This is a genomic window from Phenylobacterium sp. (genome assembly GCF_031984885.1).
Taxonomy (GTDB): Bacteria; Pseudomonadota; Alphaproteobacteria; order Caulobacterales; family Caulobacteraceae; genus Phenylobacterium.
Window position 1 is genome coordinate 112,641 of record NZ_DAMABV010000006.1, and the last position, 56,302, is coordinate 168,942.

General features: G+C 69.0%; 50 protein-coding genes (2 of these 50 only partly in view). 26 read left to right on the forward strand and 24 right to left on the reverse strand.

Going from position 1 to position 56,302, the window contains the following annotated elements; translation table 11 throughout:
- A protein-coding gene (locus tag RTL41_RS10895) for a CinA family protein (protein ID WP_312164240.1) crosses the window boundary here: on the reverse strand, nucleotides 1–408 show its 5' portion. The gene continues 84 nt to the left of window position 1, outside the view; 408 of the gene's 492 nt are visible here — the first part of the coding sequence; the start codon lies at nucleotides 406–408; its stop codon lies off the left edge, out of view.
- Nucleotides 409–491: 83 nt separating this feature from the next.
- Here RTL41_RS10895 and RTL41_RS10900 point away from each other — a divergent pair, with 83 nt between their 5' ends.
- A complete protein-coding gene (locus RTL41_RS10900) occupies nucleotides 492–2,738 on the forward strand; it encodes a fused MFS/spermidine synthase (protein WP_312164241.1) in 2,247 nt (748 codons plus the stop codon).
- A gap of 4 nt (nucleotides 2,739–2,742) precedes the next feature.
- Here RTL41_RS10900 and RTL41_RS10905 read toward each other — a convergent pair whose 3' ends face one another.
- Complete coding sequence (locus RTL41_RS10905; RefSeq protein ID WP_312164243.1) at nucleotides 2,743–3,891, reverse strand: bifunctional 2-C-methyl-D-erythritol 4-phosphate cytidylyltransferase/2-C-methyl-D-erythritol 2,4-cyclodiphosphate synthase; 1,149 nt, start codon at nucleotides 3,889–3,891, stop codon at nucleotides 2,743–2,745.
- A 90-nt stretch (nucleotides 3,892–3,981) separates the two neighbouring features.
- Here RTL41_RS10905 and dusB point away from each other — a divergent pair, with 90 nt between their 5' ends.
- From dusB to RTL41_RS10920, 3 genes are read left to right on the forward strand one after another with little or no spacing between them, the layout of a single operon-like run.
- The gene (dusB, locus tag RTL41_RS10910) at nucleotides 3,982–4,989 is read left to right on the forward strand and encodes a tRNA dihydrouridine synthase DusB (RefSeq protein ID WP_312164245.1); all 1,008 of its coding nucleotides are present in this window, start codon (nucleotides 3,982–3,984) and stop codon (nucleotides 4,987–4,989) included.
- Entirely contained in the window at nucleotides 4,986–6,107 is a 1,122-nt protein-coding gene (locus RTL41_RS10915) for an ATP-binding protein (protein WP_312164247.1), read from the forward strand. The genes dusB and RTL41_RS10915 overlap by 4 nt, the downstream gene beginning before the upstream one ends.
- Nucleotides 6,108–6,112: 5 nt before the next feature.
- A complete protein-coding gene (locus RTL41_RS10920) occupies nucleotides 6,113–7,534 on the forward strand; it encodes a sigma 54-interacting transcriptional regulator (RefSeq protein ID WP_409418329.1) in 1,422 nt (473 codons plus the stop codon).
- A 27-nt stretch (nucleotides 7,535–7,561) separates the two neighbouring features.
- Here the strand turns inward: RTL41_RS10920 and RTL41_RS10925 are convergent, their stop codons facing one another.
- Together RTL41_RS10925 and RTL41_RS10930 are read right to left on the reverse strand one after the other, a co-directional pair.
- Nucleotides 7,562–8,788 carry a serine hydrolase domain-containing protein gene (locus RTL41_RS10925; protein ID WP_312164251.1) on the reverse strand — a complete coding sequence of 409 codons (1,227 nt, stop codon included), beginning with the start codon at nucleotides 8,786–8,788 and terminating at the stop codon, nucleotides 7,562–7,564.
- A gap of 140 nt (nucleotides 8,789–8,928) precedes the next feature.
- Nucleotides 8,929–10,017, reverse strand: a complete 1,089-nt coding sequence (locus RTL41_RS10930; RefSeq protein WP_312164253.1) for a 3-deoxy-7-phosphoheptulonate synthase — start codon at nucleotides 10,015–10,017, stop codon at nucleotides 8,929–8,931.
- A 288-nt stretch (nucleotides 10,018–10,305) separates the two neighbouring features.
- Between RTL41_RS10930 and RTL41_RS10935 the strand changes: the two genes are divergently transcribed.
- The 5 genes from RTL41_RS10935 to hflX all read left to right on the forward strand — a co-directional run bounded on the left by RTL41_RS10935 (nucleotide 10,306) and on the right by hflX (nucleotide 16,464).
- Nucleotides 10,306–12,543, forward strand: coding sequence for a PAS domain-containing sensor histidine kinase (locus tag RTL41_RS10935; RefSeq protein WP_312164255.1), 2,238 nt, complete (start codon nucleotides 10,306–10,308; stop codon nucleotides 12,541–12,543).
- Nucleotides 12,543–13,934, forward strand: coding sequence for a sigma-54 dependent transcriptional regulator (locus tag RTL41_RS10940; RefSeq protein WP_312164257.1), 1,392 nt, complete (start codon nucleotides 12,543–12,545; stop codon nucleotides 13,932–13,934). Before RTL41_RS10935 ends, RTL41_RS10940 begins: the two co-directional genes overlap by 1 nt.
- Before the next feature lies 1 nt (nucleotide 13,935).
- A complete protein-coding gene (locus tag RTL41_RS10945) occupies nucleotides 13,936–14,799 on the forward strand; it encodes a D-amino-acid transaminase (protein ID WP_312164260.1) in 864 nt (287 codons plus the stop codon).
- A gap of 100 nt (nucleotides 14,800–14,899) precedes the next feature.
- On the forward strand, nucleotides 14,900–15,151 hold the full coding sequence (gene hfq, locus RTL41_RS10950) for an RNA chaperone Hfq (RefSeq protein ID WP_056018837.1): 252 nt from the start codon (nucleotides 14,900–14,902) through the stop codon (nucleotides 15,149–15,151).
- The gene (gene hflX, locus RTL41_RS10955; RefSeq protein WP_312164262.1) at nucleotides 15,148–16,464 is read left to right on the forward strand and encodes a GTPase HflX; all 1,317 of its coding nucleotides are present in this window, start codon (nucleotides 15,148–15,150) and stop codon (nucleotides 16,462–16,464) included. The genes hfq and hflX overlap by 4 nt, the downstream gene beginning before the upstream one ends.
- Here hflX and mazG read toward each other — a convergent pair.
- The 3 genes from mazG to RTL41_RS10970 all read right to left on the reverse strand — a co-directional run bounded on the left by mazG (nucleotide 16,461) and on the right by RTL41_RS10970 (nucleotide 19,268).
- Nucleotides 16,461–17,276: a nucleoside triphosphate pyrophosphohydrolase gene (gene mazG / locus RTL41_RS10960; protein ID WP_312164263.1), complete on the reverse strand. Its 816-nt coding sequence runs from the start codon at nucleotides 17,274–17,276 to the stop codon at nucleotides 16,461–16,463. The genes hflX and mazG overlap by 4 nt on opposite strands.
- Nucleotides 17,251–18,675 carry an MFS transporter gene (locus RTL41_RS10965; RefSeq protein ID WP_312164264.1) on the reverse strand — a complete coding sequence of 475 codons (1,425 nt, stop codon included), beginning with the start codon at nucleotides 18,673–18,675 and terminating at the stop codon, nucleotides 17,251–17,253. The genes mazG and RTL41_RS10965 overlap by 26 nt, the downstream gene beginning before the upstream one ends.
- Nucleotides 18,676–18,767: 92 nt before the next feature.
- Nucleotides 18,768–19,268 carry a hypothetical protein gene (locus RTL41_RS10970; RefSeq protein WP_312164266.1) on the reverse strand — a complete coding sequence of 167 codons (501 nt, stop codon included), beginning with the start codon at nucleotides 19,266–19,268 and terminating at the stop codon, nucleotides 18,768–18,770.
- Nucleotides 19,269–19,486: 218 nt separating this feature from the next.
- Between RTL41_RS10970 and RTL41_RS10975 the strand changes: the two genes are divergently transcribed.
- Nucleotides 19,487–19,663: a YegP family protein gene (locus RTL41_RS10975; protein WP_312164268.1), complete on the forward strand. Its 177-nt coding sequence runs from the start codon at nucleotides 19,487–19,489 to the stop codon at nucleotides 19,661–19,663.
- Here the strand turns inward: RTL41_RS10975 and RTL41_RS10980 are convergent.
- The 6 genes from RTL41_RS10980 to RTL41_RS11005 form a co-directional block, all read right to left on the reverse strand.
- Entirely contained in the window at nucleotides 19,660–20,673 is a 1,014-nt protein-coding gene (locus RTL41_RS10980) for an LLM class flavin-dependent oxidoreductase (RefSeq protein ID WP_312164270.1), read from the reverse strand. The genes RTL41_RS10975 and RTL41_RS10980 overlap by 4 nt on opposite strands.
- A gap of 79 nt (nucleotides 20,674–20,752) precedes the next feature.
- Nucleotides 20,753–21,580 (reverse strand): flagellin, encoded by an 828-nt coding sequence (locus RTL41_RS10985; protein WP_312164272.1) that lies wholly within the window; start codon nucleotides 21,578–21,580, stop codon nucleotides 20,753–20,755.
- Between the two features lie 208 nt (nucleotides 21,581–21,788).
- Entirely contained in the window at nucleotides 21,789–22,382 is a 594-nt protein-coding gene (locus tag RTL41_RS10990) for a porin family protein (RefSeq protein WP_312164274.1), read from the reverse strand.
- A gap of 118 nt (nucleotides 22,383–22,500) precedes the next feature.
- A complete protein-coding gene (locus RTL41_RS10995; RefSeq protein WP_312164276.1) occupies nucleotides 22,501–23,676 on the reverse strand; it encodes an ATP-binding protein in 1,176 nt (391 codons plus the stop codon).
- The gene (locus tag RTL41_RS11000) at nucleotides 23,673–24,365 is read right to left on the reverse strand and encodes a response regulator (protein WP_312164279.1); all 693 of its coding nucleotides are present in this window, start codon (nucleotides 24,363–24,365) and stop codon (nucleotides 23,673–23,675) included. Before RTL41_RS11000 ends, RTL41_RS10995 begins: the two co-directional genes overlap by 4 nt.
- A 76-nt stretch (nucleotides 24,366–24,441) precedes the next feature.
- A complete protein-coding gene (locus RTL41_RS11005) occupies nucleotides 24,442–25,536 on the reverse strand; it encodes a serine hydrolase domain-containing protein (protein WP_312164281.1) in 1,095 nt (364 codons plus the stop codon).
- Nucleotides 25,537–25,713: 177 nt separating this feature from the next.
- Between RTL41_RS11005 and RTL41_RS11010 the strand changes: the two genes are divergently transcribed.
- The 9 genes from RTL41_RS11010 (at nucleotide 25,714) to RTL41_RS11050 (ending at nucleotide 34,860) form a co-directional block, all read left to right on the forward strand.
- Complete coding sequence (locus tag RTL41_RS11010) at nucleotides 25,714–26,007, forward strand: hypothetical protein (RefSeq protein ID WP_312164283.1); 294 nt, start codon at nucleotides 25,714–25,716, stop codon at nucleotides 26,005–26,007.
- Nucleotides 26,004–26,441: a periplasmic heavy metal sensor gene (locus RTL41_RS11015; protein WP_312164285.1), complete on the forward strand. Its 438-nt coding sequence runs from the start codon at nucleotides 26,004–26,006 to the stop codon at nucleotides 26,439–26,441. The genes RTL41_RS11010 and RTL41_RS11015 overlap by 4 nt, the downstream gene beginning before the upstream one ends.
- Nucleotides 26,438–27,025, forward strand: a complete 588-nt coding sequence (locus RTL41_RS11020) for an RNA polymerase sigma factor (RefSeq protein ID WP_312164288.1) — start codon at nucleotides 26,438–26,440, stop codon at nucleotides 27,023–27,025. The genes RTL41_RS11015 and RTL41_RS11020 overlap by 4 nt, the downstream gene beginning before the upstream one ends.
- 161 nt (nucleotides 27,026–27,186) lie before the next feature.
- The gene (locus tag RTL41_RS11025) at nucleotides 27,187–28,902 is read left to right on the forward strand and encodes a copper resistance system multicopper oxidase (RefSeq protein ID WP_312164289.1); all 1,716 of its coding nucleotides are present in this window, start codon (nucleotides 27,187–27,189) and stop codon (nucleotides 28,900–28,902) included.
- The gene (locus RTL41_RS11030) at nucleotides 28,899–29,819 is read left to right on the forward strand and encodes a copper resistance protein B (protein WP_312164292.1); all 921 of its coding nucleotides are present in this window, start codon (nucleotides 28,899–28,901) and stop codon (nucleotides 29,817–29,819) included. Before RTL41_RS11025 ends, RTL41_RS11030 begins: the two co-directional genes overlap by 4 nt.
- Nucleotides 29,820–29,858: 39 nt before the next feature.
- Entirely contained in the window at nucleotides 29,859–30,182 is a 324-nt protein-coding gene (locus RTL41_RS11035; RefSeq protein ID WP_312164294.1) for a copper-binding protein, read from the forward strand.
- 483 nt (nucleotides 30,183–30,665) lie between these two features.
- Nucleotides 30,666–33,350, forward strand: a complete 2,685-nt coding sequence (locus RTL41_RS11040; RefSeq protein WP_312164297.1) for a TonB-dependent receptor — start codon at nucleotides 30,666–30,668, stop codon at nucleotides 33,348–33,350.
- A gap of 71 nt (nucleotides 33,351–33,421) precedes the next feature.
- The gene (locus RTL41_RS11045; protein ID WP_312164299.1) at nucleotides 33,422–34,120 is read left to right on the forward strand and encodes a hypothetical protein; all 699 of its coding nucleotides are present in this window, start codon (nucleotides 33,422–33,424) and stop codon (nucleotides 34,118–34,120) included.
- Nucleotides 34,121–34,131: 11 nt separating this feature from the next.
- A complete protein-coding gene (locus tag RTL41_RS11050) occupies nucleotides 34,132–34,860 on the forward strand; it encodes a peptidase (protein ID WP_312164301.1) in 729 nt (242 codons plus the stop codon).
- Nucleotides 34,861–34,900: 40 nt separating this feature from the next.
- On the opposite strand, the gene RTL41_RS11055 is transcribed toward RTL41_RS11050, so the two are convergent.
- Genes RTL41_RS11055 through RTL41_RS11065 form a run of 3 tightly spaced genes read right to left on the reverse strand, consistent with a single transcriptional unit; the run spans nucleotide 34,901 to nucleotide 39,551 of the window.
- Nucleotides 34,901–35,956, reverse strand: coding sequence for a 2-oxoacid:ferredoxin oxidoreductase subunit beta (locus RTL41_RS11055; protein WP_312164302.1), 1,056 nt, complete (start codon nucleotides 35,954–35,956; stop codon nucleotides 34,901–34,903).
- A complete protein-coding gene (locus tag RTL41_RS11060; RefSeq protein ID WP_312164304.1) occupies nucleotides 35,953–37,779 on the reverse strand; it encodes a 2-oxoacid:acceptor oxidoreductase subunit alpha in 1,827 nt (608 codons plus the stop codon). Before RTL41_RS11060 ends, RTL41_RS11055 begins: the two co-directional genes overlap by 4 nt.
- Nucleotides 37,770–39,551, reverse strand: a complete 1,782-nt coding sequence (locus tag RTL41_RS11065; RefSeq protein WP_312164306.1) for an FAD-dependent oxidoreductase — start codon at nucleotides 39,549–39,551, stop codon at nucleotides 37,770–37,772. Before RTL41_RS11065 ends, RTL41_RS11060 begins: the two co-directional genes overlap by 10 nt.
- Nucleotides 39,552–39,888: 337 nt before the next feature.
- Between RTL41_RS11065 and RTL41_RS11070 the strand changes: the two genes are divergently transcribed.
- The gene (locus RTL41_RS11070; RefSeq protein WP_312164308.1) at nucleotides 39,889–40,053 is read left to right on the forward strand and encodes a hypothetical protein; all 165 of its coding nucleotides are present in this window, start codon (nucleotides 39,889–39,891) and stop codon (nucleotides 40,051–40,053) included.
- Between the two features lie 112 nt (nucleotides 40,054–40,165).
- Here RTL41_RS11070 and RTL41_RS11075 read toward each other — a convergent pair whose 3' ends face one another.
- Both RTL41_RS11075 and RTL41_RS11080 read right to left on the reverse strand, forming a co-directional pair.
- Entirely contained in the window at nucleotides 40,166–40,978 is an 813-nt protein-coding gene (locus RTL41_RS11075; RefSeq protein WP_312164309.1) for an ion channel, read from the reverse strand.
- Nucleotides 40,979–41,047: 69 nt separating this feature from the next.
- A complete protein-coding gene (locus tag RTL41_RS11080; RefSeq protein ID WP_312164310.1) occupies nucleotides 41,048–42,934 on the reverse strand; it encodes an ABC-F family ATP-binding cassette domain-containing protein in 1,887 nt (628 codons plus the stop codon).
- Nucleotides 42,935–43,069: 135 nt separating this feature from the next.
- Here RTL41_RS11080 and ndk point away from each other — a divergent pair, with 135 nt between their 5' ends.
- The gene (ndk, locus tag RTL41_RS11085; protein ID WP_312164312.1) at nucleotides 43,070–43,489 is read left to right on the forward strand and encodes a nucleoside-diphosphate kinase; all 420 of its coding nucleotides are present in this window, start codon (nucleotides 43,070–43,072) and stop codon (nucleotides 43,487–43,489) included.
- 136 nt (nucleotides 43,490–43,625) lie between these two features.
- On the opposite strand, the gene RTL41_RS11090 is transcribed toward ndk, so the two are convergent.
- Nucleotides 43,626–43,823, reverse strand: coding sequence for a hypothetical protein (locus tag RTL41_RS11090; RefSeq protein ID WP_312164313.1), 198 nt, complete (start codon nucleotides 43,821–43,823; stop codon nucleotides 43,626–43,628).
- Between the two features lie 211 nt (nucleotides 43,824–44,034).
- On the opposite strand from RTL41_RS11090, the gene RTL41_RS11095 reads away from it, so the two are divergent.
- From RTL41_RS11095 to RTL41_RS11105, 3 genes are read left to right on the forward strand one after another with little or no spacing between them, the layout of a single operon-like run.
- Nucleotides 44,035–45,192 (forward strand): acyl-CoA dehydrogenase family protein, encoded by a 1,158-nt coding sequence (locus tag RTL41_RS11095; protein ID WP_312164315.1) that lies wholly within the window; start codon nucleotides 44,035–44,037, stop codon nucleotides 45,190–45,192.
- Nucleotides 45,193–45,201: 9 nt separating this feature from the next.
- Nucleotides 45,202–46,422, forward strand: coding sequence for a CoA transferase (locus RTL41_RS11100; protein ID WP_312164317.1), 1,221 nt, complete (start codon nucleotides 45,202–45,204; stop codon nucleotides 46,420–46,422).
- Entirely contained in the window at nucleotides 46,419–47,198 is a 780-nt protein-coding gene (locus tag RTL41_RS11105) for an enoyl-CoA hydratase-related protein (protein WP_312164319.1), read from the forward strand. The genes RTL41_RS11100 and RTL41_RS11105 overlap by 4 nt, the downstream gene beginning before the upstream one ends.
- A 117-nt stretch (nucleotides 47,199–47,315) precedes the next feature.
- Here the strand turns inward: RTL41_RS11105 and purM are convergent, their stop codons facing one another.
- Nucleotides 47,316–48,344 carry a phosphoribosylformylglycinamidine cyclo-ligase gene (gene purM, locus RTL41_RS11110; protein WP_312164321.1) on the reverse strand — a complete coding sequence of 343 codons (1,029 nt, stop codon included), beginning with the start codon at nucleotides 48,342–48,344 and terminating at the stop codon, nucleotides 47,316–47,318.
- Between the two features lie 92 nt (nucleotides 48,345–48,436).
- On the opposite strand from purM, the gene rnd reads away from it, so the two are divergent.
- The gene (rnd, locus tag RTL41_RS11115; RefSeq protein ID WP_312164323.1) at nucleotides 48,437–49,624 is read left to right on the forward strand and encodes a ribonuclease D; all 1,188 of its coding nucleotides are present in this window, start codon (nucleotides 48,437–48,439) and stop codon (nucleotides 49,622–49,624) included.
- A 24-nt stretch (nucleotides 49,625–49,648) separates the two neighbouring features.
- On the opposite strand, the gene RTL41_RS11120 is transcribed toward rnd, so the two are convergent.
- The gene (locus tag RTL41_RS11120) at nucleotides 49,649–50,812 is read right to left on the reverse strand and encodes an MFS transporter (protein WP_312164325.1); all 1,164 of its coding nucleotides are present in this window, start codon (nucleotides 50,810–50,812) and stop codon (nucleotides 49,649–49,651) included.
- A 92-nt stretch (nucleotides 50,813–50,904) separates the two neighbouring features.
- Here RTL41_RS11120 and RTL41_RS11125 point away from each other — a divergent pair, with 92 nt between their 5' ends.
- Nucleotides 50,905–51,822, forward strand: coding sequence for a LysR family transcriptional regulator (locus tag RTL41_RS11125; protein WP_312164328.1), 918 nt, complete (start codon nucleotides 50,905–50,907; stop codon nucleotides 51,820–51,822).
- A gap of 385 nt (nucleotides 51,823–52,207) precedes the next feature.
- Here RTL41_RS11125 and RTL41_RS11130 read toward each other — a convergent pair whose 3' ends face one another.
- The 3 genes from RTL41_RS11130 to RTL41_RS11140 all read right to left on the reverse strand — a co-directional run.
- Nucleotides 52,208–53,473 carry a serine hydrolase domain-containing protein gene (locus RTL41_RS11130; RefSeq protein ID WP_312164330.1) on the reverse strand — a complete coding sequence of 422 codons (1,266 nt, stop codon included), beginning with the start codon at nucleotides 53,471–53,473 and terminating at the stop codon, nucleotides 52,208–52,210.
- Nucleotides 53,474–53,545: 72 nt separating this feature from the next.
- Complete coding sequence (locus RTL41_RS11135) at nucleotides 53,546–54,931, reverse strand: alkaline phosphatase (RefSeq protein ID WP_312164331.1); 1,386 nt, start codon at nucleotides 54,929–54,931, stop codon at nucleotides 53,546–53,548.
- Nucleotides 54,897–56,302 carry the 3' portion of a TonB-dependent receptor gene (locus RTL41_RS11140; protein ID WP_312164332.1) on the reverse strand. Its footprint extends 862 nt past the window's final position, so 1,406 of the gene's 2,268 nt are visible here — the last part of the coding sequence; its start codon lies off the right edge, out of view — the gene reads right to left on this strand; its stop codon occupies nucleotides 54,897–54,899. Before RTL41_RS11140 ends, RTL41_RS11135 begins: the two co-directional genes overlap by 35 nt.

Here is a 56,302-nt window from a genome sequence, read left to right on the forward strand (position 1 = left end):
CTCGGCGCGATGCATCAGCGCCTGGTTCGAGCGGGCCGTGGCGATGTGCACCGTGCCGACGGGCTTCATCGCGGTTCCCCCGCCCGGCCCGGCGACGCCGGTGATGGCGACCGCGACATGGGCGTTCGAGGCTTCCAGCGCGCCCTCGGCCATCATCCGCGCAACGGGCTCCGAAACGGCGCCTAGATCGGCGATGAGGTCGCCGGGCACGCCCAGAAGCTCCTGCTTGGCTCTGTTCGTATAGACCACGAAGCCGCGTTCGAAGACGTCCGAGGCGCCGGGGATCGAGCAGATCGCGCCCGCCACCAGCCCCCCGGTGCAGCTTTCCGCCGTCACGATCCGCAGCGAGCGCTCGCGCGCCTCGTCGATCAGCAGTCGCGCCAGGGTTTCGATCTCCAGGGAAAACATGCGGCGACTCCAGCGGCCTCTAGGCAATGACGAAGGCAGACCACAACATCGGCCGCGCCCGCCACACAAGCCGATTCGAACCCATGACCGCACTCGATCAGGCCGAACGGCCCGCAGCTTCCGTCTCGCCGGCCCTTTTCGCGGTGACGACCTTCGCCAGCGCGGGGCTGGTGTTCATGGTCCAGCCGATGGTGGCCAAGCTGGTCCTGCCGCTGCTCGGCGGCAGTTCGTCGGTGTGGAACACGTCGATCGCGTTCTTCCAGACCGCGCTGCTGGTCGGCTACGGCTACGCCCACCTGCTGCAGAAGGTGCGCTCGGTCCGCATCCAGGCCCTGGTCCACGTCGCGGCCCTGCTGGCGGCGGCGCTGGCGCTGCCGCTTCGGGTCACCGAGCTGCTGGGAGAGCCGTCGTCCGTCTACCCGTCGCTCTGGCTGCTCGGCGTCCTGGCGGTTTCGATCGGCGCGCCCTTCGCGATCCTCTCGGCGACCGCGCCGCTGGTGCAGGCCTGGCACGCCAGGACCGTACATGCCGAGACTGGCGCCGAGCCCTACGTCCTCTACGCAGCCTCGAACCTGGGGAGCCTGCTGGCCCTGCTGGCCTACCCGGCGCTCGTCGAGCCCCTCGCCACCCTGCGAGGGCAGACAGTGGGCTGGAGCGCCGGCTACGTGGCCTTCGTCATGCTGATGGCGACGCTGGCGCTCTTCGTGTCGCGCGCTCGCGCGGCCGCGATCACGGCGCCTGCGGCCGGCCTGGCTCCTGCGCCGACCTGGCCTCAGCGGGCGATCTGGGTCGGACTGGCGGCGATCCCGTCGAGCCTGATGCTGGGCGTCACCACCCACATCACCACCGACGTCGCCTCCGCCCCGTTCCTGTGGGTGATCCCGCTGGCCCTCTATCTGGCCACCTTCATCATCGCGTTTTCCAGCAAGCCGATCATTTCCCAGGAAACGACCCTGCTGCTGCAGGCTGCGGCGGTGGTGGCGTGCGCGGCGATGTTGCCGTTCAAGTCGATGAATTTCCCGCTGCAGATGTTCGTGCATCTGACCGCGTTCTTCCTCACCGCCCTGATGTGCCACCAGGCATTGGTCGCGCGCCGGCCCGACCCGGCTCACCTGACCGAGTTTTACCTCTGGATGTCGTTTGGCGGCGTGGTCGGCGGAGCGTTCAACGCCTTCCTGGCGCCGGTGCTCTTCAACAACGTCTGGGAATATCCGTTGGTCCTGGCGCTCGCCTGCCTGGCCCGGCCCGGCCTGGGGCCGATCGAGCCCTGGCGGTGGGCGACGCTGGTGATCGGCGCGGCGGCGGCCGCCATCGCGCCGGTCGTCGCCCTCAGGATGGGCATGGACGCCGAGCTCAAGGCCGTGGTCTTCGGCCTGCTGGGCGTGTCCACGGTCTGCGCCTTCCTCATCCGGCGACGGATGATCGTGTTCTTCGGCGCGGTGGTCGTGCTGTCGATCTCGGCCGAGGCGATCGGCGATCGGGTCGATGTCCGCCAGAGCTGGCGCAGCTTCTTCGGAGTCCTGCGCCAGTCGGAAATGCCGGCCCCGCGCATGGAGGGCCAGCTTCGGATGCTGTCGCACGGCACCACGCTGCACGGCGCCCAGGCCCAGAACCCCAAGTACATGTGCCGCCCGCTGGTCTACTACGCGCCGGAAACGCCGATCGGCCAGGTGTTCACCCATGAGGTCCAGGCCGCGCGGCCGTTGACCGTGGGGGCGGTGGGCCTGGGGACCGGCGCGGTGGCGGCCTACACCCGGCCGGGCGACCGCCTGACCTTCTTCGAGATCGATCCGCTGGTGATCCGGCTCGCCACCGATCCCAAGCACTTCAGCTACACGACCACCTGTGCGCGCGGGAAGATCGACTACGTGCTCGGCGACGCCCGGCTGACCCTGGCCAAGCAGCCGGCGGGGGCGTTCGACATCCTGTTGATCGATGCGTTCTCGTCCGATGCGGTGCCGGCGCACCTGCTGACGGTGGAGGCGATGAAGGGCTATCTCTCCAAGCTGAAGCCGGACGGCGTGCTCATCGTCCACCTGTCCAACCGCAACCTGGAACTGCGCAGCCCGGCGATGGCCGTAGCGGAGGCGGCCGGGGGCTTTGCGCTGATCCAGCGTCATAGCCCCGCCAAGGACAGTCCGCCCCTGTGGGAGTCGGCCGAGGACGCGCTGATCGTGACGCGCAGCCTGGCGGCGCTGGCGCCCTACGAGGCCGACGGGCGTTGGTCGCAGACCGATCCGACGGTCACGCGGCCCTGGACCGACGACTACACGAACCTTCCCGGGGCGATGTACGCCGAGATGAAGATGAAGTGGCCCTGGCTGCCCTAGATCTTTAGGCGGGGGTCTCCACCGAGACGATCGCCTGGGCCAGCAGGCCCTCCTGCCGGCCGGTGAAGCCCATGCCCTCGGTGGTGGTCGCCTTCACGCTGACGCGGTCGATCGGCACGCCGAGCAGTTCGGCCAGGCGCTGGCGCATGGCGCCGCGGTGGGGGCGGATCTTGGGCCGCTCGCAGACCAGGGTGACGTCGGCGTTGATGATCCGGCCGCCCTTGCCGGCAAGGATGTCGACCGCGTGCTGAAGGAACCTGTCGGACGCTGCGCCCTTCCATTGCGGATCGGAGGGCGGGAAGTGTTCGCCGATGTCGCCTTCGCCGATCGCGCCCAGGATCGCGTCGGTCAGGGCGTGCAGCCCCGCGTCGGCGTCGGAGTGGCCGATCAGGGTCTGGTCATGGTCGATGCGCACGCCGCAGAGCCAGACGGCGTCGCCGGGCCCCCAGCGATGGGCGTCGATTCCCTGGCCGATGCGGGTGATGCGCGCGCCGCCCGCCAGTTGCTCGGCCATGGCGAAGTCCTCCGGATAGGTCAGTTTCATCAGCCGCGGGTCGCCAGGCGTCATCACCACCCGGCCGCCCGCCTTCTCGACCACCGCGGCGTCATCGGTGGGCTCGGCGTCGGCGGGCCAGGCTGCGTAGGCGTCGAGCAGGGTCGCCAGCCGGAACGCCTGGGGCGTCTGGGCGCGCCATAGGCCGTCACGCGGCGCCGTTTCCGAGATCACGCCATCGGCGCCGCGCTTGAGCGTGTCGGCCATCGGCAGGGCCGGCACGGCGCCGTCCGCCGCCGCCAGCGCGGCCAGCAGCGTCTCGACGTGGTCACGGGTCAGAAGCGGGCGGGCGGCGTCGTGGACCAGGACCGGCGCGTCGGCCGCGCCCGTGAGCGCCTTGAGGCCGGCCTGGACGGAGTCGGCGCGGGTCGAGCCGCCGCGGACCACGGAGACGCTATCGAACGGACGCAGCAGATCGGCCGCCTCATCCACCCAGCCGTCGGCGACGACGACGACAATCTGCCGCGCCCCGGCGGCGGCGAAGGCCTCGATCGACCACAGCAGGATCGGGCGTCCCCCCAGGCTGCGCCAGGGTTTGGGCGCTCCTGGACCGGCCCTGGTGCTGGAGCCTGCGGCGACGATGACGGCTGAGAAAACCATCCGGCTTGTTTAGGGAGGTTACCGGCCCTGTCTAGGCTTTACGGCGGTGCACAATTTGCCTAAAACTGAGGCGGTAGGGGTGATTACAAAATGAGCAATACGCTCAGGATCGGGGACGTGGAAGTCGGTGGACGCGCTTGGATCGCGCCCATGACCGGCGTGTCCGACCTGCCGTTCCGCAAGGCCGCCAGCAAGCTGGGCGCCGCATACGTGGCGACCGAGATGGTCGCCTGCGCCGAATTTTCGAAAGGCCGCCCGGACGTCGTCCGGCGCGCGGCGGTGGGCGAGGGCCTGCCGCTGATGGTCGTGCAACTGGTCGGCCGCGACCCGGCGCACATCGCGCAGGGCGCGCGGCTGGCGGCCCAGGCGGGGGCCCAGATCATCGACCTGAACTTCGGCTGCCCGGCCAAGGAAGTGACCGGGGTGCTGTCGGGCTCGGCCCTGATGCGCGAACCGGACCTGGCCGAGTCGCTGATCGCCGCGGCGGTCGACGCCGTCGACGTGCCGGTGACGGTGAAGATGCGCCTGGGCTGGGACGCCTCGTCCCGGAACGCCCCCGACATCGCCGCCCGGGCGCAGGCCCGCGGCGTGAAGGCGGTGACGATCCATGGCCGGACCCGCTGCCAGTTCTACAAGGACAGCGCCGACTGGAGCGCGGTGCGTCCGGTCACCGAGGCGGTCTCCATCCCGGTGATCGTCAACGGCGACATCACGGACGGCGAGAGCGCCAGGCAGGCGCTGGCCGCCTCCGGCGCCGACGGCGTCATGGTCGGTCGCGGCGTCTATGGCCGCCCCTGGGTCGCGGCGCAGGTCGAAGCCGAACTGGCGGGGCGCAGCTTCAAGGAGCCGCAGGCCGAAGAGCGCCTGGCCATCGCCCTCGAACACTTCCGTGACAGCCTGAACTTCTATGGCGACCGGCTGGGCCTGCGCATCTTCCGCAAGCACCTGGCCTCCTACATCGAAAACGCGCCCTGGCCGTCGTCGGCCGAGGCGCGACGGGCGGCGCGCTCGACGCTCTGCCGCCTCGACGATCCGGCGGAGGTCGAAACCGGCCTGACCGCTCTGTGGCGTGACCCCCAACCGAGACTTGCCGCATGACAAACCAGACCCGAGCGGCGCCCCCCGGCCTGGACCTCGACGTCCTGAAGGCCAGCGCTTTCGACGTGTCTCCGGAACCGGCCCTCGTGGTCAGTCGCGACGGGGCGCTGGTCGCTGTCAACGAGGCGGCCGAGGCGCTGTTCGGCCAGGGCCTGAGCCTGTTGACCCGCGGTCGCTTCGGCGCCGCCCTGCCGCCCGGCTCGGCGCTGGTCTCGCTGCTGGACCGGGCGCTGGAGGAGGGGGTTCGGGTCCGCGAGCGTGGGGTCGAGATCAGCCTCTTCGGGCATCCCTCGTTCGAGGCCGACGGCGCCGCTGCGCCGCTGGCCGATGGTTCGGTGCTGCTGACCCTGCATGTGAAGGGCGGAGCCCTGGGCGGCGAGCGCACCGGCGCCGAGCAGGCGGGCCTGCGGACCATCGTCGGCCTGGGCCACATGCTGGCCCACGAGATCAAGAACCCGCTGGCCGGCATCCGTGGCGCGGCGCAACTGCTGAAGACCGGCGCCAAGGCCGAGGACGCGCCCCTGGCCCAGTTGATCGTCGACGAGACCGACCGCGTCCGGCGGCTGGTCGACCGCATGGAGGCGTTCTCGGACGACGCCTTGCCCGACTGCAAGCCGATCAACATCCATCAGGTCCTGGACCGGGTGAAGGCGCTGGCGGCCAACGGCGTGGCCGACGGCCTGACTCTCACCGACGACTACGATCCCTCGCTGCCGCCGGCCTATGGCGATGAGGACCAGCTCATCCAGATCTTCCTCAATCTCGTGAAGAACGCCGCCGAGGCCGCCCACGGGCGTGGCGACGGGCGCGGCGCGATCACCGTCCACACGGCCTATCGCCACGGCGTGAAGGTGCGCGCCGCCAAGGGGCACATCCTGCGCGGCGCGCCGCTGGAGGTCCGCGTGCAGGACAACGGCCCGGGCGTGCCGGCGCACCTGCGCGAAAGCCTGTTCCAGCCGTTCGTGAGCACCAAGACCCATGGCGCGGGCCTTGGCCTGGCCCTGGTCGCCAAGTTGGTCGCCGGGCACGGCGGCCTGATCGATTTTGAGTCCGAGCCGGGGCGCACGACCTTCCGTGTGCTCCTGCCGATCGCGTCTGAAGAGGATAAGCCGGCATGAATGCGATAACGAACGCCAGCAAGAAGATCCTGATCGCCGATGATGACGCGTCAATCCGGCTGGTGTTGAGCCAGGCCTTCACGCGGCTGGGTTATCAGGTCCGGGCGACCGGCAACGCCACCACCCTGCTGAAGTGGGTCTCGGACGGCGAGGGGGATCTGGTCGTCACCGACGTGGTGATGCCCGACGAGAACGTGTTCGACGTGCTGCCGCGCATCCGCAAGGAACGCCCCCGGCTGCCGGTGATCGTGATGAGCGCCCAGAACACCCTGCTGACGGCGGTGAACGCCGCCGACGCCGGCGCCTTCGACTACGTCTCCAAGCCCTTCGACCTGGACGACATGACCTCGGCTGCGCGCCGGGCCCTGTCGCGGCCGGCCGACACCGAGGCCTCCAAGGCCCAGGCCCGCGCGGTCCGCGACGAGCGGCTGCCGCTGATCGGCCGCTCGGGGCCCATGCAGGACGTCTATCGCACCATCGCGCGCCTGGTCGGCGCCGACCTGACGGTGCTGATCCTCGGCGAGAGCGGCACCGGCAAGGAACTGGTGGCCCGCGCCCTGCACGACATGGGGCGGCGCAAGGACGGCAAGTTCGTGGTCATCAACCTGGCCGCGGTGCCGCGCGAGCGGGTCGAGGCCGAGTTGTTCGGCCGCGACGACGGCGACTATGGCAAGCTGGTCGAGGCCGATGGCGGCACGCTGTTCCTCGACGAGATCGGCGACATGCCGCTGGACGCCCAGACCCGGCTGCTGCGGGTGATCGACGGCTCCGAGCAATCGGTGAACCCCAAGACCGGCCGCCCGCCGAACGTGCGCATCATCGCGGCGACCAATCGCGACCTGCGGGCCCTGATCCAGCAGGGGCTGTTCCGCGAGGACCTGTTCTTCCGCCTGAACGTCGCGCCGCTGCGCCTGCCGCCGCTGCGCGACCGGACCGAGGACATTCCCGACCTGGCCCGCGCCTTCCTGCTGCGCGCCAACCGCGAGGGCCTGCCGGCCAAGACCATCGACTCCAGCGCGCTGGAACGCCTGAAGCTGCACGGCTGGCCGGGCAATGTCCGCGAACTCGAAAACCTGATCCGCCGCATCTGCGCCCTCTATGCCGAGGAACTGATCACCGCGCGGATCGTCGAGCGCGAACTGGCCGACCAGCAGCCGGCCATTCCGGGCCACGAGGGGCCGGTCACCCTGGCGACCCTGGTCGAGCGCCACCTGGGCGGCTACTTCGCCGAGCAGCCCGACGGCGTGCCGCCGGCCGGCCTCTATGACCGCGTGCTGGAGGAGGTCGAGCGGCCGCTGATCCAGCTCACCCTGGCCGCCACGCGCGGCAACCAGGTCCGCGCCGCCGAGATCCTGGGCCTCAACCGCAATACGCTGCGCAAGAAGATCCAGGACCTGGGCGTCGAAATGGCCCGCGGCCGCCGCTAGCGTATCTTCCGCTGAACCGGAAAGGGTCTAGGTCTCGGGTTCGATGAGCGCCGAGTAGACGAGGGTGCGCAGCTCCCGGCGGATCGGATAGGCCGACGAGGGGAGGACCTGGGTCATGAACACGACCGCCAGGTCCTCCGCCGGATCGACCCAGAAGGCGGTGCTGGCCGCCCCGCCCCAGTAGAACTCGCCGTCGCTGCAGGGGACCAGCGTCCGCGGCGCATCCTGGACGACCGCGAAGCCCAGGCCAAAGCCCACCCCGGCGTTGGTCGCCTCCGAGAACAGCGAGCGCGATAGCTGGGTCAGGTCCTTGCCGTCCGGCAGGTGGTTGACCGTCATCAGGTCGAGGGTCTTGGGCGCGATCAGGCGATGGCCGTCATACTCGCCGCGGTTCAGCAGCATCTGGCAGAACTTCATGTAGTCCGCCGCGGTCGAGACCAGGCCGCCGCCGCCGGAGACCAGGGACGGCGCGCTCAGATAGCTGCTGGTGGCCGGATCGTCCTGCAGGTCGAGCCCGCCCTTGGGCGTGGCGTTGTAGCAGGCGGCCAGCCGGCCGCCCTGGCCGTCGCGGACCTGGAACCCGGTGTCGGTCATGCCGAGCGGGGTGAAGATCCGCTCCTGCAGGAACTGCTCGAACGGCACGCCCGAGATCTTGCCGACCAGATAGCCGAGCACGTCGGTGGAGACCGAGTAGTTCCAGGCCTCGCCCGGAGAGAACTCCAGCGGCAGGGCGCCTAGCGCCGCGATCATGTCGTCGAGCGGCATGGTGCTGCCGATCTCGCCCACGCCTGCCTTGCGATAGGCGGCGTCGACATTGGTGCGGTTCTGGAAGCCGTAGGTCAGGCCCGAGGTGTGGCGCAGCAGGTCGACCATCTGCATTGGCCGCGCGACCGGCTTGGTCAGGAAGCCGCCGGTGATCCCGGCGCTGAAGACGCCGAGGTTCGCCCATTCGGGGATGAAGCGGTGCACCGGATCGTCGAGCGCGACCTTGCCTTCCTCGACCAGCATCATGAAGGCGACCGAGGTGACCGGCTTGGTCATCGAATAGATGCGGAAGACGGTGTCGGCCTCCGCGGCTAGGTCCCGTGCGAGGTCGCGCTTGCCGCCGACGAACTCATGGACGATCTCGCCGTGCCGCGAGATCACCACCTGGGCGCAGGGCATGCGGCCGGCCGTCAGGTACTTCTCGGTGAGGAAGCGGTCGAGCTTGGCAAGGCGGTCGGGGCAGAAGCCAAGGGAGCGGGGATCGGCCATTTGGGGTCCTGGACATGCGAAGACTGGGCCGCGCCAACAGAGCCGAACCGCAGGATCGCGCCAAGTCCCCAAACGCCGGCGGGGGGAATTTCCAGGCGAGCGGCGTTGGACCTCGCCCCGGCGAGGCCCAACGACAGGGCTCAGGCCCCGGCGGTCTCGCCGGCCGGGCTGGCCACGGCGCGCGCGCGGCGGCGCGCCTCGACCGCCATGGCCAGTTCCTCGAGCAGTTCGACCGACGCGTCCCAGTCGATGCAGCCGTCGGTGATGCTCTGGCCGTAGACCAGCGGCTGGCCCTCGACCAGGTCCTGGCGGCCGGCGACCAGGTGGCTCTCGATCATCACCCCGGCGATGCGCTGGTCGCCGGCGGCGACCTGGGCGGCCACGTCGCGGGTGACGGCGGGCTGGTTCTCCGGCTTCTTGCCGCTGTTGGCGTGGCTGACGTCGATGATCAGGCTCTGGCGCAGGCCGCTGGCCGCCAGTTCCGCGCAGGCCGCCGCGACGCCGGCGGCGTCGTAGTTGGGAGCCTTGCCGCCGCGCAGCACGACATGGCTGTCGTCATTGCCGCGGGTGGCGGCGATGGCGGCGCGGCCGTCCTTGCCGATGGCCAGGAAATGGTGCGGCTGGCTGGCCGCCTTCACCGCGTCGACGGCGATGCGCAGGTTGCCGTCGGTGCCGTTCTTGAAGCCGATCGGGCAGGAGAGGCCGGAGGCCATCTCGCGGTGGATCTGGCTCTCGGTGGTGCGCGCGCCGATGGCGCCCCAGGCGACGAGGTCGGCCAGGTACTGCGGGGTGGTGACGTCCAGGAACTCGACCGCCGCCGGCAGGCCCAGCGCGTTGACCTCCAGCAGCAGCTTGCGCGCCAGCGGCAGGCCCTCGTCGATGCGGAAGGTGCCGTCCAGGTGCGGGTCGTTGATCAGGCCCTTCCAGCCGACCGTGGTCCGCGGCTTTTCGAAATAGACCCGCATGACGATCTCCAGCCGATCGGCGAAGCGCGTGCGCTGCTCGGCCAGTCGCCGCGCATAGTCCATCGCCGCGACGGGGTCGTGGATCGAGCAGGGGCCGATCACCACCACCAGGCGGTCGTCCTCGCCGTGCAGGATCTGGTGAATCTTACGTCGGGAATCCGACACAAGCGCGCTGACGTCGTCGCTCGTGGGAAGGTCGCCCATCACCTGCGCCGGCGAGGCGAGGGGCTTGATGTCGATGATACGAAGGTCGTCGGTGGTCACTGGTGCGCTCCGGGGTGTTGCAGGGTCCGGCGGCGCAAAAGAAAAGCCGCCAGGTGCTGGCGGCTGGGTGGGTCTTGCGTCCTATGACAGCTTGCTGTCGCGCGATCCCCTTCCTCCGCCAGCGGCATCGGAATAGCCAAAATACCAAAACGAATATTGGCTGGTGGCGAGGATCATCGGGCGCACCGATAGCGCATCGCACGGGCGCTGTCATCCCCGCGCTAATGTGAAGCCTGGGCGCAACATCACTGTTGAATTTGGGGCACAGGCCATTAGGTTCGCCTGGCAATGGCGTTCTTGAGTCACGATGGCGGAACTCACGCGACGCCCGCCGCGCGGTTCTGGCGGGCGCTGCAATCACGCTATGTGCTCGGCGGCGGCTACGCCCTGGCGGCGGTGCTCACCGCGGTCGCCATCCTGCTGGCGGCCTCGCCGCCCGAGACCGGGCCGCTGGCCCCGGCGTCCAAGAACATCCTGGCGATCCTGGCGCTGAACCTGGTGCTGATCCTGGCCCTGGCGGCCCAGGTCGGCTTCCGGGTCACGACGATGCTGCGGGCGCGCTCGACCGATCCGGCGGCGCGTCTGCACGTGCGCTTCGTGGCCCTGTTCGCCCTGGCCGCGGTGGCGCCGGCCATGGTCGTGGCGCTGTTCTATACGGTGCTGGTCAATCGCGGCGTGGAGAACTGGTTCTCCGAGCGGGTCCAGACCGTGGTCGAGAACTCGGCCACGGTGATGCGGTCCTATGTCGACGACCAGACCCGGTTCGTGGACGACCACGTTTCGCTGATGGCCGCGGACCTCAACCGCGCGGCCCCTGCGCTGCAGGTCAGCCCGGTCACCTTCAGCCACTTCCTGGCCTATCAGGCCTCGTACCACGCCTTTCCGGCGGCCTATCTGATCGACCGCGAGGGGCGGATCCTGGCCCGGGCCGAGGCGGTCGACGCCGCGGCGTTCCAGACCCCGCCGCCGTCGAGCTTCGCGGCGGCGGACGAGGGCGTGATCTCCGTCTCGCCGAACCTGACCCGGGCGCTGTTCAAGCTGTCGGCCTATCCGGACGCCTATCTCTACGTGACCCGGCCGGTGCAGGCGGGCATCGTCACCCAGTTGCACGAGGCCGACCGGGCCGTCACCGCCTATCGAGAAGCGGCGGAAAGTCGCGCGCGGATTCAACGGGTTTTCGCGCTTTCCTACATCGAGACCGCCATGCTTGTGCTGGTCGGGGCCGTGTGGCTGGGCATGGGCGCCGCCAGCGCCATTTCCGCGCCGGTGGGCCGGCTGGTGCAGGCGGCCGGACGCGTCGCGGGCGGCGATCTCGACGCGCGGGTCGACACCTCCAAGGACCCGGAGGAACTGGCGGTGTTGTCACGTGCTTTCAACAGCATGACGCATGATCTTCAGGCTCAGCAAGCCGCGCTGAAACGCGCCGGCGACGAGGCCGAGGAGCGGCGGCAGTTCATCGAGACCGTGCTGGCCGAGGTGTCGGCCGGCGTGATCGGCCTGGACTCCGACGGCCGGATCTCGGCGGTGAACCGCCAGGCGCGGATCCTGCTCGAACTGGTGGAAGGTCAGACCAGCGGGCGCCGGCTGCACGACGTGGCGCCCGAGTTCGTGGCGATCGCCGAGCGCGCCGACGCCGTGGGCGAGGCCGAGGAGGAGGTCGATGTGTCCCGGGCGCGCGAAACCCACCGCCTGCGCGTCCGCGCCAGCCGCTCGGAGGGCGGCCTGGTGCTGACCTTCGACGACATCACCCGCCTGGTCTCGGCCCAGCGCAACGCCGCCTGGCGGGACGTGGCGCGCCGGATCGCCCACGAGATCAAGAACCCGCTGACCCCGATCCAACTGTCGGCCGAACGCCTGCGCCGCAAGTTCCGCAAGGACGTGGCGCCGGACGACCTGGAGACCTTCGATCGCTGCACCGACACGATCGTGCGCCAGGTCGACGGCATCGGCCGGATGGTCGATGAGTTCTCGTCCTTCGCCCGCATGCCCGCGCCCAAGTTCGCCGAGCAGGACGGCGTCGAACTGGTCCGCGCCGCGGTGTTCGCCCAGCGCGTCGCCAGCCCCGACATCGACGTGGAACTGCTGGACCCCGCGCCGGCGGTGACGCTGGTCGCGGACGGCCGCATGCTGGCCCAGGCCCTGACCAACATCCTGAAGAACGCCTCCGAGGCGGTGTCGGCCCGCACCGCGGCCGAGCCGGGCGTGAAGGGCAAGATCGCCGTGCGCCTGATCAGCGACGATCAGGGCGTGCAGGTGATCGTCGAGGACAACGGCGTCGGCCTGCCCGACAAGGACCGCGACCGGCTGACCGAACCCTATGTGACCACCCGCGAGAAGGGCACGGGGCTGGGCCTGGCGATCGTCAAGCGCATCCTGGAAGACCATGGCGGCGAACTGATTCTGACCGATGCGACCGACGGGCGCGGCGCCCGCGCGGTCTTGAAACTACCCACGGCGGCGCCGGCGCGTTCCGGCGCCGGTGCAGGACCTGAGCTATCGACGGCTCAAGACGCAGGAGTGATGTGATGGCGGCTGATGTTCTGGTGGTCGACGACGAGGCGGACATCCGCGAGCTGGTCGCAGGCATCCTGTCGGACGAAGGCTATGCAGTGCGCACGGCCACGGACTCCGAGAGCGCGCTGGCGGCGATCAAGTCGCGCAAGCCGGCGCTGCTGATCCTCGACATCTGGATGCAGGGCGGGGGGATGGACGGCCTGGAGTTGCTGGACCTGGTCAAGACCCTGGACGCCGACATCCCGGTGATCATGATCTCCGGCCACGGCAACATCGAGACGGCAGTCAGCGCCATCAAGCGCGGCGCCTACGAGTTTCTGGAGAAGCCGTTCAAGTCCGACCGGCTGCTGCTCTGCGTCGAGCGCGCCCTGGAGACCAGCAACCTCAAGCGCGAGAACCGCCGCCTGCGCGCCCAGACGATCCAACCCGAGGGGCTGATCGGCAAGTCGGTCGTCACCCAGCAACTGCGCGGCCTGATCGCCAAGCTGGCCTCGGCCAACAGCCGCGTGCTGATCGCGGGGCCCCCGGGCTCGGGCAAGGAGACGGTGGCGCGGCTGATCCACTCGGCCAGCCCGCGCGCCCGCAACGAGTTCGTGGTGATCAGCGCCGCGGGCATGACGCCCGAGCGCGTCGACACCGAGCTGTTCGGCGAGGAGCTGGAGAGCGGGCGTCCGGCCAAGATCGGGGTCTTCGAACGCGCCCATGGCGGCACGCTGTACCTCGACGAAGTGGCCGACATGCCGCGCGAGACCCAGAGCCGCATCCTGCGGGTCCTGGTGGAGCAGCGCTTCCGCCGGGTCGGCGGGGAACAGGACGTGCAGGTCGACGTCCGGGTGGTTTCCTCGACCTGCCGCGACCTGCGCGAGGAGATCAATGCCGGCCGCTTCCGCGAGGACCTGTTCCATCGCCTGAACGTGGTGCCGGTGAGCGTGCCGGGGCTGTCGGAGCGCCGCGAGGACATCCCCGAGCTGATCGATTACTTCGTCAACCGGATCTGCGAGGCCACCGGCATGCCGCGCCGCCGGCTGGCGGACGACGCCCTGGCGGCCCTGCAGGTGCGCGCCTGGCCGGGCAACCTCAGCCAGTTGCGCAACAATGTCGAACGCATGCTGATCCTGGCGGCCGGCGATCCGGGCGAACCGATCAGCGCCGAGATGCTGCCCAACGACGCCGTGGTCAACGACCATCCCTCCAGCCTGGGGGCGGAGAAGATCATCGCCCTGCCGCTGCGCGAGGCGCGCGAGGTGTTCGAGCGCGAGTACCTCAACGCCCAGATGCTGCGCTTCTCGGGCAATATCTCGCGGACCGCCGCCTTCATCGGCATGGAGCGCTCGGCCCTGCACCGCAAACTGAAGTCCCTGGGCCTGTCGGGCGCCAGGCCCATGGAAGAAGAGGACGCGTAAGGTGGGGCGTATCGCCTATGTGAACGGGCAGTTCGTGCGGCACGGCGAGGCCGTGGTGCACATCGAGGACCGCGGCTATCAGTTGGCCGACGCCGTCTATGAGGTCTGGGCCCTGTTCGACGGCAAGCTGGCCGACGCCGAGGGGCACTTCGCTCGCCTCGAACGCAGCCTGGGCGAACTGCGCATCCCCATGCCGATGAGCCGCGCGGCCCTGACCATCGTCCTGCGCGAGGCGGTCCGCCGCAATCGCGTCCGCGAGGGGCTGCTCTACCTGCAGGTCGGCCGCGGCGTGGCGCCGCGTGGTCACGCCTTCCCCGACGAGCCGGTCGCGCCGAGCGTGGTGATCACCGTGTCCCCCGTCGATCGCGCGGCGAGCGAGGCCAAGGCCGCCCAGGGCGTCAAGGTCGTCACCACCCCTGAGAACCGCTGGGGCCGCTGCGACATCAAGACCGTCGGCCTGCTGCCCAACGCCCTGGCCAAGCAGGCGGCCAAGGAGCGCGGCGCCGCCGAGGCCTGGTTCGTGGACGACCTGGGTTTCGTCACCGAGGGCGCCTCGTCCAACGCCTGGATCATCGACGCGGGCGGCGTGCTGCGCACTCGCGACACCAACGCCAACATCCTGCGCGGGGTCACCCGGCGGACCCTGCTGGACGTGCTGCGCGACGAGGGACTGAAGGTCGAGGAACGGCCGTTCACGCCGGACGAGGCGGTCTGCGCCAAGGAGGCCTTCATCACCGGCGCGGGCAGCCTGGTGCTGCCGGTCGTGGCGCTGGACGACAAGCCAATTGGAAATGGTGTGGTCGGACCGGTGGCGATGAAGCTCCGTCGCCTCTATATCGAGCGCGCGAGGGCGACGGCCGTCTGATGCGAGCGGCGCGATTGCGCCGGTCACACGGGCCGGTCTAGCCTCATGCATGTGTGTGGGGGGCGTGTTGCCTCCCGAACAGAAAAAAGGGCGACAAGCCATGTCCGGCAACGAAAAGAAACAGAATCTCCAGGACACGTTCCTGAACAGCGTCCGCAAGTCGAAGACCCCGCTGACCATCTTCCTGGTCAACGGCGTGAAGCTTCAGGGCGTCGTGAGCTGGTTCGACAATTTCTGCGTGCTTCTGCGTCGCGACGGCCAGTCGCAGCTCGTCTACAAGCACGCCATCTCCACCATCATGCCGGCGCAGCCCGTTCAACTCTATGAGCCGGCGGAAGACGAGGCCGATTGACCTCCAAGTCCATCGAACGTGAAGCGCCCCCTCAAGGGGCGCTGGTCATTCATCCCCAGCGAGACGGCCGCGACTCCGCGCGCAGCGCTCAGGCGCGCCTGGAGGAGGCCGTCGGCCTCGCCGAGGCGCTCGACCTGGAAATCAGGGACGCGATCATCGCGCCCCTGCGCAAGCGCACGCCCGCCACCCTGTTCGGCAGCGGCAAGGTCGATGAGATCGGCGAGCTCTGTTTCCAGCTCCAGGTCGACGTCGCCGTGGTCGACGACGCCCTGACGCCGGTCCAGCAGCGGAACCTGGAGAAGGCCTGGCAGGTGAAGGTCATGGACCGCACGGGCATGATCCTCGAGATCTTCGCCCGCCGCGCCCGGACCCGTGAAGGCATCCTGCAGGTCGAGCTGGCCCGGCTCTCCTACGAGCGCTCGCGCCTGGTCCGCACCTGGACCCACCTGGAACGCCAGCGCGGCGGCTTCGGGGTCATGGGCGGCCCCGGCGAAACCCAGATCGAAACCGACCGCCGGCTGCTGGCCGAGAAGATCGGCAAGCTGAAGCGCGAACTGGTCGAGGTGCGGCGCACGCGCAACCTCCAGCGCGGCGCGCGCCAGCGCCATCCGTTCCCGGCCGTGGCCCTCGTCGGCTACACCAACGCCGGCAAGTCGACCCTGTTCAACCGCCTGACCAAGGCGGACGTGATGGCGGCCGACATGCTGTTCGCCACCCTCGACCCCACCTTGCGGATGCTGGACCTGCCAGACGGCCGACCGGCGATCCTGTCGGACACGGTGGGTTTCATCTCGGACCTGCCGCACGAGCTGGTCGAATCCTTCCGCGCCACCCTGGAAGAGGTGAAGGAAGCCGACGTGATCCTGCACGTCCGCGACATCGCCAGCGAGGAGACCGACGCCGAGGCGCAGGACGTCCGCACCGTGCTGGAGCGGCTGGGGATCGACGTCGCCGAGCGCAACCTGATCGAGGTCTGGAACAAGGCCGACCTGCTGGAGCCCGAAGCTCGCGAGCAGGCCGCGGGCGATGCTCGCCGGCATCATCCCCAGGCGGTCCTAGTCTCGGCGGCGAGCGGCGAGGGGTGCGATGCGCTGCTGGCGGCGATCGCCCGGCTGGTGGACGACGCGCCGCCGGTCTCGGTCAGCCTGACGGCGGCGGACGGGGCGGCGGTGGCCTGGCTCTATCGGCACGGCCGGGTCATGGACCGGGTCGATGACGACGAGGGCGGGGTGCGCATCGCCGTGCGGCTCAACGCCCAGGCGCTCGGCCAGTTCGAGCAACTGTTCCCGAAGGCCGAGCTGACCTCGCTCTAGGCCTTCTCGGCCAGCTTCGCCGCGTCCCAGAGCGCGTCCATCTCGGCCAGGTCCGACTGGTCGGCGCGCTTGCCGCGCTTGGCCAGTTCGGCCTCGATGAACTGGAAGCGGCGCGCGAACTTGGCGTTGGTCGAGCGCAGCGCGTCTTCCGGTTCCAGGTCCAGCTTGCGGGCCAGGTTGGCGCAGACGAACAGGATGTCGCCCAGCTCGTCGCGCATCCGGGCGACGTCACGGCCGGCGGCGATCTCGTGCTCCAGCTCGGCGGTCTCCTCGCGCAGCTTGTCGAGCACGAACGAGACGTCCGGCCAGTCGAAGCCGACGCGCGCGGCGCGGGCGGTCAGCTTCACGGCGCGGGTGAGGGCCGGCAGGCCGACCGGCACGTCGTCCAGCAGGCTGTTGTTCTTGCCCTTCTTCGCCCGCTCCTGGGCCTTGATGACCTCCCAGGCGCGGGTCTGTTCGGCGCTGGTGCGCTGCTCGTCCTCGCCGAAGACGTGCGGGTGGCGGCGGATCATCTTCTCGGAAATGGCGTCGGCCACGTCGTCGAAGGCGAAGGCGCCTTGCTCCTGCGCCATGCGGCTGTGGAACACGACCTGCAGCAGCAGGTCGCCGAGTTCTTCCCTCAGGTCGCCCAGGTCGCCGCGTTCGATGGCGTCGGCGACCTCATAGGCCTCCTCGACCGTATATGGGGCGATGGTCGCAAAGGTCTGCTCCAGGTCCCAGGCGCAGCCCCCATCGGGGTCGCGCAGCCTCGCCATGATGGAGAGCAGGCGGTCGATAGGGCGTTCGTTACTCGGCGGGGCGGGTGGCGACATGGATCTCTTCGGTGATCTTCGGTTCGGCGCCCATTTCGGGAGCAGCTTCGGCGAGGCCGGACTCCTTCATATCCCGAGCCGCCAGGCCGGCGCGAATCTGCGCGTGGCGCTCCGAGGTCAGCGGGAAGCCCCAGACGATCACGCTGGCGGCGATCGACATGGCGGCCGGCACGGCGGCGAACAGGATGGCCAGGCCCTGCAGCCCGGTGTCGACGCCCTGGCCCTTGGGATCGAAGCCCATGAACTGCAGCAGTGGGAAGCTGATCCCGACAGCGGCGGCCGAGCCGACCTTCACCGTGCCCGAGAGGATGGCGTAGAGCAGGCCCGTGCGGTCCACGCCGCTGGCCAGGCGCTCTTCGTCGCCGATGTCGGCCATCATGGCGCGCAGCAGGAAGGCGCCGGCCGCGTAGGGGACGCCGATCAGGAACATCAGCGTCGCCGCCGGAAGCATCGCGCCCTGCGGGATGACCAGCGAACAGAGGGTGAGGGCGGCGTAGACGACCCCCGACACGGCCAGGGCCCGGTGCTTGGAGATCTTGTAGGAGAGCCAGGTCCACAGCGGCGCGCCGACCAGGCCGCCGATGAAGTAGATCAGCAGCAGCAGGCTGGCCTCGGTATGGGTGAACCCCTTCACGCGGCCGAAGAAGAAGAAGAACAGCGCGCCGGTAATCGCCGGCCCGGTGCCGATCAACAGGTCCGCCACCAGGATGCGCACGACGGTCGGCCGCTTGAACAGCGCCAGATATTCCCGGAAGCCGGACTTCCTGACCTCCGAGGTGACCTTCGGCTCGGGCACGCGCCAGAGCGCGAGCGCCACCGTGATCGGCATGAGAATGACGATGAACCAGCCCATCGCCTGGACGCCGGCGCCATGGCCGGTGACGCCGAGCAGCGGGAGCAGGGCGGGGAGGGTCAGGACGAAGATCATCCCGACGACGTTGCCGGCCTGCCACCAGGCATAGATGCGCGATCGCTGGTCGTATTGCGGCGAGAGGACCGCGGCCCAGGCCAGTTGCGAGAGCCCGGCGATCGAGACGCCGGCATAGACCACCAGCAGCCAGATCCAGAGGTAGAGCGACGACACCCCCGGCTTGGCCATGAACAGCATGTAGGACGCCAGCATCAGCAGCGGCGCGCTGATGCCGAACCACAGCTTGAAGCGTCCGAACCGCGAACGGGTGCGGTCCATGACCCCGCCGATATAGGGGTCGAAAGCCATGTCGAGCAGGCGCACCAGCATGAACGCCGTGCCGACGGCGGTCAGGCTGAGGCCAAGCTCGTTGGCGTAGTACTCGGGGAGGTAGACCACGAGCGGCAGGCCCAGGCCCGCCAGTGGAAGACACGGGGCGGCGAGCGCCGCCAGGGTCCAGTTGGAACGCCTTTCCGCCTGCGCGGTCATCTCACTCATCCCCTATGCGCCCGGATCTACTGGCGTCCGGCGAGCGGCGCGATGTGAACCCTCAAGGCCCGGGGTGGCAAGGCCTATCGGCGTTATCGGCGGGCGTACACGTTGCCGCGGCCCAACTGGTAGGCGAAGCGTCCGATGGCGTACTCGGCGTCCGACCAGGTGGTGGTCATCTTCGATTGCCGGATGTCGGTTTCGTACCAGTCGTAACGGACCGGCGTGACCTCGCCGTCGACCGAGATGGCGCGGCCCTCGATCTTCGCGCCGCCCGTTCCGAAGCTCTGCATCGACAGGCCCGGCTTGTCGCCGAGCTGCTTGAAGGTGGGGCGATTGGGGCGCGCGTCGACCAGGGTCAGCTCCAGCCGGCCGCCGGCCAGGACGCCGGTGCGTTGCAGCTCGCGTTCCGCGTCCTTGCGCAGTTCGGCGGCCAGGCGCTCGACGTCCCTCAGTCCGTATTCCTCCGTGGCCTTCTTGTGGAGTTCGGGGCTGAGCTTGACCTCCACGCTGGAGACCGTCGGCATGGGCTCGGCAAGGGCCGATCCGGCCAGGGCGAAGGTGGCGAAGGCGGTGAAAATCAGGGCGCGCATGTGAGGCTCCGGGGGAAAGAGGCTATGCGATCTGCACCTCAGATAAGGTGCAGGGGGATTGTCGCAAAGTCATCACCCAAGCGTGACCGTAGTGTGGCGATCGCCCTGTCCGCTGGCGCAACCCCACGCTGCGATCAGGCTTGACCTGAGTGGGCGGGCGCCCAAGTCTGCGGTCGGGGTTGGGCTACGCATGTTCAATGGTCTAATGGAGACGACCTGTGGCGCATAAGTTCGAAATCTACAAAGACAAGGCCGGCGAGTTCCGGGTTCGCTTCAAGTACAACAGCGAAACGATGTTCTCGACCGAGGGCTATTCGTCCAAGGCCAGCGCCCAGAACGCGATCGACTCCATCAAGAAGAACGGCCCGGAAGCGCCGGTCGAAGACAACAGCTAGGCGGATGTCGTCGCCGGGCGTGCGAGTTCATCGCGCGCCTGGGCGGCGATCTCGAACGAGCGCACGCGCGCAGCATGGTCATAGACCTGCGCGGTGACCATCAGTTCGTCCGCCCCGGTGCGGCGGACGAAATCGGCCAGGCCCTGACGCACCCGCTCGGGCGAGCCGACGATCGAACAGCTCAGGCTCTGGCGCAGCATGGCGCCGCCGATTTCGTCCAGTCGCCCCTCCGGATCGTCGACCGGCGCGGGCAGCGGCCCGGGACGTCCCTGACCCAGGTTGATGAAGGCCTGCTTCAGCGAGGTGAACAGCCGCTGCGCCTCGGTGTCGGTGTCGGCGGCGGTGATGTTCACACCGAGCATCACATGAGGTTCGGCCAGATACTTCGACGGCCGGAACTGGCTGCGATAGACGTTGAGCGCCAGCTCAAGCTGGGCCGGGGCGAAGTGCGAGGCGAAGGCGTAGGGCAGGCCCAGCGCCGCGGCCAACTGGGCGCCGTAGGTGCTGGAGCCCAGCATCCAGAACTCCACGTCGAGGCCCGCGCCCGGAACGGCCCGGATGATCTGGCCCGGCTTGACCGGCTCGAAATAGTTCATCAGCTCGATGACGTCGCGCGGGAAGTCGTCGATGTCGCCGGCCAGGGTGCGGCGCAGGGCGCGCGCCGTCGCCTGGTCGGAACCCGGGGCGCGGCCCAGGCCCAGGTCGATGCGTCCCGGATAGAGCGAGGCCAGGGTGCCGAACTGCTCGGCGATGACCAATGGCGCATGGTTGGGCAGCATGACGCCCCCGGCGCCGACCCGGATCGTCGAGGTCGCTTCGGCGACATAGCCGATCACCACGGACGTCGCGGCGCTGGCGACGCCGGCCATGTTGTGATGCTCGGCCAGCCAATAGCGCTTGTAGCCCAGGCGCTCGGCGTTCCGGGCCAGGTCGCGGGTGTTGCGCAGCGACTGGGCGGCGTCGCCGCCTTCGACGATCGGCGAGAGATCGAGAACCGAGAGATCAACCATCAGCGCGATATAGGCGCTTTGGCGGCCGCTGCGAGAGGCCAGGCTTCGCCATGAGCGAAATCCTCAGGTCGAGCGCCGATTAGCGGAAGAGGGCGAGCAGCAGCGACGGCGCCTGGTTGGCGATCCGCAGCGCCTGGATGGCCAGTTGCATCTTGACGTCCAGGGCCACCAGCCGGGCGCTTTCCTTGGCCATGTCGGCGTCCACCAGGTTGCCGATGCCGGAGTCGTAGCTGTCCTGCAGCTTGGCGCTCATCTCCAGTTGGCGATCCAGCGACTTGCCCCCGACTCCCAGCTTGGAAAGCGCCGCCGACACCTTCTGCGACGAGGCTTCCAGCGCCTTGATGTCGGCCGACGTGACCCCGCCCATCAGGTCGGCGAGGGTCGAGGAGATCGCCGCTCCGGTGGTGGAGAGGTCGATGTGGTCGACGTTGATGGTCAGCGAGGCCTTGGTGTTCGCCAGGGCGCGGACCTCGCCCGTCGAGCCGGCCGAGATCAGGTTCACGCCGTCGAAGCTGGCGTTGGCGGCCACCAGGTCGATCTGGCGGCGCAGGGCGACATACTCGTCGTTGAGCGCCTGGCGGCTTGCGGTGCTGAGCCCGGCCTCGGTCGCGGCCAGCGCCTTCTCCTTCATCTGCGAGAGGATGTCGGAGATGGTTTCGCCCGCGGTCATGGCGGTGTCGACGATCGACTGCCCGCGCTGGAGCGAGCTCATCACGGCGTCCAGCGACTTGGACTCGGCCCGCATGTTCTGGGCGATCGCCCAGATCGCCGGATTGTCCTTGGGACCGGCGACCTTCAGGCCGGTCGAAATCCGCCGCTGGACCTGGGCGTACTCGGTGCTGATGGCGTTGAGGCTCTGCAGCGCGATCATCGCGCTGGTGTTCGTATTGACGCTGTTCAGCGGCATGACGAAGCCTCGGTTCAAGGGAGCGAACGCGCAGCGCCTTCGCCAGGGCGTTTTGCCCTGGCTCGACCCTAGCCCCTTCAGGGTTGCCTCTTCGTTACGCAGCAATGTTAGCGTGCAGGGGGCTCTGGAGCAGGGCGGGGCGGCTCCGGGGCGATGGAGCCGCCCCTGCGGCCGCGCGGGCTTTGGGGGAAAGCGCGGCCGCATGGGATCAGAACCGATAGGCCGCGCTCACCATCAGGCGGTCGCGCTTGCGGTCGTCCTTGAAGTTGGTGCGGTCGTACTCGGCCCGGACCGCCACATTGTCCGAAAGGGCGTATTCGGCGCCGACCCCGAACAGGGCGCCGTTGGCGTCCTTGTCGTTGTGCAGCACGGCGCTGTTGTTGCTGAAGCGAATCTCGCGCTCGAACTTCTCGCGCGCCCAGCCGGCCCGGCCGTAGACCATCAGGTTGTCGGTCGCCACCAAGCCCAGACGCCCGGTGACGTCGTAGCCGACGCCCGGATCGACCTTGACCCGCGCGGTGTCGACGCGGCTCTCGATCTTCTTGTCGCCGTTGCTGACGCCGGCTTCGACGCCCAGCACGACGCGCTCCGACAGCTTGATGTCGTAACCGACGAAACCGCGATAGGTGAAGCCCTTGGCGTCGTCGTCTGCCTTGCGGGTGAAGCCGGGGATATTGTCCTGCGATTGCAGCTTCGAGCCGCCGACGCCGACGCCGGCATGGAAGCCCTGGAACGGTTCGGCGCTGGCCGCCGTGGCGCCGAGCGCGAGCGCCGCGGCGAGGGGGCTGATCCAGAATTTCATAGTCAAATCTCCTCGGAAGCGCGGCCGCAACTCGACCGTGCGAGCCTGGAGATGCGCCTCCATTGTGGAGCTTGGACGCAGGGCGCGCAGAGCCGCGGCGAAGGGATCGCGGGGCGCCCTAGGCGGGCAGGCGGATCTCGAAGCAGGCGCCGCCGCCGGGCCGCGCGAAGGCGCAGGCCGACCCGCCGTGCGCCTCGGCGATCGCCTTGACGACGGCCAGGCCCAGGCCCGTGCCGCCGGCGTCCCGCGAACGCGACTCGTCGGCCCGCCAGAACCGCTCGAACACCCGGTCTTCGTCGCCCGGGCGCAGGCCGGGGCCGCGATCGAGAACCCGCAGATAGACCGTGCCCTCGCCCCGGCGGGTCTCCACCCGCGCCACGCCGCCGGCCAGCGCATAGCGGCGGGCGTTCTCGAGCATCACCAGCAGCACCTGGCGCAGCCGCGCCGGGTCCGCCCTGACCGGGGCCGGACGCAGGTCCCGCTCGATCGCCAGGCCCGAGGCGTTGAGCTCGGGGGCCAGCGCGTCGATCGCCGCGTCGATCTCGACCGCCAGGTCCAGATTGGCCGGCTGCAGCAGCAGGCGCCCGGCCATGGCCAGGCTGAGCGTGCGCAGGTCCTCGACGATCTGGGCCAGGGAATCGACCTGCAGGATCAGGCCCGCCAGGCCCTTGCTGTCGGGCGCGAACACCCCGTCGGACATCCCCTGCAGCCGGCCGCGCAGCACGGTGAGCGGCGTGCGCAGTTCGTGGGCGATGGCCGCGACGCTCTCGCGCATGTCGCGCTCGGCCCGCTGCATCTCCTCGGCCATCAGGTTGAAGTCGGCGATCAACTGGTGGGTCTCGCCGGCGCCGCCGCCCGTCTCGGGCTGGATGACGCGCGCGCCCAGGTCGCCGCCGGCCACCCGGCGGGCGGTCGCGGCCACCCGATGCAGCGGCTCGCTGATGCGCCGCGCGAACCACAGGGCGGCGGCGACCCCGGCGGTCAGGGCGATGGCGCCGCAGACCGCCAGCGCGCCCAGCTCCATCAGGCTCAGTTGGGCCTCGATGGCCTTGTAGACGTCCAGCAGCGATTGCAGGTCGCCCGGCTGCGGGAGCGTGTTCTCCTCGATGGCGTGATAGGCGGCCAGCGCCCCGGGCGGCAACTGCAGCCGGATCAGCTTGTCGAACAGCAGGTAGAACAGCGTCATGCCGCCGGTCATGATGATCACCGACAGCACGACGACCGCCGTCATCGCCGCCACAAGCTGGGCGCTCAGCTTCCACGGCCGGCGAGGCAGGCGGCCAAGACGGCTCATGTCAGGTGCGACAGGCGGTAACCGACGCCGCGGACCCCTTCCAGCAGGTCCGGCGCCCCGGCCGCTTCGAGCTTGCGGCGCAGGTTGGAGACATGGCTGTCGACGGTGCGCTCCAGCGCATCGCCGTCCGGCAGGCAGGCGTCGAGCAGCTCGGCCCGGCTGAACACCCTGCGCGGCGCGCGCGCCATGTGCTCCAGCAGCCGGAACTCGGTGAGGGTCAGGTCCAGCGGCCTGGTTCCGGTCTCGCCGACCACGGCGGCGGAATAGGCCTGGGGGTCGATTTCGAGCGGACCGAGGCGCAGCAGCGGCGTGACGCCCCGCGCCCGGGTCCGTCGCAGCACCGCGCGGGCCCGGGCGACCAGTTCCAGCGGGTTGAACGGCTTGACCACATAGTCGTCGGCGCCGATCCGCAGCGCCGACAGCTTGTCCAGGTCCTCGGCCAGCGCCGTGGCCATGATCACCGGCGTGTCGCCGCGGCGGCGGATCTCGGCCAGCACTTCGAAGCCGTCGGCCTTGGGCAGCTTGACGTCGAGCACGACGAGATCGGGACGCAGCATCCGATGATGCTGCAGCGCGGTCACCCCGTCGCCGGCCCGGACGGTGCGAAAGCCGTCCCGGCCCAGATAGGCGTCGAGAATTTCGGCGATCTCGGGCTCGTCTTCGACGATCAGGATGAGGGCGTTGTCCATGGATTCCATGAGCCGGGCGATTGTGGAGGTTGTGCGCAGAACCGCTTCAGCCCGTGCGCATCCGCCCGTGGGACGCTCACGACCGGCTGTCGGGTGCGTATAGCTTGATGAGGTCCAGCGCCAGCCCTTGCGCGGCGCGGCTTCCGGCGCCGGCGGCGTTGGCGGCGGTCATCACCGCCAGGCCGCGCTGGGGGGCGACGACGGCCACCGCGTGCCAGAGCGTGTTGGAGCCTTCGTGCAACAGCACCGGGCCGCGGGCCCAGGGCCTGTGCTGGAAAACGCCCCAGCCCAGCGCGTAGTCGTTCTGTTCGCCGGTCGGGGCGGTGGTCAGGGTGCTGATGCTGGTGCGCGTCAGGAACCCCGCGCCGTCGTTGAGGAACAGGCGAACGAAGCGCGCCTGGTCGGCCAGGGTCATGTGCAGCGTGCCGGCAGGACCCAGGACGGCCGGATTGTCGGCGTGGGGCAGGGCCGGATCGATCGCCTCGCCGACCCCCAGTCCCAGAAGCCCGGCCCGATGTCCCCACGGGTTCTCGCCGCGCGGGGCGCCGTAGCCGGCGGAGTTCATCCCGAGCGGGGCAAGCAGCCAGGTCCGGATGGCGTCCTCCCAGCATTGGCCGGTGATGCGCTCGATCGCGGCGCCGGCCAGGATGTAGTTGGCGTTGGCGTAGGCGAACCGCTTGGCCGGACCTTCAGGCGGGGCCCCGAGCGCGCGAGCCGCCAGCTCGGTCCGCTGGTCGAGGACCGAGCGCGGGCTTCGCCTGGCCGCCCGTCTGGCGTCGACCAGGCCCCGGTCCTTGAGGCCTGAGCGATGGCGCATGAGGTCGACCGCCGTGACCGTGTCCCAGGCCGGATCGAGCCGCAGGTCGGGGAAGAAGTCGGTCAGCGGGGCGTCCCATCTCGCCAACTCGGCCTGGACGAGGCGCGCATAGAGGGCGGCCGTCATCGCCTTGGCGTTCGAGCCCAGGTGCCAGCGGTCGCCATGGGTCACCGGCGTTCCGCCCCGCTTGCGGCGCACGCCTTGCGCTCCGGACCATACGAGCCCGGCCCGCGTCACGACCGCGGCGGCCAGGGCCGGGACGCCCGACCATCGCAGGCGGCGCTCGAGCAGGCGCGCGGCCTGCATGGCCAGATTCGTCAGATTGGGTTCGGCGGCGGGGACGGGAGCTTGCATGGGCGGCTTCTCGGCGGGCCGAAGCAAGCTGAAGCCGGTTTGTGCACCTGCCGTGGATGCCCGATGGCGGGGTCGTGAACGCAACCCCCGCGCGCCCCGGCGCCGGCTGCACCTGCAAATCCTGAGGGATTCGCCGATGCCTTGCGTATAGATGATGGGACGCTTCCGGAGTCGTTTATGAACCATCCCTTGGATGAACTGGTCGAAGGCCTGAGATCCCAAGGCCCTGACCGCGATCTGAGCCAGCTCGAACCTGCCGTCTGGCGGCGGATCGGCGGCGCGCGCATCGAACGCGCCTCGACCTTCGGCTTTGCGCCGGTGCGCATGGCCTCGGTGGTCATGGCGCTGGTGGTCGGCGCCGCGGTGGGCGGCGCCTCCGCCATAGCCGCGGCTTCCGCCCCGCAGGAAACGTCGGTCTTCGCCCTGAACAGCCGCCTTGCGCCGTCGACCCTGCTGGAAGCCCGCCGGTGACCGGACTGCGCGGCGCTATTCTCACCGTTCTGCTGGCGGCGATCGCGGCGGGCCTCGGCGCCTGGGGCGGCGCCACCTATGTCGTGAACGCCAAGCGCGAACCCTCGCTGCACGAATTCATGCACGACCGTCTCAGCCTGTCGGCCGAGCAGCAACGCAAGCTCCAGGCGATCGAGCGCGAGTTCTCGATCACGCGAAGCGCCCGGGAGGCCGAAATGCGGATGGCCAACGCCGAGCTGGCCGGGGCCATCGACGCCAAGCACGAGTATTCCGCGGAGGTGCGCACCGCGATCGAGCATTTCCACGACGTGATGGGCGAACTCCAGAAGGAAACCATCGTCCACATCCTGCAGATGCGGGCGATCCTGACCCCCGAGCAGGCCGCGATCTTCGATAGACGCGTGTCGGAGGCCCTGACTGAAGACGCCAAGTGACCGGGGCCGACGATCCCTCGGACGCCGAACTGGCCCAGCGGGCGCTTGGCGGCGAGGACCACGCCTTCACCCAGCTCATGCGCCGCCACAAAGAGTGGCTCTACCGTTTCGTCCGCCGCTATGTCGGCGACGCGGACGCCGCCTACGAGGTGGTGCAGGAGAGCTTCGTGGCGGCCTGGCGCAATCTGCCGCGCTATGACGGAGCGCGCTCGTTTCCAAGCTGGATGCGAGCCATCGCGCTGAACAAGTGCCGCGATCGGGGCCGCCGCGAGGCGGTTCGCCGCGTCGTCTTCGGCGCGAACTTGGGCGTCGGCGAGGAGGTGGAGCTTGCGCCCGATCCCGGGCCTCGCGCCGACAGCATGATGATCGCCGCCCAGCGCAAGCGCGCCCTGGACCGCGCCATCGCCCTGCTGCCGGCCAAGCTGAAGGAGCCGCTGATCCTCACCGCCTTCGAAGACCTTTCGCAGCAGGCCGCGGGCGAGCTGCTGGGCGTGTCCGCCAAGACCATCGAGACCAGGGTCTATCGCGCTCGGCGCAGGCTGGCCGAGCTGCTCAAGCTGGAAGATTTCGACCGTGGCGGGTGAGGGAACCGCATGGCCCGCGCGTATCCAGGTCTGACCCGCCCCTTGACCCTCCCACGATGGGAACCTGTTTCCTCTCCGACAATGACTGACAGTACCTGTACCCGACCCGTCGGCGCCCCTGCGCGCCTCACGGGCGTCGCCTGCGATCCGAAGGGCCGTTCATGAAGGATTTCGACCGACGTCAACTGCTGCGCGGGGCGTCCGCGCTGGGCGGCGGGGCGGCCTTGAGCGCTCTGTTGCCGGCCTGGGCCCAGAGCGGGACGCCTGGGGTGACCTCGACCCTGCCGACCGTCTCCGGCGAGACCATCTCGCTGAGCGTCGGCCACACGGCGTTCAAGGTGGACGGCCGCGCCGGCCACGCCGTCACCGTCAACGGCACGGTGCCCGCGCCGCTCGTGCGCCTGAAGGAGGGGCAGACGGTCCGGCTGTCGGTGACCAACAATCTGGACGAGGACACCTCGATCCACTGGCACGGCCTGCTGCTGCCCTTCGAGATGGACGGCGTGCCCGGCGTCAGCTTCCCCGGCATCAAGCCGGGCGAGACCTTCGACTACGAGTTCAAGGTCCGGCAGGCCGGCACCTACTGGTACCACAGCCATTCGGGCCTGCAGGAGCAGATGGGCCACTACGGCCCCATCGTCATCGACCCGGCGGGCGAGGATCCCGTGCAGTACGACCGCGAGCACGTGATCGTGCTGTCGGACTACAGCTTCATGCACCCGCACGAGATCTTCCGGAAGCTGAAGGCCCACGCCGGCTACTTCAACATGCAGAAGCAGACCGTGGCCGGCCTGATGAAGGGGCAGGACCAGTCGTTCAAGGACCGCAAGGAGTGGTCCAGGATGCTGATGGACCCCACCGACGTTCTCGACGTCACGGGGTCGACCTACACCTTCCTGGTCAACGGCCATGGGCCGAAGGACAACTGGACCGGCCTGTTCACGCCCGGCGAGCGCGTGCGCCTGCGGTTCGTGAACGCCGGGGCCATGACCATCTTCAACGTCCGCATCCCCGGGCTGAAGCTCAGCGTCGTCCAGGCGGACGGCCAGAACGTCATGCCGGTGGATGTCGAGGAATTTCAGATCGCTCCAGCCGAAACCTACGACGTCGTCGTCCAGCCGGCCGACGATCGCGCCTACACGCTCGTGGCCGAGGCGGCCGACCGCTCGGGCATGGGCCGGGCGACCCTGGCGCCTCGCCTGGGCATGACCGCCGAGGTCCCGCCGCTGCGCAAGCGGCCGCTGCTGAACATGCGCGACATGGGCATGGACCACTCGGCCATGCCCGGCATGGAAGGCATGGAGATGGACCACTCGGGCATGTCGATGCGCGATCCGCGCAATGCGCCGCAGGTGAAGCTGGGGCCGGGCGTGCAGATGATCTCGCCCATGCCCGCCGATCGCACCGGCGATCCGGGGCAGGGGCTGGAGGACGTCGGGCACAGGGTGCTGACGCTCAAGGACCTCGTCTCGCTCGATCCCAATCCCGATCTCAGGCCGCCCTCGCGCGAGCTGGAGATCCACCTGACCGGCAATATGGAACGCTTCATGTGGGCCTTCGACGGGGTGAGCTACAGCCACCTGAAGGACCCGATCCCGTTTCGCTACAACGAGCGGGTGCGCGTGGTGCTGGTCAACGACTCGATGATGGCCCACCCGATCCACCTGCACGGCCACTTCTTCGAGGTGGTCACCGGCAATCCGGGGCGACATCCGCGCAAGCACACCGTCAACGTGCTGCCGGGCGGCAAGGTGGCCTTCGACCTCACCGCCGACGAGCGCGGCGACTGGGCCTTCCACTGCCATCTACTCTACCACATGCATGCGGGCATGTTTAACGTCGTCACCGTGCGTCCTCTGGAAGGAGACGCCGCGTGAGCCGTTACCTCGCCGCGGCCCTCGCGCCGTTCGTCCTCGCCACGCCCGCCGCCGCCCAGCACGCCGGTCACGCCGTGCCTGCTCCGGTCGACCCGCACGCCGGCCACAGCATGCCTGCGCCGGCTCCCGATCCCCATGCCGGGCACGACATGTCCGGCCCCTCGAACGTGCCGCCCGCCGCAAGCGAGCCCGCGCCGCCGGCGCCGGGCGACTACGCCGCCGAGCGGTTCCATGATCCGGCCGCCATGGCCGCGGCTCGCGCCCAGCTCGCCAGGGAACACGGTGGCGGCAAGGCCTGGAAGTTCATGCTCAGCACCGCCGAGGTCCGTCCGGCCTCGGGCGAGGACGCCTACGCCTGGGAAGGCGAGTTCTGGTACGGCGGCGACGTCAATCGCCTGGTCCTGAAGTCGGCGGGCGAGGGGGCGTTCGGCGGCGACCTCCATTCCGCCGAGGCCCAGGTGCTCTATTCGCGGGCCATCGGCCCTTACTTCGACCTGCAGGCCGGCGTGCGTCACGACTTCGAGCCGGGGCCCTCGCGGACCTACGCCACGGTCGGCTTCGAGGGCGTCGCGCCCTACTGGTTCGAGCTCGAAGGCGCCGCGTTCCTGTCGGACAAGGGCGACCTGTCGGCCCGGTTCGAGGGCGCCTACGACCTGCGCCTGACCCAGAAGCTGATCCTGGAGCCGCGCGCCGAGGTCGAGCTGGCCGCCCAGGAGGTCCGCGAGCTCGGGATCGGTTCGGGCTTGACCAGCGCCGAGCTCGGCCTGCGGCTGCGCTACGAGTTCCGCCGAGAGTTCGGCCCCTATGTCGGCGTCGCCTATGAGCGAAAGTTCGGTGACACCGCCGACCTCGCCCGCGCCGCCGGCGAGGACGTCGAAGACACCCGTTTCGTGCTGGGCGTGCGCGCCTGGTTCTAGTCGTCGCGCCGCGGGCGCGCAGCTTTCTGGAGATCTGACATGAAGACCATGCTCATGGCCCTGGCGGCCCTCGGCGTCAGCGCCGCCGGCGCCCTGGCTCACGGCCAGGATCACGGCGACCACGCCGGCCACGCGGCGCCCGCCGCGGCCGGGACCGTCGAAGGGACCGGCGTCGTCAAGAAGGTCGACGCCAAGGCCGGCTCGGTGACCATCGCCCACGATCCGATCAAGGCGCTGAACTGGCCGGCCATGACCATGCCGTTCAAGGTCGCCGACAAGGCCATGCTGGCCCAACTGAAGACCGGCGCGAAGGTCCGCTTCGACCTGAAGGGCCAGGTCATCACCGCCATCCGCCCGCAATAGGATCTGGCTCCCCCGGAGCGCGGTTCCGGGGGGGCTCGCCTTGAGCGCCGTCAAATATTCGCGCCGTGTGCGGAAAAATTTTGAGGGGTATGAGAAGGCTGCGCGTATCCGCAATGAGCGACGATGGGTCGCTGTGCTGGCGCAATCTGTCTGCGCCAAGGTGAGGGGATCGGCGCAGTGAGAACGGGATAGATTGAGTTAGGTCGATAACGCGGACGGATACACGCCATGCGGTAGCCGTTGGGGCGGGGATAACTGCAAGCCACATATCGGGATGGAAATCGCCGCGCCGGCCAAGGTCGTCGTGCCGGTGATATGCGGCTGACGAAATCGAAAATCGTCACGTGAAGCTCCCAGCAAAGATCCCGTCTGCACAATGCTAAATATGTATAGACATTTGCCGTCGACGGTCCGCCGCGCCGGCCGTGGGTGCTTGGAAAAGCCGGGAGGGTGGCTCCGAGTACTTGATCAAAGGGGGTAGCTATGAATCGTTTTTCCAAGCGTCTGCTGCTGGCGAGCGCGATGGTCACCGGCGCGATGGCCGGAACCTCGGCGTTGGCGCAGAGCGCGGGCGACGTCGAAGAGGTCGTCGTCACCGGCAGCCGCATCAAGCGCGAGGACATCACCGGCGTCGGCCCAGCCACGGTGGTCAGCATGGAGCAGATCGCCAACACCGGCGTGACCAATGTCGAGACCCTGCTGCAGCGTCTCCCGGCCTCGGCCGGCGCGGCCGGCGGCCAGGGCAACGCCTACTGGACCGGCAACGGCTACGGCACGGCCCAGGTGAACCTGCGCGGCCTGGGCATCAACCGCACCCTGACCCTGATCAACGGCCGCCGGGTGGTGAACGGCGGCACCGGCGCCAACAGCGCGCCTGACCTGAACATGATCCCGACCGCGATCATCGGGCGGATGGACATCCTCAAGGACGGCGCCTCGGCCATCTACGGCGCCGACGCCGTCGCCGGGGTGGTCAACATCATCACCATCGACAACTTCGAAGGGCTGAAGCTCTCCGGAAAGTACGGGATCACCGACGAGAACGACGGCGCCGAGTACACGCTCGACGCCCTCTGGGGCCTGCGCGGCGAGCGCGGCAGCGTCACCGCCGGCCTGACCTATCAGAAGACCGAGGCCGTGAACCTGGCCAGCCGCGCCGCCTGCGGGCTGGGCGAGGTCGGCGGCCAGTTGGTCTGCGTTTCCAGCGCCGCGACCATCGGCGGCCGCGCCGTCCTGCCGAACGGCCAGCAGATCAACTTCAACCAGACGCCGGGCGGGAACGGGGATTTCTACGAGCCCTACAGCGCCGCCAAGCACAACTTCAACTCCAACCCCTACCTGAACGCGGTCTCGCCGATCGAGCGCATCAGCACCGCGGTGCTGGCCAAGTACGACCTGAACGACAAGGTCGAGCTGTTCGGCGAGTTCTTCTTCACCCACCGCGAGAGCAACCAGATCGCCTCGCCGGGCACGCTGCGCAATCTGGCGATCGCGGCCGGCAATCCGACCAACCCGACCGGCCAGGACATCACCGTGGTTCAGCGGCGCCTGGCCGAGCCCGGCCCGCGGCAGTTCTTCCAGGAGACCGACACCTATCGCCTGGTCGCCGGCGCGCGCGGATCGATCGTCGGGGACTGGACCTGGGAAGCAGCGGTCAACTGGGGCCGCAACACCGGCGTCGACGGCATGACCAACATCGCCAACCTCGAGCGGGTCAACAACTCGATCAACACCGCGATCTGCAGCACCGGCGCCGGGGCGGCGATCCCCTGCGCTGACTACCTCGGCTACGGCGACCTGACGCCGGACGTGCTCAAGTACATCCTGTTCACGTCCCGCGACACCGGCGGCAACGAGCAGCGCAGCTTCACCGCCGACGTCACCGGCACGGTCTTCCAGTTGCCGGCCGGACCGCTGGCCGCCGCGGCCGGCGTGGTCTGGCGCGAGGAGAAGGGCTGGCGCAATCCCGACGCCCTGACCGTGCTGGGCATCGCCAACACCAACCAGCAGGATCCGATCTCGGGCGAGGTGACCGCAAAGGAAGCCTACCTGGAACTCTCCGCGCCGGTGGTCGCCGACCTGCCGCTGGTCAAGCGCCTCGATCTCGACGCGGCCATCCGCTACTCGGACTACGACTTGTTCGGCAGCAACCAGACCTACAAGATCGGCCTGAACTGGACCCTGGTCGACAGCCTGCGCCTGCGCGCCACCTACGGCACCGGCTTCCGCATCCCAAGCGTCCCCGAGCTGTTCGGCGGCGTGGCCGAGGGCAACCTGACCACGACCGACCCATGCAGCCGCTATTCGGCCAGCGGCAACGCCACCCTGATCGCCAACTGCCAGGCCTCGGGCGTGCCGGCCGGCTACGTCCAGCTCGGCACCACCGTCCTCACCACCGTCGGCGGCAACAGCAACCTGCAGCCCGAGACCGCCGAGACCCTGACCCTGGGCCTCGTCTGGCAACCGACCCAGGTCGGCGGCCTGTCGGTCACGCTCGACTATTTCGACATCAAGATCGAGGACGCCATCCGCTCGATCCCGGGCTCGACCAAGCTGTCGGTCTGCTACGCCTCGCCGGGCATGACCCACCCGTTCTGCGGCCCCAGCAACTTCACCCGCAGCCCGCTGACGGGCGAGGTCAACTACCTGTCGGCCCAGCCGGTCAACACCGGCCAGGAGCGCATGAAGGGCGTCGACATGGGCGTCCGCTACGACTTCGATGTCGGCGAGCGCCGGGCCAGCCTAGACTGGAACACCACCTACCTGTCGGAATACGTGGTCACCCCGTTCCCGGGCGCCGATCCGATCATCTTCGACGGCCATATCGGCGGCGGCAACGGCGGCTATCCGCACTGGCGCTCCAACGCCACGTTCTCGCTGACCGACGACAAGTGGACCGGGACCTACTCGGTGCAGTGGATCGGCGAGGCGACCGACTTCAACGCCAAGCCGGGCGCCATCGGCTACAAGACCCCCGACGTCTTCTACCACAACGCCCAGTTCGCCTATCGCCTCGGCGACCAGGCCGACATCGCCGTCGGGATCGACAACATCTTCGACGAGAAGGCTCCGTTCATCCAGAGCTGGACCGACGGCAACACCGACACCATGACCTACGACCTGCAAGGTCGTCGCGGTTATGTGCGCCTGACCTACCAGTTCAACTAGGTTGGCGCACGGCGCCGGGCGGGCTGCCCCACGGCCCTCCCGGCGTCGGCCTTTTCCGAGAGATTTCCCAGATGCGTTTGCCGGCCCTGGCTCGCAAGACCCACAAGTGGCTCGCCCTGATCATCGCCGTGCAGGCGATCTTCTGGACGGTGAGCGGCCTCTACATGACCGCGGTCCACATCGACATCATCCATGGCGACCATCTGGTGCGCGCCCCGCGTCTCCAGGCCCAGCCCCTGGCCGCGCTGGTGGAGCCCGGCTCCCTGGTCCCCGGCGGAACCCGTTCGGTGCGCCTGGACACCCAGCTCGGCCAGCCGGTCTACATCGTCGACGCCGTTCCCGGCCGCATGCTCTTCGACGCCCGCGACGGCCGACTGCTCTCGCCGCTGGACGAGCAGGCCGCCCGCGACCGCGCCGTGGCGCTCTATGCGGGCCAGGGCGGCGTCTCGAAGGTCGAGCTGCTCGACGCCGCGCCCAGCGAGATCAAGGGGCGTCCCGTCCCGATCTGGCGCGTCGAGTTCGAGGGCCTGTGGAAGCCGACGCTCTACATCTCGCCCCTGAGCGGCGAACTGGTCGCCAAGCGCCACGATCTTTGGCGCATCTTCGATTTCGTCTGGATGTTCCACATCATGGACTACGAAGAGCGCACGGACATGAACAACACGCTGCTGCGCGTGGCCACCTGGATGGCCGTCGCGACCTCGGCCACCGGCGGCTGGCTGCTGCTCTACAGTTTCCGCCGCCGGCGCCGCGCGCGTAAGACCGCTTAGGGGATCGACCGATGTTTCTGATCCGCACGCTTCACAAGTGGTTCGGCCTGGTCCTGGGCCTCCAGATGCTACTCTGGTCGGTCAGCGGCGCGATGATGGCCCTGCTCGACCACCACAGGGTCTCGGGCGAGGGCTCGCTCCGCGAGGCCGCCCCGGTCATGCTGCCGGCCCAGACCCTGCCATTGTCCCAGGCGGCGGCGGCGGTGGGCGAGCCGGTCCTCAGGCTGCGCCTGAAGCCGCTCGGCCAGGGCCATGTCTACGAGGCGACGACCCCTTCGGGCGTCAAGCTGCTCGACGCGCTCACCGGCGCTCCGGTGACGATCGACGCGGCCAAGGCCGGCGCGCTCGCCGCCGCCGCCTTCGCCGGTCCCGAGGGCGTCGCCTCGATCCGCAGGGTCGAGAAGCACGACGTCGAGTCGCGCACCGCCCAGTTGCCGGCCTGGCGGGTGGAGTTCGCCGACAAGGAGAAGACGACGCTGTTCATGTCGGCGGCCAGCGGCGAGATGGTGCTGCTGCGCAACGACACCTGGCGGCTGTGGGACGTCTTCTGGATGATCCACATCATGGACTACACCAAGCGCGAGAGCTTCAACCATCCGCTGATCGTCACCGTCGGCACCGGCGTCACCTGGCTGGCGCTCAGCGGCATGATCCTGCTGTTCCGCAGCTTCCGCCGCCAGGACTTCGCCTACGTCCTCGATCCCATCGACCGCCTGCGCGAAGGCCGCTCGAAGGGCTGACCCTGCGCGCTTGGGCGGCCTGGATGTCGATGGTCGCCGTCTAGCGCAGCGTCGCGTTGAGCCTGGCCAGGGCTGCGGCGCCAGGCACGAGTTCGCGTTCGCTAAGGCTGTTGAGGGGCGCATCGACCGTGCCCAGGTTCTCGTGCAGGTCGCGCGCCTCGGGGTCGAGGAACAGCAGCCCGGTGACGATCTCGCCCAGCGCCTGGCGGGACTGGAGATAGGCCATCGCCCCGACGCGGTCCGACGGGTCGTAGTGCTCGGCCAGCTTGTGCAGGTGCAGGATCGAGCCGTCGTGCTGGGCGACCGGCACGGTTTCACCGGGCGCATAGTCGATGGTGATCGTCTCGCGGGCGGGAACCAGGTCCATGCGGTTCACCGCTTCGTTGTGCTCGCGGACATAGTCGTAGGACTTGGTCGATCCGGCGTGGTTGTTGAACTGCACGCAGGGGCTGATGCAGTCGATGAACGCCGCGCCCTTGTGGCTGAGCGCGGCCTTGATCAGCGGCACGAGCTGGGCCTTGTCGCCGGAGAAGGAGCGGGCCACGAAGGTCGCGCCCATCTGCAGCGCCAGGCTGACCAGGTCGATCCCGGCGTCGTGGTTGATCACGCCCTTCTTGGACTTCGAGCCCTTGTCCGAGGTGGCCGAGAACTGGCCCTTGGTCAGGCCGTACACGCCGTTGTTCTCGACGATGTAGAGCATGTTGACGCCGCGGCGGATCGAATGGGCGAACTGGCCCAGGCCGATCGAGGCGCTGTCGCCGTCGCCCGACACGCCGAGATAGATCAGGTCGCGGTTGGCGAGGTTGGCGCCGGTGAGCACCGAGGGCATGCGCCCGTGCACGGTGTTGAAGCCGTGCGAATTGCCCAGGAAGTAGTCCGGCGTCTTGGATGAACAGCCGATGCCGGAGAGCTTGGCGACGCGATGCGGCGGCAGGTCCAGCTCATAGCAGGCCTGGATGATCGCCGAGGAGATCGAGTCGTGCCCGCAGCCGGCGCACAGGGTGGAGACCGAGCCTTCGTAGTCCCGGCGGGTGTAGCCGAGGGCGTTGGTCCTGAGCTGGGGGTGATGCAGTTGAGGCTTGGTGATGTAGGTCATTCGGCGGCCTCCGGCATCGGCTTGCGCTCGCTCATCAGGCGCTGGACCGTGTCGGCGATGAAGCGGGCGGTGATCGGCGTTCCGTCGTAGTGCAGCACCGCCGTCAGCCGCGACGGATCGATGTCGCCCTCGTTGATCAGCAGCGTGCGTAGTTGAGCGTCGCGGTTCTGCTCGACGACGAACACTCGGTCATGCGCGGCGATGAAGGCGAAGATCTCGTCGGCGAACGGGAAGCCGCGCACCCGCAGCGCGTTCAGGTGCAGGCCGGAATGCTCCAGCGTCTCCAGCGCCTCGTGCATCGCCGGGGAGCTCGAGCCGAAATAGATCACGCCCTCGCGCGTCTGGCGCTGGGCCTCGCGGCGGATCGGGGCCGGAACCAGACGGCGCGCGGTGTCGAACTTGCGCAGCAGCCGTTCCATGTTGCCGACATAGACCGACCCCTCTTCGCTATAGCGGGCGTAGGGATTGCGCGACGTGCCGCGGGTGAAATAGCCGCCCTTGGTCGGGTGGGCGCCCGGATAGGTGCGATAGGCGATGCCGTCGCCGTCGACCTCGAGGTAGCGGCCGAACTCGACGCCGGCTTCCAGCTCGTCGTAGCCCAGCACCTTGCCGCGATCGAGCTTGCGGTTGTCGTCCCACTCGAAGGGCTTGGTCAGCCACTCGTTCATGCCGATGTCGAGGTCGAGCATGACGAAGACGGTGGTCTGCAGCCGGTCGGCGAGGTCGAAGGCCAGGGCGCCCATTTCGAAGCACTCGCCGGGATCGGCCGGCAGCAGCAGCGGATGCTTGGTGTCGCCGTGACCGGCATAGGCGGCGGCCAGCAGATCGGCCTGCTGGGTGCGCGTGGGCATGCCGGTCGAGGGGCCGCCGCGCTGCACGTCGAAGATCACCGCCGGAATCTCGGCGAAGTAGGAGAGGCCGATGAACTCGGTCATCAGCGAGACGCCGGGGCCGGAGGTGGCGGTGAAGGCGCGCGCGCCGTTCCAGCCTGCGCCGACCACCACGCCGATCGAGGCGATCTCGTCCTCGGCCTGGACGATGGCGTAGCGCGCCTTGCCGGTCTCCGGATCGGTCCGCAGATCCTCGCAATAGCCGGTGAAGGCCTCGGCCAGCGAGGTCGAGGGCGTGATCGGATACCAGGCGCAGACCGTCGCCCCGCCATAGACCGCGCCCAGCGCGGCGGCGGAATTGCCCTCCACGAAGATGCGGTCGCCGACCTTGTCGGCGCGGCGCACCTTCAGCCGCAGGGGCTGGAGGTTTTCCTGCACATAGTCGCGGCCCATGTGCAGGGCTGCGACATTGGCGGCGATCAACCGGTCCTTGCCGGCGAACTGCTCGGCCAGCAGTTGCTCGATCACCCAGATCTCGATGTCCAGCAGCGCCGCCAGCGCGCCGACATAGATGATGTTCTTGAAGAGCTGGCGCTCGCGCGGAAGCTGATAGGCCGCATTGCACATCGCCGTCAGCGGCACGCCGACCACGGTGACGTCGTCGCGGAACTTCGACGGCGGCAGCGGCTTGGTGGAATCGTAGAACAGGTAGCCGCCGGGCTCGATCTCGGCCACGTCCCGGTCCCAGGTTTGCGGGTTCATCGCCACCATCAGGTCCACGCCGCCGCGGCGGCCCAGGTGGCCGGCCTCGGTGACGCGCACCTCGAACCAGGTCGGCAGGCCCTGGATGTTGGAGGGGAAGATGTTGCGGGCCGCCACCGGCACGCCCATGCGCAGGATCGCCTTGGCGAACATCCCGTTGGCGCTGGCCGAGCCGGATCCGTTGACGTTCGCGAACTTGACGACGAAGTCGTTCAGCGCCTCTAGCGGCATGATCCCCCCGCATGGGTCATTTCCAACAGGAACTTCTGCATGTCCCAGGCTCCGGTGGGGCAGCGCTCGGCGCAGAGGCCGCAGTGCAGGCAGACGTCCTCGTCCTTGACCATCACCCGCCCGGTCGGCAGGCCGCCGGAGACGAAGAGGGCCTGTTCGAGGTTGAGCGCCGGCGCCTTCAGGCGGCTGCGAAGGTCGTCCTCCTCGCCGTTCTCGGTGAAGGTGATGCAGTCGGTCGGGCAAATGTCGACGCAGGCGTCGCACTCGATGCAGGCGCTCTCGGCGAACACCGTCTGGACGTCGCAGTTCAGGCAGCGCTGGGTTTCGCGATAGGCGGTGGCGCGGTCGAAGCCCAGTTCGACCTCCAGGCGGACGTCCTTCAGCGCCTCGCCCTTGTCGCGTAGCGGCACGCGATAGCGCGTGTCGTTGGCCGGATCGTTGTCATAGCTCCACTCGTGGATGCCCATCTTCTGGCTGGTCATCGCGACGCCGGGCGGCGGGCGGACCATGAGGTCCTCGGCCTTGCAGAACCTGTCGATCGAGATCGCCGCGTCGTGGCCGTGGGCGACGGCCCAGATGATGTTCTTGGGCCCGAACGCCGCGTCGCCGCCGAAGAAGACCCTGGCCTCCGTCGACTGGAAGGTGAGGGGATCGACCTTGGGCATGCCCCATTCGTCGAACGCCAGTCCGATGTCGCGTTCGATCCAGGGGAAGGCGTTCTCCTGGCCGACCGCCACCAGCACGTCGTCGCACTCGTAGTGTTCGTCCGGTTCTCCGGAGGGGACCAGGCTGCGGCGACCCCTGGCGTCGTATTCGGGGCGGACCTTCTCGAACGTGACGCCGGTCAGCCTGCCGTTCTCGTGGGTGAAGGCCTTGGGGACGAGGTAGTTGAGGATCGGGATGTCCTCGTGGATCGCGTCTTCCTTTTCCCAGGGGCTGGCCTTCATCTCCTCGAAGCCGGAGCGGACGATGACCTTCACGTCCTCGCCGCCCAGCCGGCGCGAGGTGCGGCAGCAGTCCATGGCGGTGTTGCCGCCGCCCAGCACGATGACGCGCCGGCCGATCTTCTCGATGTGGCCGAACGAGACGTTGCTGAGCCAGTCGATGCCGATGTGGATGTTGGCGGCGGCCTCTTGCCGGCCAGGCAGATCCAGGTCGCGGCCGCGCGGCGCGCCCGATCCCACGAAGATCGCGTCATAGCCCTCGGCGAGCAGGGCCTTGAGGCTGTCCACGCGCTCGCCCAGGCGCATGTCCATGCCCAGGCCGGTGATGTAGCCCACCTCCTCGTCGATGACCTCCTCGGGCAGGCGGAAGCGCGGAATCTGGCTGCGGATCATGCCGCCCGCCTTGGCTTCGCCGTCGAAAAGCGTCAGCTCGTATCCGAGCGGGGCCAGGTCGCGGGCGACGGTGAGCGAGGCGGGGCCTGCGCCCACCAGGGCGACGCGCTTGCCGTTCGACACCGCGACGGGAGCGGGCAGCCGGCCCGTGATGTCCTCCTTGTTGTCGGCGGCGACGCGTTTCAGGCGGCAGATGGCCACCGGCTCGTCCTCGACCCGGCCGCGTCGGCAGGCCGGCTCGCACGGGCGATCGCACGTCCGCCCGAGGATTCCCGGAAAGACGTTCGACTTCCAGTTGACCATGTAGGCGTCCGAGTATCGGCCTTCGGCGATCAGGCGGATGTACTCTGGAACAGGTGTGTGGGCCGGGCAGGCCCACTGGCAATCGACGACTCTATGAAAGTAGTCAGGCCCCTCGGTACTGGTGCGCTGCACAATCGCTTCCTTCCCACACGCCGTTCTCTCGCGGATGCGCAGACGAGGGTCAGTGAAAGCAGACTCGCCTTACCGCGACGCAGCGTTCGCAAGGATGGTAGGACCCTATCGCGGCGTGAGCCAATACATTTCTTGATCGCGCCGACATCTCGGCTTGCATTTTGGCGACTGGTCGACAGCTAGGCGGCACGCTCCCAACCAGCCGGACCCGCGCGTCGCCTGGCCGCTCAAGATGCCGTGATTTCGGGCGAATTCCGGGCCTGGAACGCGAACCAGGGCTTGGTTGTCATAAAGCTTTGCTTAACAGTCTCGCCCGCCATCACAAGGAGGTCCTCCGATGCCGAACCGTCCGTTCGAAGTCGCGTCCCCGTTCGAAGACGCCGAAGTCGCCGAGAGCGCGATCGACGCCCTGATCGATGAGTCCCCCGACGCGGAGGAGATCAACCTTCGCCGCGCCCAGGCCGAGCACGCCGAGAACCTGCGTCTCGCCCGCGCGCTCTAGGATCTATTTGTCGCGCTTGCGCAACAGGTGGCGAAGGGCGGCCACGCCGGCCGGCGCGACCAGCACCAGGACCAGCAGCAGGTAGATCAGGCGGGCTTCGTCGGGCACGGCGCTAGACCTCGTCGTCATTGGGAATGTTGAGCAGTTCGCCGCACGCCTTGCAATGCACGGCGTCGACGTCGTGTCGGCGCAGGCCGCAGGTCGGGCAGGTGAAGCGGATCTTGTAGGGCCGGAACAGCGCCTGGGCCAGGCGCACGAACAGGGTGATCCCGGTCAGCATGGTGACGATCGAGATCACCCGGCCCCAGGTTCCAGGCAGGGTGATGTCGCCGAAGCCGGTCGTCGTCAGGGTGGCGATGGTGAAGTAGAGCGCGTCGATATAGCTGCCGACGCCCTCGGTCCGCGCGAAGCTCGTATAGACGAAGCCCGTCATGATGAAGATGAAGGTGATCAGGGTCGAGGCGGCCCTGGCCACGTCTTCCCAGCGCGTCTCGTTGTAGCGCCGCCCGACGGTGTCCCAGAAGAACTCCGAATGCACCAGGGTCCACAGGCGCAGGACGCGCAGGAAGGCCAGGTTGAACAGCCACAGCGGGAACAGCAGGGTGACGAGGACGAACAGGTCGACCCACGTCACCGGGCGCCTCATCCAGGCTCCGAGGTTGTCGCTGGCCAGTGCGCGGGCCGCCAGGTCGATCGCCAGCACGAAGGCCATCGTATAGTCGACGAACAGGAACACCGGCGTCTCGCGCAGCAACGGCGCGGCGATGAAGAAGGCGATCATCACCACGTCGATGGCGATCACCGTCAGCCGAAAGCGCACCGACCGCTCGGACTTGCCGAAATAGAGTTCGTGCAGCCGCGCCCGGACGCGCGGCGCCAGGCGGCGCTGGCCAGGTTCGGGGAGTGGAGCTGCGTCGGCGGGCATCGGGCGACCATAGATCGGCCGCCGGGGAGGGGAAGGGGAGAACGGCGTTCGCCCGTCAGCCTTCGCCCTTCAGCCTTCGCCCTTCAGCGCCTCGTAGGCCTCGACGGCCTCCATCCATTCCAGCTCCGCCGCCTCGAGCGCTGCTTCGGCCATCATCCGCTGGCGGGCGAGGTCGGCGGCCTTGGCCGGATCCTGGCTGAACACCTTGGGATCGGTCAGGGCCGCGTCGATCTGGGCCAGGGCCTGGCTGGCCTTGGCCAGGGCGGCCTCGGCGGCCTCGGCGCGGCGGCGGGCGGTTCCCGTGGGGACCTTGGCCTTGGGCGCCGGCGGCGGCTTGGGAGCGGCCACGGGCTCGGGCTCGCGGACCTGGGTCGGGGCCTTGCCGGCCTGCCTGGCCCGGTCGATCACGAACTTGGCGTAGTCGTCCATGTCCCCCTCGAACGGGGCGATCGTGCCGTCGGTGGCCAGCCACAGGCGATCGGCGACCAATTCCATCAGCGAACGGTCGTGGGTGATCAGGATCACCGCGCCCTCGTAGTCGTTCAAGGCGTCGAGCAGGGCGCGGCGGCTGTCGATGTCGAGGTGGTTGGTCGGTTCGTCGAGGATCAGCAGGTGCGGCTTCTCGGCCGCGACCAGGTTCAGCAGCAGCCGGGCGCGTTCGCCGCCGGACAGGTTGGCGACCGTGGTGTCGACCTTCTCGTGGCCCAGGCCGTACTGGGCCAGGCGCGCGCGGCGGCTGGCCTCGGAGGCCTCCGGCATAGCCTGGCGGATGATGTCCAGCGGCGTGTCGTTAGGATCCAGCGCCTCGATCTGGTGCTGGTGGAACCAGCCGACCTTCAGCCGCGCCGAGCGCTTCAGTTCGCCGCTCTGGGCGTCCAGCGCGCCGGCGACCAGCTTGGCGAAGGTCGACTTGCCCGCGCCGTTGACGCCGAGCAGGCCGATGCGGTCGTCCAGGTCCAGGCGCAGGTTCATGTTCCTGAGGATCGGCGGGCCGTCGGCATAGCCCGTCGATACCCCCTCCAGACGCACCAGCGGCGGCGCCAGCGGGCGCTCGGGCGAGGGCAGGATGAAGGGCGAGGTGTGCTCGATCACCACCGCCGAGACCGGCGGCAGCTTGGCCAGCATCTTCAGGCGCGACTGCGCCTGGGTGGCCTTCGAGGCCTTGGCGCGGAAGCGGTCGACGAAGGACTGCAGGTGGGCGCGCTGGGCTTCCACCTTGGCCTTGGTGGCCTCCTGCAGGCGGGCCTTCTCCTCGCGCTGGCGCTCGAACTGGTCGTAGCCGCCGACATAGAGCGTCAACTTGCCGTCCAGCAGGTGCAGGATGTGGTCGCAGGAGTTGTTCAGGATCTCGCGGTCGTGGCTGATGATCACCGCGGTGTGCGGGTACTTCTTCAGCCGGCTTTCCAGCCAGAGCGCGCCTTCCAGGTCGAGATAGTTGGTCGGTTCGTCCAGCAGCAGCAGGTCGGGCTCGGCGAACAGGGCCGCGGCCAGGGCCACCCGCATCCGCCAGCCGCCGGAGAACTCGGCCATCGGGCGGGTCAGGTCGGCGTTGGAGAAGCCCAGGCCCGAGAGGATTTCCGCCGCGCGGCTCGGCGCACGGTCGGCGCCGATCTCGGCCAGGCGGCCGTAGATGTCGCCCATGTGCTCGGGATCGGCGGTCTCCAGCTCGTGCAGCAGCCGGGCGCGTTCCTCGTCGGCCGCCAGGACGGTGTCGATCAGCGGGACGGGGGTGGCCGGATGCTCCTGGTCCACCGATCCGATCCGGGCCTGCTTGGGATAGCCGATCTCGCCGTCGCCGGCGTGCAACTGGTCCAGGATCAGCTTGAACAGGGTCGACTTGCCGACGCCGTTGCGCCCGACAAGCCCGACTTTGGCGCCCACGGGAACGCTGACGCTCGCATGGTCGAAGAAGCGGCGGCCCCAGGAGTCGAAGGTAAGGTCGTTGATTTGCAGCATGGCGAGCGCGGGGGCTTAGCAGAGCGCGCCGCGGAAGGCGACCGTCGTGCGCTTGGCGTTGTCACATCGGGCGGTTATAAGCCCGCCACCCGCGCGGAGCCCCGCGCCTCCCCAAGAATAAGACAAGCAAAAGACATGACCGAACGCACCTTCTCGATCATCAAGCCGGACGCCACCAAGCGGAACCTGACCGGCCAGATCAACGCCGTGATCGAAGGCGCCGGCCTGCGCATCGTCGCCCAACGCCGCATCCGGATGACCGAGGCCCAGGCCAAGAAGTTCTACGAAGTCCACGCCGAGCGCCCGTTCTACGGCGAGCTGGTCGAGACCATGACTTCGGCTCCCGTCGTCGTGCAGGTGCTGGAAGGCGAAGGCGCCGTGGCCAAGTATCGTGAAGTCATGGGCGCCACCAACCCGGAACAGGCCGCCGAAGGCACGATCCGCAAGCTGTTCGCCCTGAACGTCGGCGAAAACTCGGTCCACGGTTCGGACAGCCTGGACAACGCCAAGATCGAGATCGCCCAGTTCTTCACCGACGACCAGATCGTCGGCTAAGCGCCACGGGAACGGCTAAGCTCCGGCCGCGTTGAACAAGCGCGGCCACGAGCCCCACTCGGTCCCTCCAGCGGACCAGCCGCAAAGACAGGCCCCGTTCGGCGACGCCGGGTGGGGCCTTCTTGATTCTGGATGCTCAGCGCGGCCGGACGATCTGGGTCGGCCGAAGATGCGGCGAGTGAAACCGATCGTACTTGTCGGCGAGTTTCAGGTGCATGGCCGCGTCCAGCAGCCGCGCGCCGCGCAGTCCGCTCGGCGGCGGATCGGCGCTCAACGCGCGCCAGAGGCTGACGGCCTCTCGATGCAAGCGTTCATTGCGGTCCATGCTGTCCATGCCGGTTCGAACAACGTACACGCACTGAAGTTCCGCCAGAACTTGGTTAACGATTCGCAAAGTCCTGGAAGTTGTATTTGAGTTGGCTGGAGTTTTCGGCCTTCCGAACACTTAAGCTTGAGGCTGTGGGCTGACGTAGCGGCATGGCTTTCCCCCATGGTGGCTTTGGGCTAGCTGGATCGAAACCCGAGGCGAACTGCGGAGGACGGCGTTGAGCGGCGCGGAAAGTTTCCCTGAAATCCGTGAGGCCGTGCGCAAGCTCTGCGCCCAGTTTCCCGGCGAATACTGGCGAGCGCTGGACCGCGAGCGCACCTATCCTTTGCAATTCGTCCGTGCGCTTACCGAGGCGGGCTTCCTCTCGGTGCTGATTCCCGAACAGTACGGCGGCTCGGGCCTGGGCCTGGCCGCCGCCACCGCGGTGCTCGAGGAGATTCACCGCTCGGGCTGCAATGGCGGCGCGTGCCACGCCCAGATGTACACCATGGGCACGATCCTCAAGCACGGCAGCGAGGCCCAGAAGCAGGCCTATCTTCCGAAGATCGCCAGCGGTGAACTGCGGCTCCAGGCGTTCGGCGTCACCGAACCCACGGCCGGCACCGACACCACCCGCATCTCCACCTTCGCCCGCCGCGAGGGCGACCATTACGTGGTCACGGGCCAGAAGCTCTGGATCAGCCGCGCTGAGCATTCGGACCTGATGGTCCTGCTGTGCCGCACGACCGCCCGCGAAGACGCCGCCAAGCCCTCGGACGGCATGAGCGTGCTGATCGTCGACCTGCGCGACGCCGTCGGAAACGGCCTGACGATCCGGCCGGTGCGCACCATGCTCAACCACGCCACGACCGAGCTGTTCTTCGATGGCCTGAAGGTGCCGGCGCAGAACCTGGTCGGCCAGGAGGGCAAGGGCTTTCGCTACATCCTCGACGGCATGAACGCCGAGCGGATCCTGATCGCCTCGGAGTGCATCGGCGACGGGCGGTTCTTCGTCGACCGGGCCAGCGCCTATGCGAAGGACCGCGAGGTGTTCGGGCGGTCGATCGGCCAGAACCAGGGGGTCCAGTTCCCGATCGCGCGGGCGCACGTCCAGGTCACCGCCGCCGCGCTGATGGTGGACAAGGCCGCGGCGATGTTCGACGCTGGCGAACCCTGCGGCACGGAAGCCAACATGGCCAAGATGCTGGCCTCCGAAGCGTCCTGGTTCGCGGCCGACACCGCGATCCAGACCCATGGCGGCTTCGGCTTCGCCGAGGACTACGACATCGAGCGCAAGTTCCGCGAGACCCGGCTCTATCAGGTGGCGCCGATCTCCACGAACCTGATCCTCAGCCACGTGGGCACCCACGTGCTGGGCATGCCGAAGAGCTTCTGAGGGCAGGGGATGTACGATCTTCTCAAGGGCCTGCGCGTGGTCGAGGGCTCGGCCTTCGTGGCCGGGCCGACCTGCGGGCTCTATCTGGCGCAACTGGGCGCGGAGGTGATCCGCTTCGACAATATCGGCGGCGGCCCCGATTTCCGCCGCTGGCCGCTCAGCGAGGGCGGCGAGAGCCTCTACTGGGAGGGGCTGAACAAGTCCAAGAAGTCGATCGCCATCGACCTTTCGCGGCCGCAGGGGCGCGAACTGGCCGCCCGGCTGGCCGCCGCGCCGGGCGAGGAGGGCGGCGTCTTCGTGACCAATTTCCCGGTCGAGGGCTTCCTCTCCTACGAGAAGCTCAGCGCCCTGCGGCCCGACCTGATCTGCGCCCGGGTGATGGGTTGGGCCGATGGCGGTCCAGCGGTCGACTATACGGTCAACAGCGCCGTCGGCGTGCCGATGCTGAACGGCTTTCCCGAGGAGCCGCGGCCGGTCAACAACGTCCTGCCGGCCTGGGACCTGCTGACCGGGGCCTACGCCGCCTTCGCCCTGGTCTCGGCGCTGCACGCCCGCCAGCGGGACGGCAAGGGGCGCGAGATCCGCATCCCGCTGTCGGACGTCGCCGGCACGACCATGGCCAATCTGGGCTATCTGGCCGAAAGCCTGGGCGGCCAGGACCGCCAGCGCATGGGCAACGACCTGTTCGGCGCGTTCGGCCGCGACTTCATGCTGGGGGGCGGCCAGAGGATCATGCTGGTGGCGATCACCCCGCGCCAGTGGAAGGGGCTCACCCAGGTCCTGGACATCGAGGCCGAGGTCGCGGCTCTGGAAGCCGAGCTGGGCGTCAGCTTCGCCGCCGACGAGGGCCTGCGCTTCGATCACCGCGGCCGGCTGTTCCCGATCTTCGAGGCCGCCTTCGCCCGCAAGACGCTGGCCGAGCTGCAGCCGGCCTTCGACAGGGAAGGCGTTTGCTGGGGCCCCTATCAGCCCATGAGCGCCGCGGCGGAGGATCCGCGCCTGATCAAGGGCAATCCGGTGTTCGCCGCGGTGACCCATCCCAGCGGACGGACCTATCCGACGGCGGGCTTTGCCGGGACGATCCCGCAGGACGAGCGCGCGCCCGCGCGCCCGGCCGCCAGGCTGGGCCAGCATACCGACGAGGTGCTGGCCGCCGTGCTGGGCCTGTCGGACGGCGAGATCGCCAGACTGCATGACGCCGGCGTGGTGGCCGGCCCGGAGGGACGATGAGCAGGAATGTCGAGGTCAGCGAGCCGTCGCCCGGGGTCAAGGTCGTCACGCTGACGCGTCCGGACGCCGCCAACGCGCTGAACACCGCCATGGGCGAGGAGCTGCTGGCGCTCTGGACGGCCATGGCCAAGGACGCCTCGGTGCGCGTGGCGGTGCTGACCGGCGCAGGCCGGTTCTTCTGCGCCGGCGCGGACCTGAAGGAACGCGACGGCATGTCCGACCAGGCCTGGTCGGATCAGCACGTGATGTTCGAGGCGATGATCCGGGCGCAGTTGGCCTGCCCGTTCCCGGTCATCGCGGCGGTGAACGGCGCGGCCATGGGCGGGGGGTGCGAGATGGCCCTGGCCTGCGATTTCGCCTGGGCCTCACAGACGGCGCGGCTCGGCCTGCCCGAGGTCGGGCTGGGGATCATTCCCGGGCTGGGCGGCACCCAGTACATCGTCCGCGCGGCCGGCGAGCGGCGGGCGTCCGAGCTGCTGATGTCCGGCCTGCCGATCGACGCCGCCCAGGCCCTGGAGTTCGGCCTGGTGAACCACGTCACCCCGCCCGACGAACTGATGCCTCAGGTGCTCGAGCGCGCCCGGGTGATCGCCGGCAAGGCGCCGCTCTCGGTCAGGGCGCTGAAGAAGGTGGTGCGGGGCGGGGCCGCGCTGCCGCTGGGCAAGGCCATGGCCCTGGAACTGGTCGAGTACAATCGCTTGTTCAAGACCAAGGACCGCCGCGAAGGCGTGGCGGCGTTCAATCAGAAGCGCACGGCGGTGTTCCGGGGGGAGTGACGCCAGCGTCCCGGTTTCGGCCGCAGGCCGAAGACCGGGATTCATTCGCGTCCCGGCTTCGTGACGATCGGCTGTTCCCGGACAGCCGCTGCGCGGCTTTCAGGACGACACGGGCCGCTATTCCGCCGCGGCCAGTTCCCCGCAGACGAACGCGTCTTCGCCGGCGTGCAGCAGGCCGTCCAGGACGTCGGGCAGGTCATGCGGATCGACGATCAGGACCAGGCCGACGCCGCAGTTGAAGGTGCGGCGCATCTCGTGCTCGGCGACGCCGCCGACCTCGGCCAGCCACTGGAACACCGGCGGCATGGTCCAGGCGTTCCAGTCGAACTTCGCAACCAGGCCCTCGGCGATGGCGCGGGGCGGGTTCTCGATCAGGCCGCCGCCGGTGATGTGGGCGCAACCCTTGATGCGGCCCTTCTTGATCTGCGGCAGCACGCTCTTGATGTAGATCCTGGTCGGCGCCATCAGCGCCTGGGCCAGGGTCTTGCCGTCCTCGAACGGGGCAGGGGCGTCCCAGGCCAGGCCCGAGTGTTCGACGATGCGGCGCACCAGCGAATAGCCGTTGGAGTGCGGGCCCGACGAGCCCAGGGCGATCAGGATGTCGCCCGGCTGCTGGGCGTCCAGCTTGGGCAGCACGCCGGCGCGGTCGACGGCGCCGACGCAGAAGCCGGCCAGGTCGTAGTCGCCCTCGGAATACATGCCCGGCATTTCGGCGGTCTCGCCGCCCACCAGGGCCGCGCCGGCCTGGGTGCAGCCCTCGGCGATCCCGGCCACTACGCGCGCGGCGGCCTCGACGTCCAGCTTGCCGGTCGCGAAGTAGTCCAGGAACATCAGCGGCTCGGCGCCCTGGGCCAGCAGGTCGTTGACGCACATGGCCACCAGGTCGATTCCGACCGTGTCGTGCTGGTCGGTGTCGATGGCGATCTTCAGCTTGGTGCCGACGCCGTCCGTCGTGGTGACGAGCAGCGGATCCTCGTAGCCGGCGGCCTTCAGATCGAACAGCGCGCCGAAGCCGCCGAGCGCCGCATCGGCCCCGGGACGACGCGTCGCCTTGGCCAGAGGCTTGATACGCTCTATCAGGGCGTTTCCGGCATCGATATCGACGCCGGCCTGGGCGTAGGTGAGGCCGTTGGGCCGGTCGGTCATGTGACGCCTTTGGGTACTAGACGATTAGAAATTGGCCGCTGCGCGCATCGGGCGCTTGCAGACTCGGCCCTGCGCGAGCGTATAGCTACTTGATGACGCCGATTACAACTACCGCCGAACTCCAGGCGTTCTGCGACAAGATCAAAGACCAGCCTTTCGTCGCCGTGGACACCGAGTTCATGCGCGAAACCACATACTGGCCGAAGCTCTGCCTTATCCAGGCGGCCGCTCCGAACGCCGAGGCGGTGATCGATCCCCTCGCGGACGGCATCGACCTTGAGCCGTTCCTGGTGATCCTGCGCGATCCCAGGATCGAGAAGGTGTTCCACGCCGCCCGGCAGGATGTGGAAATCTTCAACAATCTCAACGCGATGCCGACGCCTCTGTTCGACACCCAGGTGGCCGGCATGGCCGCCGGGTTCGGCGAGCAGATCGCCTATGACGCCCTGGTCCGCCAGATGCTCAAGGTCGAGATCGACAAGTCGTCGCGCTTCACCGACTGGGCGCGCCGGCCGCTGACCGACGCCCAGCTCGTCTACGCCCTGGGCGATGTGACGCACCTGGCGGCGCTCTACCCGATGCTGCGCGCGCGGCTCGAAAAGGAAGGCCGCCTGGCCTGGGTGGTCGACGAGATGCAGGGCCTGACCGACCCGGCCATGTACGACGTCAGCCCGGAAAACGCCTGGAAGCGGCTGCGCCCGCGCCGCCACACGGCCAAGTACCTGGCGATCTTCAAGGCGGTCGCGGCCTGGCGCGAACGCACGGCGCAGCAACGCGACCAGCCGCGGGGCCGGATTCTGAAGGACGACGCGATCGACGAGGTCGCCACCCAGGCGCCGACCGACGCCGAGGCCCTGGATCGCCTGCGCTCGGTGCCGAAGGGCTTCTCCGGATCGCGCTTCGGGCCGGACCTGCTCGCGGCGATCCGCGAGGCGCTGAAGGATCCGGAGGCCTATGCCCCGGTGATCGAGAAGACCAAGCACCAGCCGTCGCCGGCCGCCGGCGCCGTGGTCGAGCTGCTGAAGGTGCTGCTCAAGGCGCGTTCGGAAGACGCCGGGGTGGCGTCCAAGCTGATCGCCACGGTCTCGGACCTGGAGCAGATCGCCAACGACGACAACGCCAAGACCCAGGCGCTGACCGGCTGGCGGCGCGAGGCGTTCGGCGAGGACGCCCTGCGCCTGAAGCGCGGCGAGCTGGCGCTGGTGCTCGACGGGGCCCGGGTGCGGGTGGTCGAGGTCCGCCGCGCCCCCAAGGCCAAGGCCACCGAGGCGGCGGAGTAGTCTCCGCCGCTTCCGGTCGCTTCATCAGCAGGCGACCGCTTGCCGCGCCGCCAGTCGCTGGCTGAGCAGGGCGATCAGCACCGCCGCGGCGGGCATCAGCGCGCCGATCCAGGTGACCGCGCCCAGGCCAGGGCCATGGTCGATCACCGCGCCGCCGAGCCAGGCGCCGACTGCGTTGCCCAGGTTGAAGGCGGCGATGTTGAGGCTGGAGGCCAGGGTCTGCCCCGCGCCGCCGGCCGCTTCCATCAGGCGCAGTTGAAGCGGCGCGACCGTCGCGAAGGCGGCCGCGCCCAGCAGTCCGGTGAACGCCACGGCCGCGACCTTGCTCTCCAGCGCGAAGGTCATGGCCAGCATCACCACGGTCAGGGCGATCAGCGTGCCGAACAGGGCAGGGTTGAGCGCCCGGTCGGCGGCCTTGCCGCCCAGGAAGTTCCCGGCGACCAGGCCGCCCCCGAACACCAGCAGGATCGGTGAGACCGCGGCGATCGGAAAGCCGGTGATCTGGGTCAGGATCGGCTGGATGTAGGTGAAGACCGCGAACACCCCGCCAAAGCCCAGCACCGTCATCAGCAGGCCCAGCAGCACCTGCGGCCGGCGCAGGACGGCCAGTTCCTCCAGGAGCGCGCCGGGCTCCGCCGCCTGCTCGGCCCGCGGAACGAAGGCGGTGAGGACCGCCGCGGCGAAGACGCCGATCCCGGCCACCGCCCAGAAGGTCGAGCGCCAGCCGAAGCTCTCGCCCAGCCAGGCCCCGAACGGAACCCCGACCAGGGTCGCGGCGGTCAGGCCGGTGAACATCAGCGCGATCGCCGAGGCGCGCTTGTCCGGCGCCACCAGCCCGGCCGCGACCACCGATCCGACGCCGAAGAAGGTGCCATGCGCCAGCGCGGTCACCACCCGGGCGATCATCAGGGTCGTGTAGTTCGGCGCCAGGGCGCAGGCGAGGTTGCCGAGGGTGAAGATGACCATCAGGGCGACGAGGGTGGTCTTGCGCGGCAGCCGGCGCGTGGCGATGGTCAGCAACGGCGCGCCGGCGAACACGCCCAGGGCGTAGCCGGTGATCAGCAGCCCGGCGGCCGGGATCGAGACGCCGAGGTCGCCAGAGACCTGCAACAGCAGCCCCATGATGACGAATTCGGTGACGCCGATCCCGAAGGCGCCGGCGGTCAGGGCGTAGAGGGCGATGGGCAACGGACTTCTCCAATGGCGACCGGCGCTAGATGGAGCTTTTCGTTCCTGTGAAGTAGATTGCCGTCCGGCACATCAGTTGTGAGTTCAAGTCAATGTCGCGCGCCGACGTGAACCGCTCGACCGAGATGGAAGTCTTCGTCCGGGTGGTCGAGACCGGCGGCCTCTCGGCGGCGGCGCGGGCGCTGAAGCTGACGCCGTCGGCGGTCAGCAAGCTGATGTCGCGCCTCGAAACGCGGCTGGGCGCGCGGCTGCTCAACCGCTCGACCCGCAAGCTGCAACTGACCCCCGAGGGCGAGGCGTTCTTCGCTCGCAGCGTCCAGGTGCTGGCCGACATCGACGAGGCCGAGCGCGAGGTGCTGGCCGGCGCGGCGCCGCGCGGGCGGGTGCGGGTCAACAGCGTGGTCGACCTTGGCCGTCAGTTCGTCCTGCCGCTTGTGCCGGCCTTCCTGGAGCGACACCCCGACGTCACCCTGGACCTGGTGCTGACCGACCAGGTGGTGGACCTGTTGGGCGAGCGCGCCGACGTCGCCATCCGCATGGGTGCGTTGCGCTCGTCCAACCTCACCGCCCGCAAGCTCGGCGAAAGCCCCGCCGTCGTGGTCGGGTCGCCGGCCTATCTGGCGCGCCGGGGCGTGCCGATGCGGCTGGAGGACCTCGCCCACCACCATCAGATGGATTTCACCTTTACCCGCAGCGTGCGCAACTGGCCGTTCCGGAGCGCGGACGGGGAGATCGTCTACCTGCCCGGCGCCGGCGGGGTCCAGGTCGGCGACGGAGCCAGTCTGCGCCGCCTGGCCCTCGAAGGCGCGGGTCTGGCGCGCCTGAGCGTCTTCGCCGTGGCCGACGACATCAGAACAGGGCGACTGGTCCCGGTGCTGGAGGCGTTCAATCCGGGCGATGTGCTGGAGGCGCACGCCGTCTTCCTGGGCCATGGCGGGCGGCTGCCGGCCCGGGTGCGGGCCTTCGTCGACTTCCTGGCGGCCAATATCCGCCTGCCGAAGCTGCCTTAGCGACGAAGCTGTGGATAACCTGCGGGCCTTGCGCTGCTTCGCCTACCGTCGTTCGCCAATGCAGTTGCGCACCGGTTGTCCACCGAACACGGTTCTTGTGAACCGTGGCGCCGCTTGCCAGCTTGGGCGTTCGGAGCGAGGCTGAACTTGTCGAGAGGAAACGCGGCGCGGCGGACCGGGAGACCGGAACGAGAGGCGAGCGGAAGGCTCCAAGAGACGCAGCCGAGGGGCGACCCGAAGCAGCCTATCGAAGACGCCACGACGATGGACGCGGCCGCCCAGAGCAATCTCGCCGGCCAAGGACGTCGAAGACCTCGAGGCGTTCAGGCCCTCGGGCCTGGAATGAGAAGGCGACGCCGTGGGCAACCGCAGCGCCGCCTTCTTGCTATTGGGCGTTCTGGTTCCCGGCCTCATTCAGCGCGCCGTAGACCAGGGGATACGAAATCGCACGGACTTCCGGCGTATCGCGCCCGGGGATCGAGCCGTTCAGGTTCTGGATCATGCCGACGAAGACCAGGTCGTTGGTCGGGTCGATCCAGAACCAGGTCCCGAAGGCCCCGCCCCAATAGTAGCTGTCCTTACCCTGAGGCGTCTCGGCCTTGGCCGGATCGAGGATCACGGCGAAGTCCATGCCGAAGCCCACGCCCTGCATGCTAGGGCCATAGAGATCGACCAGCACGCCGTCCTTCAGGACATTCTGGCGCATCAGCTTGACGGTTTCGGGCTTCAGGATGCGGGCGCCGTCGAGTTCACCCTCGTTCAGCAGCATCTGCGAGAACCGCCAGTAGTCCTCGGTCGTCGACAGCAGGCCGCCGGACCCCGACAGCAGGGCGGGCTTGACCGAGGGATCGACCGGATTGGGCGGAACGATCAGCTTCTTCGCCGCGTCATAGGTGTGGATGGAGGCGACGCGCGGCACGCTCGCGGCGGGGACCGAGAAGCCGGTGTCGGTCATCTTCAGCGGCCCGAAGATCCGCTCCTGGAAGAACACGTCCAGCGGTTGGCCCGATAGCTTCTCGACGATGTAGCCCTGGATGTTGACGCTGGGGCCATAGCGCCAGTCGGTCCCCGGCTGCACGGCCAGCGGCAGCTTGGCCAGCTTGTCGATCATCGCCTGCAGCGGCTGATTGCGGTCGGCGATGTCCGGCGCGTAGCCCGCCGAGACATCGAAGCCCGCCGTGTGACTCATCAGCTCGCGCATGGTCATGGGGTGGCTCTGGGCGACCAGGGTCCCGTCCGCGCCCTTGACCTTCAGGTCGGCGAACTCGGGGATGTGCTTGGCGACCGGGTCGTCCAGCTTCCACTTGCCCTCTTCGTAGAGGATCATCATCGCCACGCCGGTCACCGGCTTGGTCATCGAGGCGATGCGGAAGACCGTGTCGCGCCGCATAGGCGTCTGGGCGACGACGTCCTGGACGCCATAGGCGTCGAAGTGCGCGACCTTGCCATGGCGGGCGACCAGCGTCGTGACGCCGGCCAGCCGACCCTCGTCCACTAGGCTATGGAAGGTCTTGTCGAGCGCGGCCAGGCCGTCCTTCGACAGTCCGACTTCGGCCGGGTCTGCCAGCTTGACCTCGGCGAAGGCCGGCCCGGCGACGATGGTCGCCGAGGCCAGCAGTCCAGCCAGGAAGTTCTTGCGCGTGATGCCCATAACGTTTCCCCGAGAGATTCTCGTTGGCGAATTCTAGGATCAGGTACGTGCTTGTGGCTAGGGGCGGCGCGGCTAGAGGCCAAGCGCCTCGCGCATCACCTGGTAGAGTCCGGGCTGGTCCATCAGGCCGCGCACCTTCTCCGCGCCGGGACCGCGGGCATAGGCGGCGACGTCCTCGCCCGTGTGCGCCGCGCTGAAGAGCGGGATCGCCGCATAGGTCAGGCGGTCGGGGTCGTCGATGTTCGCCGGCGTGGGCGTGGAGCGCGACTCCCCCGGCTCCGGCGCGCCGGGGCCCGTGGCGTACATCAGGATCGGCACGGTCTTGCCGTCCAGCGCCACCGGCGGGTCGTCGTCGCTGCCCTGCAGGACGCCCAGGATCGAGGTGTCCCGCGCCCCGCCGTTGATGGTCAGGCCATGGCTGTGGTCGGCGGTGACGATGATCAGGGTGTCCTTCGGATCGGTCATCGCCGCGGCCGTGGCGATCGCCTTGGAGAACTCCACCGTCTCGTTGAGGGCGTCGTTGGCCAGGTTGATGTGGTGCGCCTTGTCGATCAGCGCGCCCTCGACCATCAGGAAGTAGCCCTGCTTGCGCCCGGCCAGCAGTTCGATGGCCTTGGTGGTCATCTCGGTCAGGGTCGGGGCGTCCGTGCCGGTCGCCTGCCGCGCGCTCTCGCGCATCATGTTGTTGGGCGCGAACAGCCCCAGCAGCCGCGACGTCGTCTTCGGCGTGGCGGCGAGCTCGGTTCCCGTCTGCACATAGGCGCCGCCGGCCTTGCGCCATTCGGCGGGCAGGTCGCGCCCGTCCATGCGCTTGCCGTCCTCGGCGACGAAATTGGCCTGGCCGCCGCCCAGCATCACGTCGAACTGGGCGGACTTGGGCAGGTCCAGCATCTGCCGGGCGATGTCGACGCAGCCGGCGGCGACGGCTTCGGGCGGCATGTCGGCGTCCGCCTGCCAGCGCCGCGAGGGCGTGTGCGCATAGAGCGAGGCGGGGGTTGCGTCGGTGATGGCCGCGTTGGAGACCACGCCCACCGCCAGTCCCGCCTTCTTGGCCTTCTCCGCCAGCGTCGGGACGCTCTGCCCCTTGGCCGAGGCGCAGTCGGCGAAGACGATCTTGTCGCTGACCCCCAGGGCGCCGTTCAGCGTGCGATGGCCGGTCAGCAGCGCCGAGGCGCCGGCGGCGGAGTCCGTCACCAGGCTGTCGGCGGAATAGGTGCGCACCAGGGCCAGGTCCGGAAAGGCCTCGAACGACAGGCGGTTCGAGGCGCCGTCGACGCCCCGCTTCTGCCCGTCATAGATCCGCGCCGCGGTCAGGGTCGAAACCCCCATGCCGTCGCCGATGAACAGGATCACGTTCCTGGCCCGCTCGGCGGCGAAGGCGGGGCTGGCCGCGGCGCAGATCGCGCCGGCCGCAAGGAGGGCGCTAAAACCGCGCCGACAGTCTGACAAAGTACTCACGCCCATCGACGCCAATTCCGCCTGCTTCTGTGTAGGGACGGCCGTCGTTCGAGCCGACGACCTGGTCGGGGTACTCATCGGTGGCGTTGATCACGCCTGCATGAAGGGTCAGTGTCGGATTGATGTCATAGGCCGCCGTCAGGTCGAGCGTGACGTCCTCGCCGAAGGTCTGCACCGGCCCCAGCGGCGCGGCCCGGTACTTGCCGAACCGCGCGACGTCGGCCAGCAGCCGCCAGCGCCCGACGTCGAGGCCGAGGTTCAGGGTGATCTTGTCGCGCGGCTGGGCGTCGGTCAGCACCCCGATCGACTGCGACCCCAGCAGAGCCAGTTGCGGCAGGACCGGATTGATCGCCAGGGCGGTGACGTCGTTGTCATAGGCGCCATAGGCCAGGGTGGCCGAGAACCGCCCGTCCTCGCCGACCGGGGTCCACCAGGTCAAGGCCGCTTCCCAGCCCTCGGTGCGGGTGTCGGCGGCGTTGGTGAAGAACCGCACCTGCGAGGCGTTGGTGATCCCCCGCGCGGCCAGGATGGCGGTGACCGCCGGGCCGGAGAGCGATTCCGACAGGGCGATGCGGTCGTCGATGTCGATGCGGAACACGTCGGCGGTGAAGCTCAGCCGCGGGATCGGCGTCAGCACCACCCCGGCCGAGACGCTGCGCGAGGTCTCGGGCTTGAGGTCCGAGGCGCCCAGGGCGCGGGCCACCGGATCGCCGACCCCGAAGGTGCCGACATTGACCAGTTGGCCATTGGAAAGCTGGCTGGTGACGGTGGCGAAGTACTGCTGCTGCAGGGCCGGGGCCCGGAAGCCGGTGCTGGCCGTGGCCCGGACCGCCAGCCAGTCGCTGGCGCGCCAGAACAGCGAGGCCTTGCCCGTCGTCTTCTCGCCGAAGTCGCTATAGCTCTCGAACCGGGCGGCCAGACCAAGGTCGAGGCCCTTGATCGGGCTCAGTTCGCCGTCGACGAAGGCGCTGAAGGCGTTGCGGTCCACGTCGACCGGGCTGGGCGGGTTGTAGCCGGGGAAGCCCTGCGCGCCGGCGCCCGCGAACGAGGCGGTCTCGCCGGGGCTGATCTTGAACATCTCGAACCGATGCTCGGCGCCGACGGCGAGGTGGGCGCCCGCCAGGACCTCGTAGCGGCGCGACAGGGTCAGGTTGACCAGGTTCTGGGCGTAGCGGGAGCCGCCGGACTTGAAATTGCGCGGGCTGGCCGCACCCAGCGAGGTGTTGACGCTGTTGGAGACGGCGAAGTCGCCGCGGTTGTAGCCGACGGTGTCGGAGAGATCCCAGTCCCAGCCGGCCATCACGCCGCGCGCGCCGACCGCGCCGCCGACATCGGTCATGTCGAACTCGATCAGCGGCAGGAAGCCCTGCG

Excerpts from the sequence above, each read along its gene's own strand:
- RTL41_RS10900 (WP_312164241.1), top strand. The coding sequence starts at position 492 with ATGACCGCACTCGATCAGGCCGAACGGCCCGCAGCTTCCGTCTCGCCG.
- RTL41_RS10905 (WP_312164243.1), bottom strand. The coding sequence starts at position 3,891 with ATGGTTTTCTCAGCCGTCATCGTCGCCGCAGGCTCCAGCACCAGGGCC.
- dusB (WP_312164245.1), top strand. The coding sequence starts at position 3,982 with ATGAGCAATACGCTCAGGATCGGGGACGTGGAAGTCGGTGGACGCGCT.
- RTL41_RS10915 (WP_312164247.1), top strand. The coding sequence starts at position 4,986 with ATGACAAACCAGACCCGAGCGGCGCCCCCCGGCCTGGACCTCGACGTC.
- RTL41_RS10925 (WP_312164251.1), bottom strand. The coding sequence starts at position 8,788 with ATGGCCGATCCCCGCTCCCTTGGCTTCTGCCCCGACCGCCTTGCCAAG.
- RTL41_RS10935 (WP_312164255.1), top strand. The coding sequence starts at position 10,306 with ATGGCGTTCTTGAGTCACGATGGCGGAACTCACGCGACGCCCGCCGCG.
- RTL41_RS10940 (WP_312164257.1), top strand. The coding sequence starts at position 12,543 with ATGGCGGCTGATGTTCTGGTGGTCGACGACGAGGCGGACATCCGCGAG.
- hfq (WP_056018837.1), top strand. The coding sequence starts at position 14,900 with ATGTCCGGCAACGAAAAGAAACAGAATCTCCAGGACACGTTCCTGAAC.
- mazG (WP_312164263.1), bottom strand. The coding sequence starts at position 17,276 with ATGTCGCCACCCGCCCCGCCGAGTAACGAACGCCCTATCGACCGCCTG.
- RTL41_RS10965 (WP_312164264.1), bottom strand. The coding sequence starts at position 18,675 with ATGACCGCGCAGGCGGAAAGGCGTTCCAACTGGACCCTGGCGGCGCTC.
- RTL41_RS10970 (WP_312164266.1), bottom strand. The coding sequence starts at position 19,268 with ATGCGCGCCCTGATTTTCACCGCCTTCGCCACCTTCGCCCTGGCCGGA.
- RTL41_RS10980 (WP_312164270.1), bottom strand. The coding sequence starts at position 20,673 with ATGGTTGATCTCTCGGTTCTCGATCTCTCGCCGATCGTCGAAGGCGGC.
- RTL41_RS10985 (WP_312164272.1), bottom strand. The coding sequence starts at position 21,580 with ATGCCGCTGAACAGCGTCAATACGAACACCAGCGCGATGATCGCGCTG.
- RTL41_RS10990 (WP_312164274.1), bottom strand. The coding sequence starts at position 22,382 with ATGAAATTCTGGATCAGCCCCCTCGCCGCGGCGCTCGCGCTCGGCGCC.
- RTL41_RS10995 (WP_312164276.1), bottom strand. The coding sequence starts at position 23,676 with ATGAGCCGTCTTGGCCGCCTGCCTCGCCGGCCGTGGAAGCTGAGCGCC.
- RTL41_RS11000 (WP_312164279.1), bottom strand. The coding sequence starts at position 24,365 with ATGGACAACGCCCTCATCCTGATCGTCGAAGACGAGCCCGAGATCGCC.
- RTL41_RS11005 (WP_312164281.1), bottom strand. The coding sequence starts at position 25,536 with ATGCAAGCTCCCGTCCCCGCCGCCGAACCCAATCTGACGAATCTGGCC.
- RTL41_RS11010 (WP_312164283.1), top strand. The coding sequence starts at position 25,714 with ATGAACCATCCCTTGGATGAACTGGTCGAAGGCCTGAGATCCCAAGGC.
- RTL41_RS11025 (WP_312164289.1), top strand. The coding sequence starts at position 27,187 with ATGAAGGATTTCGACCGACGTCAACTGCTGCGCGGGGCGTCCGCGCTG.
- RTL41_RS11035 (WP_312164294.1), top strand. The coding sequence starts at position 29,859 with ATGAAGACCATGCTCATGGCCCTGGCGGCCCTCGGCGTCAGCGCCGCC.
- RTL41_RS11040 (WP_312164297.1), top strand. The coding sequence starts at position 30,666 with ATGAATCGTTTTTCCAAGCGTCTGCTGCTGGCGAGCGCGATGGTCACC.
- RTL41_RS11045 (WP_312164299.1), top strand. The coding sequence starts at position 33,422 with ATGCGTTTGCCGGCCCTGGCTCGCAAGACCCACAAGTGGCTCGCCCTG.
- RTL41_RS11050 (WP_312164301.1), top strand. The coding sequence starts at position 34,132 with ATGTTTCTGATCCGCACGCTTCACAAGTGGTTCGGCCTGGTCCTGGGC.
- RTL41_RS11055 (WP_312164302.1), bottom strand. The coding sequence starts at position 35,956 with ATGACCTACATCACCAAGCCTCAACTGCATCACCCCCAGCTCAGGACC.
- RTL41_RS11060 (WP_312164304.1), bottom strand. The coding sequence starts at position 37,779 with ATGCCGCTAGAGGCGCTGAACGACTTCGTCGTCAAGTTCGCGAACGTC.
- RTL41_RS11070 (WP_312164308.1), top strand. The coding sequence starts at position 39,889 with ATGCCGAACCGTCCGTTCGAAGTCGCGTCCCCGTTCGAAGACGCCGAA.
- RTL41_RS11075 (WP_312164309.1), bottom strand. The coding sequence starts at position 40,978 with ATGCCCGCCGACGCAGCTCCACTCCCCGAACCTGGCCAGCGCCGCCTG.
- RTL41_RS11080 (WP_312164310.1), bottom strand. The coding sequence starts at position 42,934 with ATGCTGCAAATCAACGACCTTACCTTCGACTCCTGGGGCCGCCGCTTC.
- ndk (WP_312164312.1), top strand. The coding sequence starts at position 43,070 with ATGACCGAACGCACCTTCTCGATCATCAAGCCGGACGCCACCAAGCGG.
- RTL41_RS11090 (WP_312164313.1), bottom strand. The coding sequence starts at position 43,823 with ATGGACAGCATGGACCGCAATGAACGCTTGCATCGAGAGGCCGTCAGC.
- RTL41_RS11100 (WP_312164317.1), top strand. The coding sequence starts at position 45,202 with ATGTACGATCTTCTCAAGGGCCTGCGCGTGGTCGAGGGCTCGGCCTTC.
- RTL41_RS11105 (WP_312164319.1), top strand. The coding sequence starts at position 46,419 with ATGAGCAGGAATGTCGAGGTCAGCGAGCCGTCGCCCGGGGTCAAGGTC.
- purM (WP_312164321.1), bottom strand. The coding sequence starts at position 48,344 with ATGACCGACCGGCCCAACGGCCTCACCTACGCCCAGGCCGGCGTCGAT.
- rnd (WP_312164323.1), top strand. The coding sequence starts at position 48,437 with ATGACGCCGATTACAACTACCGCCGAACTCCAGGCGTTCTGCGACAAG.
- RTL41_RS11125 (WP_312164328.1), top strand. The coding sequence starts at position 50,905 with ATGTCGCGCGCCGACGTGAACCGCTCGACCGAGATGGAAGTCTTCGTC.
- RTL41_RS11130 (WP_312164330.1), bottom strand. The coding sequence starts at position 53,473 with ATGGGCATCACGCGCAAGAACTTCCTGGCTGGACTGCTGGCCTCGGCG.